54 protein-coding genes and 1 tRNA gene (2 of these 55 only partly in view) are annotated in these 55,829 nt (G+C 72.0%); 16 read left to right on the top strand and 39 right to left on the bottom strand.

Features of this window, described 5'->3' with window-relative positions:
* The 4 genes in view from ACIRYZ_RS06170 to ACIRYZ_RS06155 are tightly spaced (at most 8 nt apart) and all read left to right on the top strand, a layout consistent with a single transcriptional unit that may run on beyond the window.
* Positions 1-411, top strand: partial view of a branched-chain amino acid ABC transporter permease gene (locus ACIRYZ_RS06170; RefSeq protein ID WP_380609390.1) — the end only. Its footprint begins 519 nt before the window's first position; 411 of the gene's 930 nt are visible here — the last part of the coding sequence; its start codon lies beyond the left edge, outside the window; its stop codon occupies positions 409-411.
* Between the two features lie 5 nt (positions 412-416).
* Complete coding sequence (locus tag ACIRYZ_RS06165; protein WP_402940184.1) at positions 417-2,348, top strand: branched-chain amino acid ABC transporter permease; 1,932 nt, start codon at positions 417-419, stop codon at positions 2,346-2,348.
* A gap of 8 nt (positions 2,349-2,356) precedes the next feature.
* Positions 2,357-3,196, top strand: a complete 840-nt coding sequence (locus ACIRYZ_RS06160; protein WP_402940548.1) for an ABC transporter ATP-binding protein — start codon at positions 2,357-2,359, stop codon at positions 3,194-3,196.
* Positions 3,193-3,909 (top strand): ABC transporter ATP-binding protein, encoded by a 717-nt coding sequence (locus tag ACIRYZ_RS06155; protein WP_402940181.1) that lies wholly within the window; start codon positions 3,193-3,195, stop codon positions 3,907-3,909. Before ACIRYZ_RS06160 ends, ACIRYZ_RS06155 begins: the two co-directional genes overlap by 4 nt.
* A gap of 58 nt (positions 3,910-3,967) precedes the next feature.
* Here ACIRYZ_RS06155 and ACIRYZ_RS06150 read toward each other — a convergent pair whose 3' ends face one another.
* On the bottom strand, positions 3,968-4,624 hold the full coding sequence (locus tag ACIRYZ_RS06150) for an ANTAR domain-containing response regulator (RefSeq protein ID WP_396499731.1): 657 nt from the start codon (positions 4,622-4,624) through the stop codon (positions 3,968-3,970).
* Between the two features lie 94 nt (positions 4,625-4,718).
* Here ACIRYZ_RS06150 and ACIRYZ_RS06145 point away from each other — a divergent pair.
* Positions 4,719-4,801, top strand: a tRNA-Leu gene (locus ACIRYZ_RS06145).
* 87 nt (positions 4,802-4,888) lie between these two features.
* On the opposite strand, the gene ACIRYZ_RS06140 is transcribed toward ACIRYZ_RS06145, so the two are convergent.
* The 3 genes from ACIRYZ_RS06140 to pyk all read right to left on the bottom strand — a co-directional run bounded on the left by ACIRYZ_RS06140 (position 4,889) and on the right by pyk (position 7,085).
* A complete protein-coding gene (locus ACIRYZ_RS06140; protein ID WP_402940178.1) occupies positions 4,889-5,188 on the bottom strand; it encodes a helix-turn-helix domain-containing protein in 300 nt (99 codons plus the stop codon).
* Positions 5,185-5,544: a type II toxin-antitoxin system RelE/ParE family toxin gene (locus ACIRYZ_RS06135; protein ID WP_402940175.1), complete on the bottom strand. Its 360-nt coding sequence runs from the start codon at positions 5,542-5,544 to the stop codon at positions 5,185-5,187. Before ACIRYZ_RS06135 ends, ACIRYZ_RS06140 begins: the two co-directional genes overlap by 4 nt.
* A 110-nt stretch (positions 5,545-5,654) precedes the next feature.
* Positions 5,655-7,085 carry a pyruvate kinase gene (gene pyk, locus ACIRYZ_RS06130; protein ID WP_402940172.1) on the bottom strand — a complete coding sequence of 477 codons (1,431 nt, stop codon included), beginning with the start codon at positions 7,083-7,085 and terminating at the stop codon, positions 5,655-5,657.
* Positions 7,086-7,377: 292 nt separating this feature from the next.
* Here pyk and ACIRYZ_RS06125 point away from each other — a divergent pair, with 292 nt between their 5' ends.
* The 4 genes from ACIRYZ_RS06125 (at position 7,378) to ACIRYZ_RS06110 (ending at position 12,828) form a co-directional block, all read left to right on the top strand.
* Entirely contained in the window at positions 7,378-8,472 is a 1,095-nt protein-coding gene (locus ACIRYZ_RS06125; protein ID WP_402940170.1) for a substrate-binding domain-containing protein, read from the top strand.
* A complete protein-coding gene (locus ACIRYZ_RS06120) occupies positions 8,469-10,115 on the top strand; it encodes an extracellular solute-binding protein (protein ID WP_402940167.1) in 1,647 nt (548 codons plus the stop codon). Before ACIRYZ_RS06125 ends, ACIRYZ_RS06120 begins: the two co-directional genes overlap by 4 nt.
* Positions 10,102-10,707 carry a hypothetical protein gene (locus tag ACIRYZ_RS06115; protein WP_402940165.1) on the top strand — a complete coding sequence of 202 codons (606 nt, stop codon included), beginning with the start codon at positions 10,102-10,104 and terminating at the stop codon, positions 10,705-10,707. The genes ACIRYZ_RS06120 and ACIRYZ_RS06115 overlap by 14 nt, the downstream gene beginning before the upstream one ends.
* Before the next feature lie 285 nt (positions 10,708-10,992).
* The gene (locus tag ACIRYZ_RS06110) at positions 10,993-12,828 is read left to right on the top strand and encodes a bifunctional metallophosphatase/5'-nucleotidase (RefSeq protein ID WP_402940163.1); all 1,836 of its coding nucleotides are present in this window, start codon (positions 10,993-10,995) and stop codon (positions 12,826-12,828) included.
* Positions 12,829-12,898: 70 nt separating this feature from the next.
* Here ACIRYZ_RS06110 and ACIRYZ_RS06105 read toward each other — a convergent pair whose 3' ends face one another.
* The 20 genes from ACIRYZ_RS06105 to hisI form a co-directional block, all read right to left on the bottom strand.
* Complete coding sequence (locus ACIRYZ_RS06105) at positions 12,899-13,546, bottom strand: RNA-guided endonuclease InsQ/TnpB family protein (RefSeq protein WP_402940160.1); 648 nt, start codon at positions 13,544-13,546, stop codon at positions 12,899-12,901.
* 345 nt (positions 13,547-13,891) lie between these two features.
* On the bottom strand, positions 13,892-15,349 hold the full coding sequence (locus tag ACIRYZ_RS06100; protein ID WP_402940157.1) for an aldehyde dehydrogenase family protein: 1,458 nt from the start codon (positions 15,347-15,349) through the stop codon (positions 13,892-13,894).
* Between the two features lie 48 nt (positions 15,350-15,397).
* Entirely contained in the window at positions 15,398-16,270 is an 873-nt protein-coding gene (locus tag ACIRYZ_RS06095; protein ID WP_402940155.1) for a helix-turn-helix domain-containing protein, read from the bottom strand.
* Positions 16,271-16,629: 359 nt separating this feature from the next.
* Entirely contained in the window at positions 16,630-18,090 is a 1,461-nt protein-coding gene (locus tag ACIRYZ_RS06090; protein WP_402940152.1) for a glutamate synthase subunit beta, read from the bottom strand.
* Positions 18,083-22,699, bottom strand: a complete 4,617-nt coding sequence (gene gltB / locus ACIRYZ_RS06085; protein WP_402940545.1) for a glutamate synthase large subunit — start codon at positions 22,697-22,699, stop codon at positions 18,083-18,085. The genes ACIRYZ_RS06090 and gltB overlap by 8 nt, the downstream gene beginning before the upstream one ends.
* A gap of 440 nt (positions 22,700-23,139) precedes the next feature.
* Positions 23,140-23,877 (bottom strand): VIT1/CCC1 transporter family protein, encoded by a 738-nt coding sequence (locus ACIRYZ_RS06080; RefSeq protein ID WP_402940150.1) that lies wholly within the window; start codon positions 23,875-23,877, stop codon positions 23,140-23,142.
* A gap of 146 nt (positions 23,878-24,023) precedes the next feature.
* On the bottom strand, positions 24,024-25,040 hold the full coding sequence (lgt, locus tag ACIRYZ_RS06075; protein WP_402940147.1) for a prolipoprotein diacylglyceryl transferase: 1,017 nt from the start codon (positions 25,038-25,040) through the stop codon (positions 24,024-24,026).
* A gap of 120 nt (positions 25,041-25,160) precedes the next feature.
* Positions 25,161-26,024: a DsbA family protein gene (locus ACIRYZ_RS06070; RefSeq protein ID WP_402940145.1), complete on the bottom strand. Its 864-nt coding sequence runs from the start codon at positions 26,022-26,024 to the stop codon at positions 25,161-25,163.
* A gap of 52 nt (positions 26,025-26,076) precedes the next feature.
* Positions 26,077-26,601, bottom strand: coding sequence for a MauE/DoxX family redox-associated membrane protein (locus ACIRYZ_RS06065; RefSeq protein WP_402940142.1), 525 nt, complete (start codon positions 26,599-26,601; stop codon positions 26,077-26,079).
* A 138-nt stretch (positions 26,602-26,739) separates the two neighbouring features.
* Complete coding sequence (locus ACIRYZ_RS06060; RefSeq protein ID WP_380609370.1) at positions 26,740-26,985, bottom strand: hypothetical protein; 246 nt, start codon at positions 26,983-26,985, stop codon at positions 26,740-26,742.
* Positions 26,986-27,237: 252 nt separating this feature from the next.
* A complete protein-coding gene (gene trpA, locus ACIRYZ_RS06055) occupies positions 27,238-28,050 on the bottom strand; it encodes a tryptophan synthase subunit alpha (protein WP_402940139.1) in 813 nt (270 codons plus the stop codon).
* A gap of 2 nt (positions 28,051-28,052) precedes the next feature.
* Positions 28,053-29,303, bottom strand: a complete 1,251-nt coding sequence (gene trpB / locus ACIRYZ_RS06050) for a tryptophan synthase subunit beta (protein WP_402940137.1) — start codon at positions 29,301-29,303, stop codon at positions 28,053-28,055.
* 52 nt (positions 29,304-29,355) lie between these two features.
* Positions 29,356-29,505, bottom strand: coding sequence for a tryptophan biosynthesis modulator TrpM (gene trpM, locus ACIRYZ_RS06045; protein ID WP_355673186.1), 150 nt, complete (start codon positions 29,503-29,505; stop codon positions 29,356-29,358).
* A gap of 9 nt (positions 29,506-29,514) precedes the next feature.
* Positions 29,515-30,321 (bottom strand): indole-3-glycerol phosphate synthase TrpC, encoded by an 807-nt coding sequence (gene trpC / locus ACIRYZ_RS06040; RefSeq protein ID WP_402940134.1) that lies wholly within the window; start codon positions 30,319-30,321, stop codon positions 29,515-29,517.
* A gap of 223 nt (positions 30,322-30,544) precedes the next feature.
* Positions 30,545-30,985, bottom strand: coding sequence for a DUF2752 domain-containing protein (locus ACIRYZ_RS06035; protein WP_402940131.1), 441 nt, complete (start codon positions 30,983-30,985; stop codon positions 30,545-30,547).
* A 90-nt stretch (positions 30,986-31,075) separates the two neighbouring features.
* Positions 31,076-31,348 carry an HGxxPAAW family protein gene (locus tag ACIRYZ_RS06030; RefSeq protein ID WP_393026713.1) on the bottom strand — a complete coding sequence of 91 codons (273 nt, stop codon included), beginning with the start codon at positions 31,346-31,348 and terminating at the stop codon, positions 31,076-31,078.
* Positions 31,349-31,486: 138 nt separating this feature from the next.
* Positions 31,487-32,092, bottom strand: a complete 606-nt coding sequence (locus ACIRYZ_RS06025) for a TIGR02234 family membrane protein (RefSeq protein ID WP_402940128.1) — start codon at positions 32,090-32,092, stop codon at positions 31,487-31,489.
* Complete coding sequence (locus ACIRYZ_RS06020; RefSeq protein WP_402940126.1) at positions 32,089-32,580, bottom strand: Uma2 family endonuclease; 492 nt, start codon at positions 32,578-32,580, stop codon at positions 32,089-32,091. The genes ACIRYZ_RS06025 and ACIRYZ_RS06020 overlap by 4 nt, the downstream gene beginning before the upstream one ends.
* A 20-nt stretch (positions 32,581-32,600) precedes the next feature.
* Positions 32,601-34,124, bottom strand: a complete 1,524-nt coding sequence (locus tag ACIRYZ_RS06015; RefSeq protein ID WP_393026706.1) for an anthranilate synthase component I — start codon at positions 34,122-34,124, stop codon at positions 32,601-32,603.
* A gap of 39 nt (positions 34,125-34,163) precedes the next feature.
* Complete coding sequence (hisI, locus tag ACIRYZ_RS06010) at positions 34,164-34,535, bottom strand: phosphoribosyl-AMP cyclohydrolase (protein WP_402940123.1); 372 nt, start codon at positions 34,533-34,535, stop codon at positions 34,164-34,166.
* 133 nt (positions 34,536-34,668) lie between these two features.
* Here hisI and ACIRYZ_RS06005 point away from each other — a divergent pair, with 133 nt between their 5' ends.
* The 3 genes from ACIRYZ_RS06005 (at position 34,669) to ACIRYZ_RS05995 (ending at position 36,901) form a co-directional block, all read left to right on the top strand.
* Positions 34,669-35,250, top strand: a complete 582-nt coding sequence (locus tag ACIRYZ_RS06005; RefSeq protein WP_402940120.1) for a hypothetical protein — start codon at positions 34,669-34,671, stop codon at positions 35,248-35,250.
* 10 nt (positions 35,251-35,260) lie between these two features.
* Positions 35,261-35,905 carry a TIGR03085 family metal-binding protein gene (locus ACIRYZ_RS06000; RefSeq protein WP_402940117.1) on the top strand — a complete coding sequence of 215 codons (645 nt, stop codon included), beginning with the start codon at positions 35,261-35,263 and terminating at the stop codon, positions 35,903-35,905.
* 216 nt (positions 35,906-36,121) lie between these two features.
* Complete coding sequence (locus ACIRYZ_RS05995; RefSeq protein ID WP_402940115.1) at positions 36,122-36,901, top strand: VOC family protein; 780 nt, start codon at positions 36,122-36,124, stop codon at positions 36,899-36,901.
* Between the two features lie 66 nt (positions 36,902-36,967).
* On the opposite strand, the gene hisF is transcribed toward ACIRYZ_RS05995, so the two are convergent.
* From hisF to hisD, 8 genes are read right to left on the bottom strand one after another with little or no spacing between them, the layout of a single operon-like run.
* Positions 36,968-37,738, bottom strand: coding sequence for an imidazole glycerol phosphate synthase subunit HisF (gene hisF / locus ACIRYZ_RS05990; RefSeq protein ID WP_393026692.1), 771 nt, complete (start codon positions 37,736-37,738; stop codon positions 36,968-36,970).
* Positions 37,735-38,181, bottom strand: a complete 447-nt coding sequence (locus ACIRYZ_RS05985) for a RidA family protein (RefSeq protein ID WP_402940112.1) — start codon at positions 38,179-38,181, stop codon at positions 37,735-37,737. The genes hisF and ACIRYZ_RS05985 overlap by 4 nt, the downstream gene beginning before the upstream one ends.
* A complete protein-coding gene (priA, locus tag ACIRYZ_RS05980; RefSeq protein WP_402940110.1) occupies positions 38,178-38,903 on the bottom strand; it encodes a bifunctional 1-(5-phosphoribosyl)-5-((5-phosphoribosylamino)methylideneamino)imidazole-4-carboxamide isomerase/phosphoribosylanthranilate isomerase PriA in 726 nt (241 codons plus the stop codon). Before priA ends, ACIRYZ_RS05985 begins: the two co-directional genes overlap by 4 nt.
* A 20-nt stretch (positions 38,904-38,923) precedes the next feature.
* Entirely contained in the window at positions 38,924-39,559 is a 636-nt protein-coding gene (gene hisH, locus ACIRYZ_RS05975; protein ID WP_402940107.1) for an imidazole glycerol phosphate synthase subunit HisH, read from the bottom strand.
* Positions 39,560-39,598: 39 nt separating this feature from the next.
* Positions 39,599-39,751 carry a hypothetical protein gene (locus tag ACIRYZ_RS05970; RefSeq protein ID WP_393026760.1) on the bottom strand — a complete coding sequence of 51 codons (153 nt, stop codon included), beginning with the start codon at positions 39,749-39,751 and terminating at the stop codon, positions 39,599-39,601.
* A complete protein-coding gene (gene hisB, locus ACIRYZ_RS05965) occupies positions 39,748-40,341 on the bottom strand; it encodes an imidazoleglycerol-phosphate dehydratase HisB (RefSeq protein ID WP_402940105.1) in 594 nt (197 codons plus the stop codon). The genes ACIRYZ_RS05970 and hisB overlap by 4 nt, the downstream gene beginning before the upstream one ends.
* 6 nt (positions 40,342-40,347) lie before the next feature.
* On the bottom strand, positions 40,348-41,448 hold the full coding sequence (locus ACIRYZ_RS05960) for a histidinol-phosphate transaminase (RefSeq protein ID WP_402940102.1): 1,101 nt from the start codon (positions 41,446-41,448) through the stop codon (positions 40,348-40,350).
* Positions 41,445-42,752 (bottom strand): histidinol dehydrogenase, encoded by a 1,308-nt coding sequence (gene hisD, locus ACIRYZ_RS05955; RefSeq protein WP_402940099.1) that lies wholly within the window; start codon positions 42,750-42,752, stop codon positions 41,445-41,447. Before hisD ends, ACIRYZ_RS05960 begins: the two co-directional genes overlap by 4 nt.
* 91 nt (positions 42,753-42,843) lie before the next feature.
* On the opposite strand from hisD, the gene ACIRYZ_RS05950 reads away from it, so the two are divergent.
* The 3 genes from ACIRYZ_RS05950 (at position 42,844) to ybaK (ending at position 45,746) form a co-directional block, all read left to right on the top strand.
* Positions 42,844-44,421 (top strand): oxidoreductase, encoded by a 1,578-nt coding sequence (locus ACIRYZ_RS05950; RefSeq protein ID WP_402940097.1) that lies wholly within the window; start codon positions 42,844-42,846, stop codon positions 44,419-44,421.
* A gap of 87 nt (positions 44,422-44,508) precedes the next feature.
* Entirely contained in the window at positions 44,509-45,237 is a 729-nt protein-coding gene (locus ACIRYZ_RS05945; protein WP_402940094.1) for an LON peptidase substrate-binding domain-containing protein, read from the top strand.
* 14 nt (positions 45,238-45,251) lie between these two features.
* Positions 45,252-45,746, top strand: a complete 495-nt coding sequence (ybaK, locus tag ACIRYZ_RS05940) for a Cys-tRNA(Pro) deacylase (protein ID WP_402940091.1) — start codon at positions 45,252-45,254, stop codon at positions 45,744-45,746.
* A gap of 93 nt (positions 45,747-45,839) precedes the next feature.
* Here ybaK and ACIRYZ_RS05935 read toward each other — a convergent pair whose 3' ends face one another.
* The 6 genes from ACIRYZ_RS05935 to ACIRYZ_RS05910 all read right to left on the bottom strand — a co-directional run bounded on the left by ACIRYZ_RS05935 (position 45,840) and on the right by ACIRYZ_RS05910 (position 52,202).
* Positions 45,840-46,640: a hypothetical protein gene (locus ACIRYZ_RS05935; RefSeq protein ID WP_402940089.1), complete on the bottom strand. Its 801-nt coding sequence runs from the start codon at positions 46,638-46,640 to the stop codon at positions 45,840-45,842.
* Between the two features lie 55 nt (positions 46,641-46,695).
* Positions 46,696-47,505: an ABC transporter permease gene (locus ACIRYZ_RS05930; protein WP_402940086.1), complete on the bottom strand. Its 810-nt coding sequence runs from the start codon at positions 47,503-47,505 to the stop codon at positions 46,696-46,698.
* Positions 47,502-48,500, bottom strand: a complete 999-nt coding sequence (locus ACIRYZ_RS05925; RefSeq protein ID WP_402940083.1) for an ABC transporter ATP-binding protein — start codon at positions 48,498-48,500, stop codon at positions 47,502-47,504. Before ACIRYZ_RS05925 ends, ACIRYZ_RS05930 begins: the two co-directional genes overlap by 4 nt.
* Positions 48,501-48,590: 90 nt before the next feature.
* A complete protein-coding gene (locus ACIRYZ_RS05920) occupies positions 48,591-49,877 on the bottom strand; it encodes an NYN domain-containing protein (RefSeq protein ID WP_402940080.1) in 1,287 nt (428 codons plus the stop codon).
* Positions 49,878-50,153: 276 nt separating this feature from the next.
* A complete protein-coding gene (locus ACIRYZ_RS05915; protein WP_402940078.1) occupies positions 50,154-51,200 on the bottom strand; it encodes an aspartate-semialdehyde dehydrogenase in 1,047 nt (348 codons plus the stop codon).
* A gap of 114 nt (positions 51,201-51,314) precedes the next feature.
* Positions 51,315-52,202 carry a dihydrodipicolinate synthase family protein gene (locus ACIRYZ_RS05910; protein ID WP_402940076.1) on the bottom strand — a complete coding sequence of 296 codons (888 nt, stop codon included), beginning with the start codon at positions 52,200-52,202 and terminating at the stop codon, positions 51,315-51,317.
* Positions 52,203-52,273: 71 nt separating this feature from the next.
* Here ACIRYZ_RS05910 and ACIRYZ_RS05905 point away from each other — a divergent pair, with 71 nt between their 5' ends.
* Positions 52,274-53,161, top strand: coding sequence for a LysR family transcriptional regulator (locus tag ACIRYZ_RS05905; RefSeq protein ID WP_387620463.1), 888 nt, complete (start codon positions 52,274-52,276; stop codon positions 53,159-53,161).
* 91 nt (positions 53,162-53,252) lie between these two features.
* On the opposite strand, the gene ACIRYZ_RS05900 is transcribed toward ACIRYZ_RS05905, so the two are convergent.
* Positions 53,253-55,829: the 3' portion of a ricin-type beta-trefoil lectin domain protein gene (locus ACIRYZ_RS05900; protein ID WP_402940073.1), read on the bottom strand. The gene runs 1,035 nt beyond the window's last position; only the last 2,577 of its 3,612 coding nucleotides appear in the window; its start codon lies off the right edge, out of view; its stop codon occupies positions 53,253-53,255.

Here is a 55,829-nt window from a genome sequence, read left to right as displayed (position 1 = left end):
GCCATGCAGGCCACCAGCCAGGACCCGGACACCGCCAAGCTGATGGGCATCGACACCGACCGCATCATCGTGCTGGCCTTCGCCATCGGCGCCGCCTTCGCCGCTGTGGCCGCCGTCGCCTACGGACTGCGCAGCGGCCAGGTCGACTTCCGGATGGGCTTCATCCTCGGCCTCAAAGCCTTCACCGCCGCCGTCCTCGGCGGCATCGGCAACATCTACGGCGCCATGCTCGGCGGCATCGCCCTCGGCCTCGCCGAAGCCCTCGCCACCGGCTACATCCAGCACCTTCCCGGCATGGACCTCTTCGGAGGCGGCGCCTGGAAGGACGTCTGGGCCTTCGTACTCCTCATCCTCGTGCTCCTCGTCCGGCCACAAGGCCTGCTCGGCGAGCGCGTCGCGGACAGGGCGTGACCACCATGACCACCACCAGCACCGAAACCACCCCGGTCATCCCCCTCCCGGCCCGCGCCGCCGCAGCCCTCACCGGCCTCGGCGCCCTCGCCGTCGCCGCCTCCGCCGCCATGTCCTGGACCTGGACCAGCGACTTCCCCGGCGACCTCACCTACTTCGGCTCCCCGGCCGGCCTCCAGTGGCTCGCCATCGTCGCCGGCGTCCTCACCCTGCTGCTGCTCCTCGCCGGCCAAGGCGTCCCCGGCCTGCGCTGGGCAGCCCCCGCCCGCAGCAGCAACGCCGTCCTGTACGCCGCCACCGGCGCCCTCGCCGTCGCCGCCTACTCCGTCGCCGCCATCTCCGTCGAACTCGGCGGCCTCGCCAACCTCGAACCCGGCGGCTGGGCCCTCGCCGCCGGCGGCCTGATCACCGTCCTCGGCGCCCTCGGGCTGCCGCTGGAGCGCCGCACCCACGTCCCGCTGCGAATCGTCGACAAGCGGCTCTTCCTGCTCGTCCCGGCCGCCCCCATCGGCTGGTTCGCCGCCCACGCCATCCCCGGCGACCAGCCCGTCGCCCCGGTGATGACCGCCCTGTCCGGCGCCCTCGCCATCGCCACCGGCGCCGTCCTGCTCCTCCAGCTCGGCCACCTCGCCAACAGCGGACTGCGCCTGGGCAAGATCGAGCGCCCGCTCGACGCCCCCCGCCAACTCCCCTCCTGGGTCGAGGTCCTGATCATCGTCCTGGCCTTCGGACTCGGCCTGTACGCGATCACCTTCGGCATCGACACCGAGTACGGCGAACTCTTCACCGGCTACCTGCTGCTGGCCGGCTTCGTGGCCGCCGCACTCGGCAGGTCCGGCCTGCTCGCCCGGCTGCGCGCCCTGACCGTCAAGCACCGCCCCGTCACCACCGGCGCCGCCTTCGCCGCCGCGGCCAGCTTCCCGTTCACCCAGAGCAGCGACCAGTACACCTCCGTCGCCACCAACATCCTGATCTTCGCCACCGTCGCCCTCGGCCTCAACATCGTCGTCGGCCTGGCCGGCCTGCTCGACCTCGGGTACGTCGCCTTCCTCGGCGTCGGCGCCTACGCCGCCGCCCTGGTCTCCGGCTCCCCCGCCTCACCCATCCACGTCCAGTTCCCGTTCTGGGCCGCGATGCTCACCGGCGCCGTCGTCTCCATGATCTTCGGCGTCCTGATCGGCGCCCCCACCCTGCGGCTGCGCGGCGACTACCTCGCCATCGTCACCCTCGGCTTCGGCGAGATCTTCCGCATCACCATGCTCAACCTCAACGGCACCACCGGCCCCAAGATCACCAACGGCTCCAACGGCATCCCCCGCATCCCCGACCTGGAGATCCTCGGCTTCGACCTCGGCAAGACCCACACCGTCGCCGGCATCGAACTCGGCCGCTTCTCCAACTACTACCTGCTGATGCTGCTCGTCACCGCCCTGGTCGTCCTGGTCTTCGCCCGGGTCGGCAACTCCCGCATCGGCCGCGCCTGGGTCGCCATCCGCGAGGACGAGACCGCCGCCGAAGCCATGGGCATCAACGGCTTCCGCCTCAAACTGCTCGCCTTCGCCATGGGCGCCTGCCTCGCCGGCCTCGCCGGCACCGTCCAGGCCCACGTCAGCTACACCGTCACCCCCGACCAGTACACCTTCGCCGAAGCCCTGCCGCCCAACTCCGCCTTCCTCCTCGCCGCCGTCATCCTCGGCGGCATGGGCACCATCAGCGGCCCCCTGGCCGGCGCCACCCTCCTCTTCCTCATCCCGAAGAAGCTCGAATTCCTCTCCGACTACCAGCTCCTCGCCTTCGGCGCCGCCCTCATCATCCTGATGCGCGTCCGCCCCGAAGGCCTCATCCCCAACCGGCGCCGGCAGCTGGAATTCCACGAGGCCGCCATCCCGGCCCAACCCACCGGCGAGCCGACCGCACTCACCAAGGCAGGGGCGTGACCCACCAGATGACCACCGCTGCTGCTCCCCTGGACACGGCGCCCCAAGGCGTCAAGCCCCTGCTCGAAGTCACCGGCGTCACCATGCGCTTCGGCGGCCTCACCGCCGTCAACGACGTCTCCCTCACCGTCGGCGAGGGCGAGATCATCGGCCTGATCGGCCCCAACGGCGCCGGCAAGACCACCTTCTTCAACTGCCTCACCGGCCTGTACGTCCCCACCGAAGGCACCGTCCGCTACCGCGACACCCTGCTGCCCCCCAAGCCCCACCTCGTCACCCAGGCCGGCATCGCCCGCACCTTCCAGAACATCCGGCTCTTCGCCAACATGACCGTCCTGGAGAACGTCCTCGTCGGCCGTCACACCCGCACCAAGGAAGGCATCCTCTCCGCCATCCTCCGCGGCCCCGGCTACCACCGCGCCGAAGCCGAGAGCCGCGCCAAGGCCATGGACCTGCTCGCCTTCACCGGCCTCGCCGACAAGGCCGACCACCTCGCCCGCAACCTGCCCTACGGCGAGCAGCGCAAGCTGGAGATCGCCCGCGCCCTCGCCTCCGACCCCGGGCTGCTCCTGCTCGACGAACCCACCGCGGGCATGAACCCCCAGGAAACCCGGGCCGCCGAGGAACTCGTCTTCGCCATCCGCGACAAGGGCATCTCGATCCTCGTCATCGAGCACGACATGCGCTTCATCTTCAACCTCTGCGACCGGACCGCCGTCCTGGTCCAGGGCCAGAAGATCGTCGAAGGCGACCGCGAGACCGTCCAGAACGACGAACGCGTCATCACCGCCTACCTCGGCGCCCCGCTCGAAGGCACCACCCCGGCCGTAACGGAGACCGACCAGTGACCGCACTCCTCGAGGTCGAGGACCTCCGCGTCGCCTACGGCAAGATCGAGGCCGTCAAGGGCATCAGCTTCACCGTCAACGAGGGCGAGGTCACCACCCTCATCGGCACCAACGGCGCCGGCAAGACCACCACCCTGCGCACCCTCTCCGGCCTGCTCAAGCCCACCGCCGGCCGGATCACCTTCGACGGCCAGGACCTCTCGACCGTCCCCGCCCACAAGATCGTCGCCCTCGGCCTGGCCCACTCCCCCGAGGGCCGGCACATCTTCCCCCGGATGACGATCGAGGAGAACCTCCTCCTCGGCGCCTTCCTGCGCTCCGACGCCCCCGGCATCGCCGCGGACGTCGAGCGGGCCTACGGCCTCTTCCCCATCCTCGGCGAACGCCGCAAGCAGGCCGCGGGCACCCTGTCGGGCGGCGAGCAGCAGATGCTCGCCATGGGGCGGGCGCTGATGTCCCAGCCCAAGCTGCTGATGCTGGACGAGCCCTCGATGGGGCTTTCGCCGCTGATGATGCAGAAGATCATGTCCACCATCGTCGAGCTCAAGGCGAGCGGCACGACCATCCTGCTCGTCGAGCAGAACGCCCAGGCGGCGCTGTCGCTGTCCGACCGCGGCTATGTCATGGAGACCGGCCGCATCGTCCTCTCCGGCACCGGTACGGACCTGCTGCACGACGAGTCCGTCCGCAAGGCCTACCTCGGCGAGGACTGACCCGCTGTACGCAAGAAGGGCCCGGCAGATCCCTGCCGGGCCCTTCCTCGTGTCCGTGCTACTCGGGCTTACCCTCTTCCGCCTTCTTGCGGTCCTGGGCCTCGCCCTCCTCGATGACCGCCTCGGCCACCGCCGCCATCGTCATCCGCCGGTCCATCGAGGTCTTCTGGATCCACCGGAACGCGGCCGGCTCGTTCAGCCCGAACTTCGTCTGCAGCACACCCTTCGCCCGGTCCACCAGCTTCCGGGTCTCCAGCCGCTGGGTGAGATCCCCGATCTCCTTCTCCAGCGCCCGCATCTCGGTGTACCGCGACACCGCCATCTCGATCGCCGGAACGAGGTCCGACTTCGAGAACGGCTTCACGATGTACGCCATCGCCCCGGCGTCGCGCGCCCGGTCCACCAGCTCCCGCTGCGAGAACGCGGTCAGCATCAGAACCGGCGCCAGGTGCTTCTCGTGGATCTGCTCGGCCGCGGAGAGCCCGTCCAGGACCGGCATCTTCACATCGAAGATCGCCAGATCCGGCTTCAGCTCCTCCACGAGCCGCACCGCCGTCTCCCCGTCCCCCGCTTCGCCGACGACGGTGTACCCCTCCTCCTCCAGCATCTCCTTCAGATCGAGGCGGATCAGCGCCTCGTCCTCGGCGATCACAATCCGAGTGATCTGGGGCGAATCGGTCTCAAGCGGCTGTGCCTGCTCGTCGGCGGTGCTCACGGGGCTCCTAGTTCCGGCGGGGTCCTGCAGTAATTGAGGGTACCTAGCAGCGGCCAACCGCACACAGCCGGTATGCTCTGTCGGGACTGACCCCGCCGGGTTGGTGGAACGGCATACACGGATGTCTCAAACACATCTGCCCGAAAGGGCTTGCGGGTTCGAATCCCGCACCCGGCACTTCTCTTGATATTCCGGCTGCCCCGCCACCGTTGCCGGGCCCCGTCCCGGAATCCCTCGCGCTCCCCCGCCCGGCGCCTACGTTCTTCAACTCGCCTTGTCCAGCGGTTCCAGCTCAACCGTGAGCCGCATGCCGAGCGCGTCGGCGAACCGCTCCAGCACCACGATCGTGGGCATCGTCCCGCCCGCTTCGAACCGGGCCACGGCGGGCTGCTGCATGCCGGTCGCCGCCGCCAGCTGCGCCTGGGTCATGCCCAGGGCCTCGCGACGCAGGCGGACCTTCTCTCCGAGTTCGAACCGGATCCGCGCGGCTTCGTAGGCCGCGCCGGCACCCGGGCGATTCAGGACCTCTTCGCGCATGGCACGCCAGGACGCACGCTCTCTCATCTCGCCCACTCCTCATCCTCGTCTGCAGTGTGCTGCTCGACCACGCATCGACGCAGCACCCGCCTCGCCCGATCCACCTCGGCGGTCTCCCGCATACGCGTCTTGCGGAACACGGTCAGCAGGATGATCCTCCTGCCGGATGCGATCCAGTAGGTGATGCGCATGTCCAACTCGTTCAGGTGGAAGCGCAATTCCCGAAGCTTGCCGTCCAGCTGTCTGCCGTGAGGCTCCCCCAGCAGTGGACCACGGACAGCGAGCAGGTCGACATAGAACGTGACCGTTTCCCTGTCGTCATAGCTCAGCCCGTAGAACCAGTCCTGGACCTCGGGCTCCAGTTCCACATCTCCCCAAGTCATAACACGGATGTTATGGAGTCGCCACTGCCACGCGCCGCGAATCGGACACCGAGCGGGCGGCATCCCCCCGGATGAGGGATGCCGCCCGCGAACGAACGGTCGAGGTCCGCTCAGGCGTCCAGCGTCCCCACGTGGTGGACGCGGACGAGGTTGGTGGAGCCGGCGAGGCCGGGCGGGGAGCCGGCCGTGATGACGACGATGTCGCCCTTCTGGCAGCGGCCGAGCGAGAGCAGCGCCGCGTCGACCTGTTCGACCATCTGGTCCGTCGTCGGGGCGAACGGGCCGAGGAAGGTCTCGACCCCCCAGGTGAGGGCGAGTTGGCTGCGCACAGCGGGCTCGTAGGTGAAGGCGAGTACCGGAATGGGTGACCGGTAGCGGGTCAGCCGGCGGGCGGTGTCGCCGGACTGGGTGAAGGCGATCAGGTACTTGGCGTGAAGGAAGTCGCCGATCTCGGCGGCCGCGCGGGCGACGGCGCCGCCCTGGGTCCGCGGCTTGCTGCCGGCGGTCAGCGGGGGCAGGCCGGCGGCGAGGATGTCGTTCTCGGCGGCCTCGATGATGCGGCCCATGGTCTTGACCGTCTCGACCGGGTACTTGCCCACCGAGGTCTCCCCGGAGAGCATCACCGCGTCCGTCCCGTCCAACACCGCGTTGGCGACGTCGGAGGCCTCCGCGCGCGTCGGCCGGGAGGCGTTGATCATCGAGTCGAGCATCTGGGTGGCCACGATGACGGGCTTGGCGTTGCGCCGGGCCAGTTTGATGGCGCGCTTCTGGACGAGCGGGACCTGTTCGAGGGGCATCTCCACGCCCAGGTCGCCGCGGGCCACCATGATGCCGTCGAAGGCGTCCACGATGGAGTCCAGGTTCTCGACCGCCTGGGGCTTCTCGATCTTGGCGACGACCGGGACGTACCGTCCTTCCTCGGCCATCACCCGGTGCACGTCCTCGATGTCGCGCCCGCTCCGTACGAAGGAGAGGGCGATCAGGTCGGCTCCGGCGCGCAGCCCCCACCGCAGGTCGGCGACGTCCTTGTCGCTGAGTGCGGGGACGGAGACGGCGACGCCGGGGAGGTTGAGGCCCTTGTGGTCGGAGACGAGTCCGCCTTCGATGACGAGGCATCGCACCCGCGGTCCGTCGACGGCGAGGACTTCGAGGGTGACGCGGCCGTCGTCGACGAGGATGCGTTCGCCGCGGCTGACGTCGCCGGCGAGTCCGGCGTAGGTGGTGCCGCAGATGTCCTTGTCCCCCACGACGCCCTTGTCGGTGGAGATGGTGAACTCGTCGCCGCGTTCGAGAAGTACCGGTCCGTGGGCGAAGGTGTCGAGCCGGATCTTCGGGCCCTGAAGGTCGACGAGGACGCCAACGCTCCGGCCGGTCTCGTCGGCGGCCTTGCGGACGCGGCGGTAGCGTTCCTCGTGTTCGGCGTGGGAGCCGTGGCTGAGGTTGAATCGGGCGATGTCCATCCCGGCGTCGACCAGGGACTTGATCTGGTCGTACGAGTCGGCGGCGGGCCCGAGGGTGCAGACGATTTTTGCTCGGCGCATACAGCTGAGGGTAGGCATTACCGGCGCGTAACCGCGACGCGGGTCCGGACTACGGGATGACCTTTGGCGTAAGGCGAGTTGAACACTCTGACACACCATCGGACCGGTGTGCGACGGCCGCACGGGCACCTCCCCCGGATGCCCCTCCGGATCCTCCGTCGATGCGATTCCGTGAAGCGGTGTTCACCCCCGGTTCACCGTCCCGTCCGTCCGCGCTCCCCGCCCGGCGGGACGCTCTTCACCCCCGGGTGACCACCCGGATGACGGAGCGGACGAGGGGGAGGCGCTCGGCATGAGACGCGCTCTGGGGGTGCTCGCGGCCTTAGTGCTGCTGGGCGGGGTGATCTACGCACTGGTCCCGGACGACGGGCCGAACCCGAAGAAACTGGTCGCGGTCACCGGGCTGATCGGTTCGGAGAAGCGGGCCTTCTTCGAAAGCCCTGAGGTGAAGGCCGAGTTGGCGAAGCAGGGCCTGGAGGTGCACGCCGACTCGACCGGCTCGTGGACGATGAGCGAGCAGGCGAAGAGCAGCTCGGGGCTGGACTTCGCGTTCCCGGCGAGCACCGCGCCGGCCCGCGAGATCCAGCGCAACTGGGGGCTGCAGGACTCCCCGCTGGTGCCGTTCTACTCGCCGCTGGTAGTGGTGGCGCACGCGCCGGTCGCGCAGATCCTGAAGGACAACAAGCTGGCCGCGCAGGACGATTCGGGCGTCTGGACGTTCAAGATGGACGAGTACGTCAACGGCCTCAAGGCGAACCTCAAGTGGCAGGACCTGGCGAACACCGGCGGCCACGGCGAGCTGTCCGGCCCGGTCTTCGTCACCACCACCGACCCGGAGAGCTCCTCCTCGGGTGCGCTGTACATCGCGCTGCTGTCGTACGTCCTGAACGGCAACCTGGTGGTCTCCGACGACGCGGGCGTCGACACCGCCCGGAAAGTCCTGCACCAGGCGACCGCGTTGCAGGGCGGTCAGAAGAGCAGCAGCGACGAGCCGTTCCGGGACTTCCTCGCGGGCGTCGGCAATCCGCTGATCTTCGGCTACGAGTCCCAGGTCGCCGCGATGGCGCTCCAGGGGCAGCCGACCGGGGACATGGTGGTGATGTACCCGGACACCACGGCGTACTCCGACCACACCATCATCGCCCGCACCGAGAGCGGGCGGAAGCTCGCGGACCTGCTCCAGAACGACGAGGCGCTGCGCGCCCTGGAGGTCAGGTTCGGGTTCCGCCCGCAGGCCAGTAGCGGCGCCTTCGCCGACCAGGTGAAGAACATCAAGCAGCCGGTCTTCGCCCAGGACCTGAACGTGGCGAAGGTGAAGCAGGCGACCGTGCCGTCGCTGGACAACCTGCTCAAGCTGACCAAGGCGGCGAAGGGGAGCCCGAAGTGAACGTCCGGTTGAAGCACCGTGGTTGGGCCGCCGCCGCGCTGGCGGCCGTGCTCGCGGCGGCCTCCGCCTGCACCTCCTCCAGCCCCCGGCCCGGCCCCGGCCCCACCCCCGACGTGACGGCCCGCCCCGGGGTGCTGCGCATCCTGGCGGGCAGTGAGCTGCAGGACCTGCAGCCGGTCCTGGACGAGGCCAGGAAGGCCACCGGGGTGACGGTGCAGTTCGCCTGGACCGGCACCCTGGACGGCGCGGACGCGGTCTCCTCGGGCCGGGCGGACGGCAAGTACGACGCGGTCTGGTTCCCGTCCAACCAGTACCTGCGCCTTGATCCGACCGGGAAGTCCAAGGTGCTGTCGGAGACCCCGGTGATGGTCTCCCCGGTGGCCGTCGGGGTGCGCTCCTCGGTGCTGGGCGACCTGGGCTGGGGTGACGGTTCGAAGGTCACCTGGGCGCAGATCGGCGACGCGGCCGCGGCCGGGAAGCTGTCGTACGGGATGTCCGACCCCTCGCGCTCCAACTCCGGCTTCTCCACCCTGGTCGCGGTGGCGGCGGCCTTCTCCGGCGCGGGCGCGGCGCTCACCGAGGCGGACGTGCAGAAGGCGACCCCGCAGCTGAAGCAGTTCTTCACCGGTCAGAAGCTGACCTCGGGCTCCTCCGGCTGGCTGGCGCAGGCGTACGCCAAGGCCGAGCCCGGCAAGGTCGGCGCCCTCGTGAACTACGAGTCGGTGCTGCTGTCGCTGAACAAGACGCTGCCGTCCGACCAGAGGCTCACCGTGGTGCGTCCGCAGGACGGCGTGGTGTCGGCGGACTACCCGCTGTCGCTGCTGTCGTCGAGCGCGCAGAGCGAGCGCGAGTCCTTCCAGAAGCTGACCTCCTACCTGTTGAAGCCGGAGGTGCAGCAGCGCATCTCGGAGCTGACGCTGCGCCGCCCGGTGACGGCGGGAACCTCCCCGGCCGCCGGGCTGCCCACCGACCGCCGCCGCGAGCTGCCGTTCCCGGGCACCCGGGCGGTGGCGGACGGCCTGCTGGCCTCGTACCAGAACGAGCTGCGCCGCCCGTCGCGGACGGTGTACGTGCTGGACACCTCGGGTTCGATGGACGGCTCGCGGCTGAACGCGCTGAAGGCGGCGCTGAGCCGGCTGACCGGGACGGACGACACCCGCGGGGTGCGCCGCTTCCGGGACCGCGAGGAGGTGACGCTGATCTCCTTCGCCTCCCAGGTGAAGTGGACGAAGACGCACGCCGTCCCGGCCTCCGGCGGCCAGCCGGGTCCGGAGACGGAACTGGCCTCGATCAACGCGGACGTGCAGTCGCTGTCGGCCTCGGGCGGGACCGCGCTGTACGACTCGCTGGAGCAGGCGTACCGGGTGATCGAGCGCCAGCAGCAGGCGGCGAACGACGACCGGTTCACCTCGATCGTGCTGATGACCGACGGGGAGAGCAACGAGGGCGCCACGGACGGCGACTTCAAGCGCTTCCACGACGGGCTGCCGGCCGCCGAGAAGTCGATCCCGGTGTTCCCGATCAAGTTCGGCGAGGCGGCGGTCAGTCAGCTGCAGGGGGTCGCGGACATCAGCGGCGGCAAGCTGTTCGACGGCGGCGGCTCGCTGGACGGGGTGTTCGAGGAGATCCGTGGCTACCAGTGACGGGTTCGGCCGGCAGGCCCTGCGGTACCTGGAGTCGGCCCGGAACCTGGTCGGCTGTGCGGGCGGCGCCGTCGGCCTGGGGCTGCACTTCGCCGGGCTGGGCGGGGCCTGGTGGCCCGGGGTGGTGGCCGGGCTGTACGGGGTCGGCGCGCTGCTGACCCCGGGCCCGCCCCCGCCCGAGCCTCCGGATCCGCCCGATCCGCCCGACCCGCTGAGCCCACCGGATCCGGCGGAGGCCTCCAGGGTGCCGCCGAAGCCCCGGGTGCCGCCGAAGCCCACGGGACAGCGGCGGGTGCCCGCGCCCGTACCGGACCCGGAGCCCCTGAAGCCGGAGCCGGAGCTGGAGGCGCTCGCCGCTTACCTGGACACCATCCCGCTGCCCACCTCCGCCGGGGTCGACGCCCTGCTGGCGGCGTTGCGCGAGGCGGGCCCCGGGCCGGTGGCGGACCGCATCGTCCGGCACCGGCTGCCGGTCGCGGTGGACGGGTACCTGCGGGCGCGGACCTGGCTGCCCTGGGCGGGCCCGGACGCGCCGGACCCGGCGGCGGAGCTCGGCCGCGAGGTGAAGCAGCTCTCCGCCGACCTCGGCTGACTCGGGGTCCGGTTGGCCGAAACCCGGCGAACCGGACCCCGAGTGGCCCGATTTCGGCCGTCCCGACCCCATACCGCCCCCTTCTCCGCCCATCGCGGTCACGAACGAGTCGCCAAGATCTCACCTGTTGGAAAGGTCGAGGGGCTACCCATCGGCCCGGCCGCACGGCACACTTCTACGCGCGTCCTTCTACGCGCGTCATCGCGTTCGCGCACGCGCCACGCACCTCGTACGTAAACAAGTTGACGGCCCATCCGCCGTCGTCCCCACTCGGGAGAGTCGTCCATGTCCCTGAACCGCCGTGACTTCGTCACCCGGTCCGCAGCCACCGCCGCCGGCGCCGCCCTGGCCGGCGGAGCCGTCGTCGCCGCCGCCCCCGCCGCCGCGGCCGCCGAGCCGGGCACGGCGGCCGCCAAGGGCGACAAGCGCCAGCCCCGCCGCCAGGCCTTCACCGTGATGGGCACCACCGACCTGCACGGCCGGGTGCTCAACTGGGACTACTTCACCGACGCGGAGTACGTCGACAAGGCCCACAACGCGGTCGGCCTCGCCAAGATCTCCACCCTGGCCAACCAGGTCCGCGAGGAGAAGGGCTGGGACCGCTGCCTGCTGATCGACTCGGGTGACATCATCCAGGGCACCCAGCTGACCTACTACTACGCCCGGATCGAGCCGATCGCCACCGACGGCAACAACGTGCCGGACCACCCGATGGCCGTCGCCATGAACCTCATGGGCTACGACGCCGCGGCGCTCGGCAACCACGAGTTCAACTACGGCATCCCGACCGTGAAGGCCTTCGAGGACCAGCTGGAGTTCCCGCTGCTGGGCGCCAACGCGCTGCACGCGAAGAACGAGAAGCCGGCCTTCAAGCCGTACGTGATCAAGGAGGTGTGGCTGGACGAGGACACCCCGCTGAAGGTCGGCATCCTCGGCCTGACCAACCCGGGCATCGCGATCTGGGACAAGGCCAACGTCAGCGGCAAGATGGTCTTCCCGGGCATCGTGGAGACCGCCGCCAAGTACGTGCCCCGGATGAAGGCGGCCGGCGCGGACGTCATCGTCGTCTCCGCCCACTCCGGCATCGACGAGCCGACCACCTACGGCGACCAGCTGCCCTGGCCCGAGGACGCCTCCGGCGAGATGGCCGAGACGGTCGCGGACATCGACGCGGTGCTGGTGGGCCACACCCACAAGGAGGTCGCGCAGCGCCTCATCGTCAACAAGAAGACCGGCAAGACGGTCGTGCTCTCCGAGCCGCTGTGCTGGGGCCAGCGCCTGAGCTGCTTCGACTTCGAGGTCGAGTTCGTCGACGGCCGCTGGAAGGTCGCCTCGGTCTCCTCCCGGGTGCTCAACTCCAACACCGTGCCGGAGAACCCGGAGATCTCGGACGCGATCCTCGGGCAGCACAAGAAGGTCGTGGAGTACGTCAACCAGAACATCGGCACCAGCAAGATCGAGCTGTCGATCGCCGAGGCCCGGTTCAAGGCCACCCCGATCATCGACCTGATCGGCAAGGTCCAGGCGGACGCCGTCAAGGCCGCGTTGGCGGGCGGGCAGTACGCCAACCTCCCGGTCCTGGCCCAGGCCGCCCCGTTCAACCGCACCGCACTGATCCCGTCCGGCCAGGTCAAGCTGCGCGACGCCGCGGGCCTGTACATCTACGAGAACACCCTGGAGGCCCGCATCCTGACGGGCGCCCAGCTCAAGGACTACCTGGAGTTCTCGGCGAAGTTCTACTACCAGCTCGCCCCGGGCGCCCCGGTCGACAAGGACGCCATGACCGGCGCCGAGACCACCCCGGACTACAACTACGACTCGATCTACGGCCTGAGCTACGACATCGACATCGCCCAGCCCAAGGGCCAGCGCATCGTCAACCTCAGCTACCAGGGCAAGCCGATCGACCCGGCCGCCCAGTTCGTGCTCGCCGTCAACAACTACCGCGCCAACGGCGGCGGCAACTTCCCGCACGTCGCCAACGCCAAGGCGGTCTGGGCGAACTCCGACGAGATCCGCAACACGATGATCGCCTGGGTCAAGGCCAAGGGCGTCATCGACCCCGCCGACTTCTTCACCAACTCCTGGCGCCTGGTCCGCGCCGGCCAGCCGGTGTTCTAGTCGCACCCCGTTGAGGCGCCGCCGGGTCACGTCGACCCGGCGGCGCCTCGCCGCATCCAGCGCGGTGAGATCATGGTCCGCATGGTCGAGTTGAACCACCGGCTCCTCTCGTGATCGCGAAGTGCGTCAGCCCGAGGTCGATGCCGCAGTCCGCACCGGTCTCCGGCAGCAGGTCCGCGGCCGGGTCGGTCTCGACCACGAACGACGCCCAGTACCTTCCCGCCGGGTCCTTGACCACCGTTACCGAAGACGGCTCGGACGGCAGCCGCCGCGACCACGTGACCTTCACATCACCGACCTTCGGCAGGCGCAGCCGGTCAGCGTCGGTGATCGACCAGCGGTCCGAACGCGTATACCGGGCGGCCTGCCGGTTATCCCGCTTCGACTTGAAGCGGGGTGGCTCGACCTTCGGACCTGGGCGCCTGCCCTTGATGCTGTCGAAGAAGTTCCGCCATGCCTGGTCCTGATCGCGCAGGGACTGTTGCAGCACACCGACCGGTGCACCGGACAGCCATTCCCTTTCGGGGGTCTTCTTCGCCTGTGTGATCAGGGACTTGGACAGGTCGGCGGACTTCGGGAACGGCAGCCCCACCGCGTGCGCGTCCTGCCGGATACGCAGAGCGTCGTTCCACACCACCCGCGCGCACCCGAACGCACGGGCCGGCGACCTGCGCTGACCCGCTGTCGGGTGGAGCCGAAAGGAGTACCGGAGCTGCACGCCGATCAACCTAACGGGTAGCGCCGACAACGGCCCCGCCCCGGGAACTCCAGCGGGCGGACGGCGACCCGCCTTGACGGCAAAACGCCTGTCACTGCCCTGCTCCGCAGGGCACGGCCCTCACCCACCGGGCCAAAGCCCGAGGCACTTGGCCGATTCCCGGTGGGGCCTGGTGGACGCGGCCAACGTCTCCGAGGGCCAGCGGGTACTGATCCACCGCGCGGCCAGCCACCTCGCCGTACATTGCGAAGGCCTTCAAGCGGGAGTTCGGCCAGGCTCCCGGCGGCTACCGCCGGGAGGCCCGCGCCGCGTAGCGTCGGCGCGCCGTGCGATTCCGGGGAAGGCCTAGAACGGGAACGGCGCCCGCCCGTGCTGCACCGAGATCCACTTCACCGTGGTGAAGGCGTCCACCGTGGACTCTCCGTTGAGCCGTCCGACGCCGGAGTTCTTCTCGCCGCCGAAGGGCACTCCCGGCTCGTCCGCGATGGTCCCGCCGTTGACGTGGATCATGCCGGTCTCGATCCGCTGGGCGACCCGCACACCGCGCTCGGGGTCCGCGGTGTGCACCGCGCCGCTGAGCCCGAAGGGCGTGTGGTTGGCCAGCCGGACGGCCTCGTCCTCGCCGTCGAAGGGCACCAGCAGCACGACCGGGCCGAAGAGTTCGCGCTGCAGGATGGGCGCGTCCTCGGCCAGGTCGGTGAGCACGGTCGGCTCCATCAGACTGCCGGTCGTGGTCCCGCGCAGCAGCGCGGTGGCGCCGCCGGCGATGGCCTGGTCGACCTGGCTGGTGATCGCGTCGGCCTGGACGGAGTTGATCAGCGGGCCGATGTGGGTGGCCGGGTCCCTGGGGTCGCCGACGGTCAGCGTGGCGATCTTGGCGACGAACTTCTCGGTGAACTCGGCCAGCACGGCGCGGTCGACGAGCACCCGGTTGGCGGCCATGCAGACCTGGCCCTGGTGGACGAAGCGGCTGAACACGGCCGCGTCCACGGCGTAGTCGAGGTCCGCGTCGTCCAGCACGATCAGCGCGCTGTTGCCGCCGAGTTCCAGCACCGACCGCTTGAAGTGGGCGGCGGCCACGGTGGCGACGTGCCGGCCGACCTGGTCGGAGCCGGTGAAGGAGATCACCTTGGGCACCGGGTGCTCGATGAAGCTGTCGCCGATCTCGGCGATGTCGGTGATCACCACGTTCAGCAGGCCGGGCGGCAGGCCCGCGTCCTCGAAGATCCTCGCGATCAGGGAGCCGCCGACCACCGGGGTCTCCTGGTGCGGCTTGAGCACCACGCCGTTGCCGAGTGCGAGCGCCGGGGCGACGGCCTTGAGGGCCAGGAACAGCGGGAAGTTGAACGGGCTGATCACGCCGACCACGCCGACCGGCAGCCGGTAGAGCCGATTCTCCTTGCCGGGGGCGGGCGAGGGCAGCAGCCGGCCCTCCGAGGCCACCGACAGGTGCAGGCACTCGCGCAGCATGTCCTTGACGAGGGACAGCTCGAAGCCCGCCTTCAGCGCGGTACCGCCGAGCTCGGCCATGATCGCCTGGACGATCTGCCCCTCGCGCTCCTCGAACAGCCGCAGCGCGCGCTCGAAGACCAGTCGGCGCTGGTACGGGTTGGTGGCGGCCCAGGCGCGCTGGGCGCGCTCGGCGGCGCGGTAGGCCCGGTCGACCTCGGCGACGGTGGCGACGGTGATGGTGGCCAGCTTGTCGCCGGTGTAGGGGTCGACGTCGACGATGTCCCAGGAGCCACTGCCGCTGCACCATTCGCCGTCGATGTACTGCAGCGCCAACTCGGAGAAGTACGACATCTGATCCCTCTCATGCCCGACCTGATGGGAGCTCATCGTACTGACGTGTCATAGCTCTTGGCGTACGGAGTGCAGAAGATCGCAGGTCTGTTCGGGGCTGAGGCTCTCGGCCTGGAGCCCCTCCATCGCCTGGCGGTACGAGGCGACCTCGGCGGGCTTGTCCACGTAGAGCGCGGTGGTGAACTGCTCCAGGTAGACCACGTCGGTGAGTTCGGCCTCGGCGAAGCCCAGCACGCTGAAGGCGCCGCTCTCGGCGGCCAGCCCGGCGGTGCCGAGCGCCAGCACCTGCAGGTGCACGTGGGGCAGTTCGGCGAGTTCGAGCAGCCGGTCGAGCTGGCCCCGCATCAGCCCGGGGCCGCCCCAGGGGCGGCGCAGCGCGGCCTCGTCCAGGACGGCGAGCATCCGGGGCGGGTGCTCGGCGGTGAGCAGGTCCTGGCGCTTGAGGCGGACCTCGACCCGGCGTTCGATGTCCTCGGCGGAGACGCCCTGGCCCTGGCAGCCGGCGGTGATCACGGCGCGGGCGTAGTCGGCGGTCTGGAGCAGCCCGTGGACGAACTGGACCTCGTAGCTGTGGATCTCGGTGGCGGCCTCCTCCAGTCCCAGGTAGTTCTGGAACCAGGCGGGCAGCACGTCGCCGTACTCGTGCCACCAGGAGCTGGCGTTGGCGTCCCGGACGAGTCCGAGGACGGTGGCGCGTTCCTGTTCGGCCTCGACGCCGTACAGGGTGAGCAGGTCGGCGACGTCGCGTTCCTTGAAGCCGACCCGGCCGAGTTCCATCCGGCTGATCTTCGACTCGGAGGCGCGGATCGAGTAGCCGGCCTCCTCGCGGCTGACGCCTCTGGACTCGCGGAGCTTGCGCAGCTGGGTGCCGAGCAGCATGCGCCGTACGGTGGCACCCCCGCCTGCCTGAGTCGTGCCCATCGAAGTCAACCTCCGCACTCGCGCAGCCCCCCGGCCGTCGGCGGCAGTCTGCCACCTGGCACCGACGAACAACAGCCCGTGCCGGGACGCATTCCGGCCGCTGGGCGAAGGCTGGGAGAAAGCTGTGAGCCGTCCCTCGGTGCGTGGAGGGAAGCGCAGGTGAGAGCCGGGTGAGAGCCGGGTGAGAGCCGGGTGAGAAGTCGCCCGGGGAGCCCGGGGAACGCGACGGCGCCCGCCCTCCAACTGGTCGGGGAAGAGGGCAGGCGCCAGGAGACCGCGTTGGCCCGGCGACGCTGGCGGGGGCAGCGGGTTGAGCTCCCGGCGATGCGGCGCCGGGGGTTCAGGGGCCGGTCGGACCGTCAGACCACCAGGGGGCGGTCCGTGGGTCGGATCGGGGCGGGAAGCGGGGTCTTGCCGCCCAGGTACCTGTCCACCGCGGCAGCGGCCGAGCGGCCCTCCGCGATGGCCCAGACGATCAGCGACTGGCCTCGGCCGGCGTCTCCGCAGACGTACACGCCATCGACATTGGTGGCGAACCGGCCGTCGCGGGCAATGTTACCGCGCGCGTCGAGGTCCACGCCGAGCTGCTCGACCAGGCCGTTCTTCACGTCCGTCCCGGTGAAGCCCATGGCCAGGGTGACCAGCTGGGCGGGGATGGCCCGCTCGCTGCCCGGGACGGGCTCGAACCGGCCGTCCTTGAACTCGACCTCGACCAGGTGCAGTTCCTGGACGTTGCCGTGCTCGTCGCCGGTGAGGTGGGTGGTGTTCACGGAGTAGATCCGCTCGCCGCCCTCCTCGTGCGCGGAGGTGACCTTGTAGGTCATCGGCATGGTGGGCCACGGCTGGTGCCCGGGGCGCTCGTCGCCGGGCCGCGGCATGATCTCCAGCTGGGTCACCGAGAGGGCGCCCTGCCGGTGGGCGGTGCCGACGCAGTCCGCGCCGGTGTCGCCGCCGCCGATCACGACCACGTGCTTGCCCTTGGCGCTGATCGGCGACTCGACGAGGTCGCCCTCCTGCACCTTGTTGGCCAGCGGCAGGTACTCCATGGCCTGGTGGACGCCCTTGAGTTCGCGTCCGGGCACCGGCAGGTCGCGCGCCGTGGTGGCACCGGCGGCGACCACGACGGCGTCGAAGCGCTCGCGCAGCTGCTGGCCGGTGATGTCGTCGCCGACGTGCACGCCGGTGCGGAAGCGGGTGCCCTCCGCCCGCATCTGCTCGATGCGGCGGTTGATGTGGCGCTTCTCCATCTTGAACTCGGGGATGCCGTAGCGCAGCAGCCCGCCGATGCGGTCGGCGCGCTCGTAGACCACCACGGTGTGGCCGGCCCGGGTGAGCTGCTGGGCGGCGGCCAGGCCGGCCGGGCCGGAGCCGATGACGGCGACGGTCTTGCCGGAGAGCCGCTCCGGGACCTGCGGGGTGACCCCGCCGCGGTCCCAGGCCTTGTCGATGATGGTGACCTCGACGTTCTTGATGGTCACCGCGTCCTGGTTGATGCCGAGCACGCAGGCCGACTCGCAGGGCGCCGGGCACAGCCGCCCGGTGAACTCCGGGAAGTTGTTGGTGGCGTGCAGGCGCTCGATGGCGCCGCTCCAGTCGTCCCGGTAGGCCAGGTCGTTCCACTCGGGGATGAGGTTCCCGAGCGGGCAGCCGTTGTGGCAGAACGGGATGCCGCAGTCCATGCAGCGGCCGGCCTGCTTGCCGATGATGGGAAGGAGGCTGCGTTCGACGTAGACCTCGTTCCAGTCCCGGATGCGAACGTCCACGGGCCGTCGCTCGGCCAGCTGCTTACCGGTGGTCAGGAAGCCCTTGGGGTCAGCCATGTGCCGCCTCCATCATCTTGCGAGTGGTCTCGGCCTCGGAGAGGCCATCGCGCTCAGCGGCGTCCTTGGCGGCGAGCACTGCCTTGTAGTCGGTCGGCATGATCTTGGAGAAGCGGGAGACCCCGCTGCCCCAGTCGGCCAGGAGTTCGGCGGCGACGGTGGAGCCGGTCTCCTCGTAGTGCTGCTGCACGGTCGCGCGCAGCCACTCGCGGTCGGCGGCGGTGGGGGCCTCGATGCCCACCATGCCGTCGTTGACGTTGGCGGGGCGCAGGTCGAGGACGTACGCGATGCCGCCGGACATGCCCGCCGCGAGGTTGCGTCCGGTCTCGCCGAGGATGACGACCCGGCCGCCGGTCATGTACTCCAGGCCGTGGTCGCCCACGCCCTCGACGACCAGTGTGGCACCGGAGTTGCGGACGGCGAAGCGCTCGCCGGCCTTGCCGCGCAGGTGGATCCGGCCCGAGGTGGCGCCGTAGCCGATGGTGTTGCCGGCGATCACGTGGTTCTGGGCGTCGTTGCCGATGGCGGCGGCCTCGCGCGCCGGGCGCACGACGACCACACCACCCGAGAGCCCCTTGCCGACGTAGTCGTTGGCGTCGCCCTCCAGTCGCAGGGTGATGCCGCGCGGCACGAAGGCGCCGAAGGACTGCCCGGCGGAGCCGGTGAAGGTGACGTCGATGGTCCCCTCCGGCAGGCCCTCGCCGCGGTACCGCTTGGTCACCTCGTGGCCGAGCATGGTGCCGACGGTGCGGTTGACGTTGCGGATCGGCAGCTGGATGCGGACGGTCTCGCCGCGCTCCAGGGCGTCCTCGGCGAGCTCGATCAGCTGGTTGTCCAGCGCCTTGTCGAGCGCGTGGTCCTGGGTGGTCGTGCGGTGCCGGGCGGCGCCTTCGGGCAGCGTCGGCACGTGGAACAGCGGGGCCAGGTCGAGCCCGGCGGCCTTCCAGTGGTCGATCGCGGCCTGGGCGTTGATGTGCTCGGCGTGGCCGACGGCCTCCTCGATCGAGCGGAAGCCCAGCGAGGCCAGGATCTCCCGGACCTCCTCGGCGATGAACTCGAAGAAGTTGACCACGAATTCGGGCTTGCCGGAGAAGCGCTCGCGCAGCACCGGGTTCTGGGTGGCGACGCCGACCGGGCAGGTGTCCAGGTGGCAGACGCGCATCATGATGCAGCCGGAGACCACCAGCGGGGCGGTCGCGAAGCCGAACTCCTCGGCGCCGAGCAGCGCGGCGATCACGACGTCGCGGCCGGTCTTCAGCTGGCCGTCGGTCTGGACGACGATGCGGTCGCGCAGCCCGTTCAGCAGCAGGGTCTGCTGGGTCTCGGCGAGGCCGAGCTCCCAGGGGCCGCCGGCGTGCTTCAGCGAGGTGAGCGGCGAAGCACCCGTGCCACCGTCGTGCCCCGACACCAGGACGACATCGGCGTGCGCCTTCGACACACCCGCCGCGACCGTCCCGACGCCGACCTCGGAGACCAGCTTCACGTGGATGCGGGCCGCCGGGTTGGCGTTCTTGAGGTCGTGGATCAGCTGCGCCAGGTCCTCGATCGAGTAGATGTCGTGGTGCGGCGGCGGCGAGATCAGGCCGACACCCGGGGTGGAGTGCCGGGTCTTGGCGACCCACGGGTAGACCTTGTGGCCGGGCAGCTGGCCGCCCTCGCCGGGCTTGGCGCCCTGGGCCATCTTGATCTGGATGTCGTCCGCGTTGACCAGGTACTCGGAGGTGACGCCGAACCGGCCGGAGGCGACCTGCTTGATCGCCGAGCGGCGCTCGGGGTCGTACAGGCGGTCCGGGTCCTCGCCGCCCTCACCGGTGTTGGACTTGCCGCCGAGGCGGTTCATCGCGATGGCGAGGGTCTCGTGCGCCTCGCGGGAGATCGAGCCGTACGACATGGCGCCGGTGGAGAAGCGCTTGACGATCTCGGTGACCGGCTCGACCTCCTCGACCGGGATCGGCTCCCGGCCGAGGCCGTCCAGCTGGAACAGGCCGCGCAGCGTCATCAGGCGGGCGGACTGCTCGTTCACCCGGTCCGTGTACTGCTTGAAGATGTCGTACCGGCGGTTGCGGGTGGCGTGCTGCAGCCGGAAGACGGTGTCCGGGTCGAACAGGTGCGGCTCGCCCTCGCGGCGCCACTGGTACTCGCCGCCGATCTCCAGCGCGCGGTGCGCGGCCGGGATGCCGGAGGCCGGGTACGCCTTGGCGTGCCGGGCGGCGGTCTCCTTGGCGATCTCGTCCAGGCCGATGCCGCCGAGCTTGGTGGTGGTGCCGGCGAAGTAGCCGTCGACCAGCTCCTGGGAGAGGCCGATGGCCTCGAAGACCTGGGCGCCGCGGTAGGAGGCGACGGTGGAGATGCCCATCTTGGACATCACCTTGAGCACGCCCTTGCCGAGCGCCTTGATCAGGTTCTTGATCGCCTTCTCGGCCTCGACGCCCTGGATGCTGTGAGGACCGTCGAGGGCGTTCCGGGCGACGAGGTCCTCGACCGACTCCATGGCCAGGTACGGGTTGACCGCGCCGGCGCCGTAGCCGATCAGCAGCGCGACGTGGTGCACCTCGCGGACGTCGCCGGCCTCGACCAGCAGCGACACCTGGGTGCGCTGCTTGGTGCGGATCAGGTGGTGGTGGATGGCCGAGGTGAGCAGCAGCGAGGGGATCGGGGCGTGCTCGGCGTCGGAGTGCCGGTCGGAGAGCACGATGATCCGGGCGCCGTCGGCGATCGCGGCGTCGGCCTCGGCGGCGATCTCGGCCAGGCGCGCGGCCAGGCCCGCGCCGCCGGTGGCGACCTTGTAGAGGCCGGACAGCGTGACGGCCTTGAGGCCGGGCTGGTCGCCGTCGGCGTTGATGTGGACCAGCTTGGCCAGCTCGTCGTTGTCGATCACCGGGAAGGTGATGCCGACCGAGCGGCAGGAGGCGGCCTCGGCGGTCAGCAGGTTGCCCTCGGGGCCGAGGTTGGACAGCAGCGAGGTGACGAGCTCCTCGCGGATGGCGTCCAGCGGCGGGTTGGTGACCTGCGCGAAGAGCTGCACGAAGTAGTCGAACAGCAGGCGCGGCTTCTCGCTGAGCGCGGCGATCGGCGAGTCGGTGCCCATCGAGCCGAGCGCCTCGGCGCCGGTCCTGGCCATCGGGGCGAGGATGACGCGCAGCTCCTCCTCGGTGTAGCCGAAGGTCTGCTGGCGGCGGGTGACGGAGGCGTGGGTGTGGGCGATGTGCTCGCGCTCGGGGAGCTTGGCGAGCTGGATCTGCCCGCCGGTGACCCACTCCTCGTAGGGGTGCTCGGCGGCCAGGCCGGCCTTGATCTCCTCGTCCGGGACGATCCGGTTCTCGTTGAGGCAGACCAGGAACATCTTGCCGGGCTGCAGGCGGCCCTTCTGGACCACCTTGTGCTGGTCGATGTCGAGGACGCCGACCTCGGAGGAGAGCACGACCAGGCCGTCCTCGGTGACCCAGTAGCGGGCCGGGCGCAGGCCGTTGCGGTCGAGCACGGCGCCGATCCGGGTGCCGTCGGTGAAGGTGACGCAGGCCGGGCCGTCCCAGGGCTCCATCAGGTTGGAGTGGTACTGGTAGAAGGCGCGGCGGGCCGGGTCCATGGTGGCGTGGTTCTCCCACGCCTCCGGGATCATCATCAGCACCGAGTGCGGCAGCGAGCGGCCGCCGAGGTGGAGCAGCTCCAGGACCTCGTCGAAGGAGGCCGAGTCGGAGTGGTCCGGGGTGCAGATCGGGAAGATCCGCTCCAGACCCTGCCCGCTCCTGTTGGCTGGGATGAGGTCGGTCGAGAGCTGGGACTCGCGGGCGCGCATCCAGTTGCGGTTGCCCTTGACCGTGTTGATCTCGCCGTTGTGCGCGACGAAGCGGTACGGGTGGGCGAGCGGCCAGCTCGGGAAGGTGTTGGTGGAGAACCGCGAGTGCACCAGGCCGATGGCGGACGCGTAGGTGCGGTCCGACAGGTCGGGGAAGAAGGGCTCCAGCTGGCCGGTGGTCAGCATGCCCTTGTAGACGATGGTGCGGGCGGACAGCGACGGGAAGTAGACCCCGGCCTCGCGCTCGGCGCGCTTGCGGACCACGAAGGCGATCCGGTCCAGCTCGACGCCGGCCAGGCCGTCCTCGGCCAGGAAGAGCTGCCGGAAGCGCGGCATCACGCTGCGCGCGGTGGCGCCGAGCAGGTCCGGGGTGACCGGCACGTCGCGCCAGCCCAGGACCGTCAGGCCTTCCTCGGCCGCGATCGCCTCGATCTGTCCGACGGCGGCGGCGTCAGCGGCATCCTCGTCCGGCAGGAAGGCGATGCCGACGGCGTAGGAGCCGGCCGCCGGGAGCTCGAAGGAGACCTTGCCGCGCAGGAAGGCGTCCGGGATCTGGGTCAGGATGCCCGCGCCGTCACCGGAGTCCGGCTCGGCGCCGGTGGCGCCGCGGTGCTCCAGGTTGCGCAGGACGTTCAGCGCCTGCTCGACGATGGTGTGGTCGGCGATGCCGGTCAGCGTGGCGACGAAACCGACGCCGCAGGCGTCGTGCTCGTTTCGCGGGTCGTACAGGCCCTGAGCAGCAGGTCGCGCATCCGGCACGAGCGCGTAGGGCTGGCGGGCGGCGCCGGCCTGAGGCTCGTTGGCGGAGTGCATGGATGCAGACAGCATCGGCTCTCCCGTCGTCGTCTTTCGGCAAGTTGGTGCAAGTAGGGACGACGTTGGCCCTGATGCGGTGGTGCGGTCGTGCAAGTTACATGATGCCCAGAATCCCGAGAAGCGGAATATCCCGTCCACATCGCGGACGGATGCGCAGGTCAAGGGGGGCGAAGGGGAGGACGTGCCACAGTGCACGTCCCGACGATTGTGCCCAACCACCCCCGGCCTGAAACAGGGGCGAAATCCGATCGCCACACAAGCCGATCATGAGCGCCTGGGAATCCATCCCGAGAGCCCCGCCGACGGATGCGAATCCGCGGCTGCGAGACCCGGATGATGAGACGATGCCGGGCACTGCGAGACGTCCGTGTGTGAAACGTCACGCAGTGCCCGGCATAGTCATGCACTGCTCCCCGCCGCCGGGCCGGGGGCGGGGATCACCCCACGTGCCCGCCGATCAGCCACCCCAGCAGATACGTCACCCCGGCCGCGGCCCCGCCCAGCACCAGCTGCCGCAGTCCGCTGAACCACCAGCTGCGCGCCGTCACCCGGGCCACCACCGCACCGCAGGCGAACAGGCCGAGCGCGGCGAGCAGCAGCGCGGGCAGCAGCGACGTCGCCCCGAGCAGGTACGGCAGCAGCGGCAGCAGCGCGCCGAGCGCGAAGCACAGGAACGACGAGCCCGCCGCGACCAGCGGCGAGGGCAGGTCGTTGGGGTCGATGCCCAGCTCCTCGCGGGCGTGGATCTCCAGCGTCAGCTCCGGGTCGCGGGACAGCTGCCGGGCCACCTCGTGGGCGAGCTCCGGGTCCACCCCGCGCGAGACGTACAGCTGCGCCAGCTCGGCCAGCTCGCCCTGCGGGTTGCGGCTCAGCTCCAGCCGCTCGGCCTCGATCTCGGACTGCACCAGCTCCCGCTGGGAGGCCACCGAGGTGTACTCCCCCGCCGCCATCGAGCAGGCGCCGGCCGCCAGGCCGGCCAGCCCGGTCAGGATCACCGTGCCGTTGGACGCCGCCCCGCCGACCACACCGGTCATCAGCGCGAAGTTGGACACCAGGCCGTCCACGGCCCCGAACACCGCGGGCCGCAGCCAGCCGCCGTTGACGTCGCGATGGTGGTCCGCGGCGGGTATCCGCGGGTGCTGGGCGGCTTCGGCTTCCAGGGTGGTCGTGCTCACGGTTCTTCCCCTCCGTCTGTGTTCGTCGCCCCGACCGTAGCCCGCGTGACCTGGGCATTTCCAGCAAGATAAGGCTGCCCGAACAATGCTGAGGCTGCCCTTCGCAAGCCTCGCGAAGGGCAGCCTCAGTCAGGGGAAGTGCCTGTTCAGATCGGGTTCTTGGCGTCCTTGCCGGGCTTCTCTGCAACCTTCGCAGCCGGCTGCGCGTCCGCCTCCCCGTCCACCAACCGGGACGGCTTCTCCCCGTCCACCATCTCGCTCGGCTTCTCGCTCTCCGCCTTCTCGTTCGGCTTCCCGCTCTCCGCCTTCTCCTCGGCGCCGTCCGCCGGCTCGTGCGCCGCCGGGTCGATGCTCGCCGGGTCCTCGCGGCCGGGCCGCAGCTTGCCGACGATCACGAAGTACGCCACCGCGCCGACGAACACCACGATCGACGTCCAGTCGTTCAGCCGCAGGCCCAGGTAGTGGTGCGCCTCGTCGATCCGCAGGTACTCGATCCAGAACCGGCCCACCGTGTACGCGGCCACGTACACCGCGAAGGCCCGGCCGTGCCCCAGCTTCCAGCGCCGGTCGACCCAGAGCACCAGCAGCGCCACACCCACGCACCAGAGCGACTCGTACAGGAAGGTCGGGTGGTAGACCCCGCTCACGACCTCACCGTTGGGCAGCGTCTTGTGGATCTCCAGGCCCCACGGCAGCGTGGTCGCCCGGCCGTACAGCTCCTGGTTGAAGTAGTTGCCCCAGCGGCCCAGCGCCTGCGCGAGCGCGATGCCCGGCGCGATGGCGTCGGCGTACGCGGGCAGCGGCACGCCCCGGCGGCGGCAGCCGATCCAGGCGCCGACCGCGCCCAGCGCGACCGCACCCCAGATCCCGAGGCCGCCCTCCCAGATCTTGAGGGCGTTCCAGGGGTTCTTCCCCTCGCCGAAGTACAGCTGGTGGTCGGTGATCACGTGGTACAGCCGACCGCCGACCAGGCCGAACGGCACGGCCCAGACGGCGATGTCACCGACGGTGTGCTTGGCACCGCCCCGGGCGACCCAGCGCTTGCTGCCGAGCCAGACGGCGGCGACGACACCGAGGATGATGCAGAAGGCATAGGCGCGCAGCGGGATCGGTCCGAGATAGAGGACGCCCCGCGACGGGCTGGGAATGTAGGCGATATCCATGGCAGTTCCGACGCTACAGGGTCCGGCGCCCCGGTCGGACACCCCCGGGGTCACAGAAACCGAACAACGCGCCGCCGCCCCCTCCGGACGGGGAACGGGCGGCGGCGCGGCTGGGGCGGCTCAGCCGGCCGTGGGCGACGGGTTGTTGGCCTCCGAGGCGGTGCCGGTCGGCGCCGGGGTCTGCCCGTGCGAGCCCGCCGTGCCGAGCTGCTTGCCCTGGTTCGCGGCGTCCACCCATTTCGTCAGGTTGGCCGGGGTGATCTCCTCGTTGCCGTTCTTCGGGTAGATCGGCTGGCCGTTGAGCAGCACGGTCGGCGTCGACTTGTAGCTGGACTTGTCGAAGTCCTGCTGCACCGCGGACACCCAGCCGCCGAACTTGTTGTCGTTGACGCAGGCCCGGAACCCGGGCGTGTCCAGGCCGTCGACCTGCTTGGCCAGGTTCAGCAGGACGGCCTTGTTGCCGAAGGCGTCGTTGGTCTCGTCCGGCTGGTTGCGGTACATCACGTCGTGGAGGTCCCGGAAGTGCCCGGCGTCCTGGGCGCAGGCGAGCGCGTTGGCGCCGTTCTTGGAGCCCTTGCCCGGAATGGCCCGGTCGATGAACGACACGACGTGGACGTTGGTGTAGATCTTCCCGGCGTCCTCCAGCTGGTCGATGGTCGAGGAGAACTCGCGCTCGAAGAGGCCGCACGCGGGGCAACGCGGGTCCTCGTACACCGTGAGGACCGACGGGGCGTTGCTCGCACCGACCGGGACGACCAGGTTCTTGTCCCCGATGGTGCCGGCCGGGGCGGCGGTCGGGGTCTCGGGCTTGGAGCGCTCGTTCTGCACCACGACGCCGGTGATCACGGCGGCGGCGATCACCACCAGCGCGGCCCCGCCCACCATCAGCTTCTTCCTGCGCTTGGAGGTGGCCCGATCGGCCACCCGCTGCTCCAGCATCCGCTCGCGGGCGGTGCGCTTGCCTTCTCGGTTCTTCTCGCTCATTGCCTTGACATCCACGGTCTGGGGGCCTTCGTCGGGTGCGGGGGACGGGGGGTCAGCTGGCCAGCCAGCCGTCGGCCGAGAGCCGGGTACGGGGCCGCGACAACAGCCACCCGGCCAGCAGCAGGAAGCCGGTGTCGCGCAGGATCTCCTGCAGGTACTCGGTCTGCGAGGCGTCGACGTGCCCGCCGCCGCCGAAGCAGCCGCAGTCGATCGAGATGCCGCGCGCCCAGGCCGAGGCGATCCCGGCGATGAAGGTGAGCAGCAGCAGCGCGGAGACCCCGGCGACCAGCCGGACGCCGAGGCCGATCAGCAGCAGCAGCGCGAGCGCCAGCTCCAGGAAGGGCAGCCCGTAGCCGATCGGCTTGACCAGGCTCTCGGGCAGGATCTCGTACGCGCGGACGGCCTGGGCCGCCTCCGCCGGATCGGCGATCTTCGCCAGCCCGGCCCACCCCCACACCACCGCCAGGCCGAGCCGCACGGCGGTGCCCAGCCACTCGCTCCAGGCCGGTACCGCCCGCCACGCCGCCGACGCGGGCGCCGGCGCCGAGTCACCGGGCTGCGCTGCCGGGCCGGCCATCAGGGAACCCCTCTCGGGAAACTCGTTCACTTTCTGATGAACCGTAAGGGCTGAAGGGCGGTTCCTCCTTTTTCACGAATTACGCCGTATGAGTGACGCAACATGGTGTTCTGTCCGAATCCGGCGAACGCCCGTACGTCAGCGGCAGCCCGGCATCCGCCCCGGGTCGAACAGCTCCAGCCGCCCCTCGCGCGGCACCCGGGCCGCCCGCTCGGCCGCGTCCCACCGCGCCGCCTCCGCACAGGCGACCGCCTCCCGCTCCGCCCGCTCGGCCCCCCGCTTGGCCAGCGCGTGCCCCACCGCGGTGTGTGCCCCGACGGCCGCACCCAGAGCCAGCGCGGCGGCCGCCGCCCGCAGCAGCACGGCCCGATGAAGACCAGCCACCGACTCACCCCTTCGCTCGCCCGGCAACCCCCGCGCACCTCGTTCGTGCACTCGTCCCTCCACTCAACGCCGGTCAACCCCCACTGGTGCGTGTCGCCCCCGCTCTTCACCCGTTCGGGGCCACCCCCACGCTGACGCCTCCCCCGAACCGCCTACGCCCCGCCCCCACCCACCCACTCACCCCCACGAACACCGACGGCCTGCCACCCCCGAAGGGGTGGCAGGCCGTCAGCCAACCGTTCCTACCGCGCGTCAGCGCCCCCGCCGAACCCCCGCCGCCAGCTCGCCCGCGAGCCCCCGCACCGCGTCCAGCGCCGCCGCCTCGTCCTCCCCCGCCTCCAGGATCCGCTTGACGAAGGCCGACCCGACGATCACCCCGTCCGCGAACCGGGCGACCTCGGCCGCCTGCTCGGCGTTGGAGACCCCGAGCCCGACGCAGACCGGCAGGTCCGTCGTGGCCCGGGTGCGGGCGACCAGGTCCTCGGCCAGGGAACCGACCGCCGACCGGGTCCCGGTCACCCCCATCACGGCGGCCGCGTACACGAAGCCGCTGCCCGCCGCGGTGACCTCGGCCAGCCGGGCGTCCTTGCTGCTGGGGGCGACCACGAACACGGTGTCCAGCCCGTGCGCGTCCGCCGCCTTGCGCCACTCCTCGGACTCCTCCACCGGCAGGTCCGGCAGGATGCAGCCCGCCCCGCCCGCCGCGGCCAGGTCGGCGGCGAAGCGCGCCACGCCGTAGCGGTCGACCGGGTTCCAGTACGTCATCACCAGCACCGCCGCCTCGGGGTGCGTGGTGGCGACCTCCTGGACGGTGCGCAGCACGTCCTTGATCCGCACACCGCCCCGCAGCGCGATGTCGTCCGCGGTCTGGATCACGGCGCCGTCCAGGACCGGGTCCGAGTGCGGCAGGCCGACCTCGACCACGTCGCAGCCGCCCTCGATCAGCGCGTTGACCGCCCGGATGCCGCCGTCGACGGTCGGAAAGCCGGCCGGCAGGTAGCCGATCAGCGCGGCGCGGTCCTCGGCCCTGGCGGCCGCCAGGATGGCACTGAGCTTGCTCGCCATGGTCACTTACCCCCATCGGCCGCGTCGCCGGCCGCCTCGTCGTACAGCCCGAAGTACTGGGCCGCGGTGTGCATGTCCTTGTCGCCGCGCCCGGAGAGCGAGACCAGGATGGTGGCCTCCGGTCCGAGCTCGCGGCCCAGCTCCAGGGCCCCGGCGAGCGCGTGGGCGCTCTCGATGGCCGGGATGATGCCCTCGGTGCGGGACAGCAGCCGCAGCGCCTGCATCGCGGCGTCATCCGTCACCGGCCGGTACTCGGCCCGCCCGGTGTCCTTCAGCCACGCGTGCTCCGGCCCGACGCCCGGGTAGTCCAGGCCCGCCGAGATGGAGTGCGACTCGATGGTCTGCCCGTCCTCGTCCTGCAGGACGTACGTACGGGAGCCGTGCAGCACACCCGGGTCACCCTTGGTGAGGGTGGCCGCGTGCCTGGGGGTGTCGGCACCCTCGCCGGCCGCCTCGCAGCCGATCAGCCGCACGCCGGCGTCCGGGATGAACTCGTGGAAGATCCCCATCGCGTTGGAGCCGCCCCCGACGCAGGCGACCACCGCGTCGGGCAGCCGCCCGGTGCGGTCGAGGACCTGCTGCCGCGCCTCCACGCCGATGACCCGGTGGAAGTCGCGGACCATCATCGGGAAGGGGTGCGGCCCGGCGACGGTCCCGAACAGGTAGTGGGTGGAATCGACGTTCGCGACCCAGTCCCGGAAGGCCTCGTTGATGGCGTCCTTCAGCGTCCGGCTGCCGGACTTGACGGCCACCACCTCGGCGCCGAGCATCCGCATCCGGGCGACGTTGAGCGCCTGGCGCTGGGTGTCGACCTCGCCCATGTAGATGGTGCAGTCGAAGCCGAACAGCGCGCAGGCGGTGGCGGTGGCCACCCCGTGCTGGCCGGCGCCGGTCTCGGCGATGATCCGGGTCTTGCCCATCCGCCGGGTGAGCAGCGCCTGGCCCAGCACGTTGTTGATCTTGTGCGAGCCGGTGTGGTTGAGGTCCTCGCGCTTGAGCAGGATGCGCGCGCCGCCCGCCTCGGCGGAGAAGCGGTGCACGTCGGTCAGCGGGCTCGGGCGGCCGGTGTAGTCCTTGAGCAGCGCGTCGAGTTCGGCGGCGAAGGCCGGGTCGGCCTTGGCCTTCTCGTACTCCTCAGCGACCTGCTCGACCGCGGCGACCAGCGCCTCGGGGATGAAGCGGCCGCCGTACGCGCCGAAGTAGCCGCGGGCGTCCGGCACCTGGGCACCGGGCAGGTAGTCCTTCTCGGACATGGTGGATTCCCTCGGGGAGATATGGATGACTGTGACGTCCGATCGGCTGACTTCAGCCGAGCGTCACGCGCCATCGCCGCCCCGGCACCTGCCCCGGCTCGCAACCGATCACGTACCGCACCCGGCGCCCCAGCACCCGGCGTGCGGGCGCGCGGCAGCCGCGCGGGCGGCAACCTGGGGCGAGTCGGGTGGCGATCTTCATCGGGCTGTGTCAGTCCTTGTGCCGGACGGCGGGGTGGGTCCCGGCCGCGACCAGGTCGGCCACCGCGGCACGCGGGTCCTTGCCGGTCACCAGGGACTCGCCGACCAGCACGGCGTCGGCGCCCAGGTTGGCGTAGTTGATCACGTCGAGCGGGCCGCGCACACCGGACTCGGCGACCCGGACGATGCCGGCCGGGATGGCGTGCGAGACGTTCTCGAAGGTGTTGCGGTCCACCTCAAGGGTCTTGAGGTTGCGGGCGTTGACGCCGATGATCCGCGCCCCGGCGTCCGCCGCGCGCTTGATCTCCTCCTCGTCGTGCACCTCTACCAGCGGCGTGAGGCCGATCGACTCGGCGCGCTCGATCAGCGACACCAGGGCCGGCTGGTCGAGGGCGGCGACGATCAGCAGCGCGAGGTCGGCGCCGTGCGCGCGGGCCTCCCACAGCTGGTAGGCGGTGACGATGAAGTCCTTGCGCAGCACCGGGGTGTCCACCGCGGCGCGGACGGCGTCCAGGTCGGCCAGCGACCCGCCGAACCGGCGCTGCTCGGTCAGCACGCTGATCGCGGCGGCACCGCCGGCCGCGTAGTCGCGCGCCAGGGCGGCCGGATCGGCGATGGCCGCCAGCGCGCCCTTGGACGGGCTGGAGCGCTTCACCTCGCAGATCACCCGCACCCCGTCGCCCTTCAGGGCGGCGACGCCGTCCTTGGCCTCCGGGGCCTTGGCCGCCAGGGCCTTCAGCTCGTCCAGGGAGACCTGGGCCTGCCGCTCGGCGAGGTCCTCACGGACCCCTTCGATGATCGAGTCGAGCACACTCACTCAGGAGCCCCCATCGTTTCTGCAGTTCGCTCATCCGAGCCGGACGGGCTGCGGCCCGTCCGCTCTTCGATGGTATCGGCACCCACTCGTCCGCCGCGCATCCGCCCGAACCGCGTCTCGCGGAACGGGACGCTCCCTCCGGCGGCCGTCGGCCTCCTCCCCCACCGGCTCTCCGTCCCAGCTCAGACCGGCTGCGGCGGCGGACGTCCCCGCGCGGACCGGCTCAGACCAGCTGCGGTGCCAGCCCCGCCCCGACCGGGAGGTTGCGCACCACCGTGAACACCAGCACCAGCAGGAGGATCAGCGCCCAGCGCCGGGCCCCGACCGAGACCCTCGGCGACGGCCCGCCGGTCAGCGCGGCCCAGCCCCAGCGCAGCCAGAGCACCGCCAGGACGCCGAACAGCAGCACGGCCACGGCGTTGTCGTGCAGGGCGCCGGTGAGGTCCCCGTGGGCCAGCGCGTGGACACAGCGCAGGCCCCCGCAGCCGGGGCACCACCAGCCGGTGGCGGTCAGGAAGGGGCAGTCGGGGTAGTGCCCGCGGGTGTTCGGGTCCACCACGGCGACGTACCCGGCGGGAATGGCCACCGCCGCCAACGCGGCCAGCGGCGGGCCCAGCCGGCGCAGTACGGGCGGCGGGGCGGAGGCGGTGGGGGCGGCGTTCACGCCCCGATTGTGCCCGCGCCGGGCCCGGACAGAACGAAACGGCGGGCGTGGCGCGCCCGCCGTTCGGTTGTGCGAAAGGAGTACCTGTCGTCAGGCGGCGACGGCGCGGGCCTCAAGGGCCGCCTTGCGGGCCGCGGTCTGCTCCTCGACCGACTTGTACACGTTGGTGCTCGGCTGCTTGCCCATGCCGGCCATCGACATGGCCTTGCCGATGATGCCGCCGACCAGGACGACCGCCAGACCGGCCACGACCAGCAGCGGCGACGGCAGGATCATCGCGACACCCGCGATGCCGAAGCCGACGAAGGAGATGACGACGCCGGTCCAGGCGGCGGGGTTGTGGCCGTGTGCTGCTGCTGCCATCGATGGTGCTCCTAGGCTCTCGGGGCCCAGCCGGGCCTGCGGGGCCGCCGGCGGGTTGACGGGTTCCATTGTGCCGGGCCACACACGGGCGGCCCAAAGCGGGTGGCGGGTCTATCGCGTCACATGTGCCGCTCGGGCTCAGACGGCGGTGGGGTCCTCGCCGCGGTCCAGGGCCTTCCACAGGTCGCCCGGCGTATCGGCCTTCACCGGGGCCTTGCGGGTGGGCGCCTCGTAGCGGCTGCCCATGGTCGGCCAGCCGCGGCCGTAGCGCAGGGTGACCAGCCCGGCCAGGGCCAGCAGCAGCCCGCCGGCCAGGGCGACCCAGGGCCAGGCGCTGTGCGAGACCTCGGTGGCCGTCGAGCCGGCCAGCGCCAGCTTGCCGGAGGCGGCGGAGTCCAGCGCGGCGGTGTCCGAGGCCCCGGCCACCGAGGCGGCGGCCGCGCCGAGCCCGGCCAGCAGGGTCAGCGCGCCGACCGCGAGCCGGCCGGCGCCGCGCACCGCGAACACCGCGACGGCCGCGGCCAGGCCCACCAGGGCCAGCCCGCCGGGCAGTTCGGAGATCTTGCCGCCGGTGACGGACACGTCCAGGGTGCCGGCCCGGCCCTCGGCCCAGTCCCGCCCGGCCGCGGTCAGCACCAGCACGGCGCCCAGCACGGTCAGCAGCAGCATCACGCCGAGGGTGCGGCGGCCGGCCGTGGACGTGGCGGGAGCGGCGGGGGCGGGGGTGTGGTCTGCAGCGGTCACCCGTCCACTATCCCCCGGCCGACGCCCGGGTCCGTACCCGGGGTCGGGAACTCGTCCGTCCGCAGCACCACCGTCCGGCCACCGAGCGGCAGGAACAGGTCGTTGCCGAACGGCACCCGTTCGGCCTCCCGGTACACCCCGCCCGGATCCGGCGCGGTGTGCACGGTGCAGTCGGCGGCGGCCGGGTCGACCACCACGTACAGCGGCACACCGCTCTGCGCGCAGGCCCGCGCCCAGGCGTGGTCCCGGCCGGGGTGCGCGACCTCCAGCACCGCCGCCACGCCGGCGGCGCCGTACCGGCCCCGGGCACCGCGGCCGGCCCCCGGGTCGAGCACCACGAGGTCCGGGGCGATCGGGCCGGACGCGGCCGGGAAGTCGACCACCACGCCGGAGAGCACCCGGCCGGGGCCGACCTGCTGCTCCTCGAACTGCACGGCAGCCCCGAACACGACCCCCCAGCGCAACTCGTCGTACGGCACCTCGGGCATCCCGGCCGCCTCCTCACGCCTCAGGACAGTTCCGGCCTCCGCAGCGTATTGGCGGTGGCGACGGCCCGCAGCACGGCGGCCGCCTTGTTGCGGCACTCGGTGTCCTCGCCGTGCGGGTCGGAGTCGGCCACCACGCCCGCGCCCGCCTGCACGTACGCGGTGCCGTCGCGCAGCACCGCGGTGCGGATCGCGATCGCGGTGTCCGAGTCCCCGGCGAAGTCCAGGTAGCCGACGCAGCCGCCGTACAGGCCACGCCGGGTGGGCTCCAGCTCCTCGATGATCCGCATCGCCCGGGGCTTGGGCGCGCCGGAGAGGGTGCCGGCCGGGAAGCAGGCGGTCAGCACGTCGAAGGCGGTCCGCCCGGGGGCGACCTTGCCGGTGACGGTGGAGACGATGTGCATCACGTGGCTGTAGCGCTCGATCTGCATGAAGTCGACCACCTCGACGCTGCCCGGCTCGCAGACCCGCCCGAGGTCGTTGCGGCCGAGGTCGACCAGCATCAGGTGCTCGGCCCGCTCCTTGGGGTCGGCGAGCAGCTCGGCGGCCAGCGCCGCGTCCTCGTGCGGGGTGGCGCCGCGGTGCCGGGTGCCGGCGATCGGGTGCACCATCGCCTCGCCGTCGGTGACCTTGACCAGCGCCTCCGGGCTGGAGCCGACCACGTCGAAGCCGCCCTCGGCGCCGCCGTCCGGCCCGGGGAAGCGGAACAGGTACATGTACGGGCTGGGGTTGGTGGTGCGCAGGACGCGGTAGACGTCCAGCGCGGAGGCCGGGCAGGGCGCCTCGAAGCGCTGCGAGGGCACGACCTGGAAGGCCTCGCCGGCCCGGATCCGCTCCTTGACCTCCTCCACCGCGGCCCGGTACGGCGCCCCGCCGAACGGCGAGTGCACCTCGCCGGGGCCGGCCGGGGTGAAGGTGGCCAGGCCCGGGTCGACCGGCTTGAGCAGGTCGGCCTCCATCGCGTCCAGCCGGGCCACCGCGTCCGCGTAGGCCTCGTCCACGCCGCTGGCCAGGTCGTTGTGGTTGACGGCGTTGGCGATCAGCAGCACCGTGCCGTCGGCGTGGTCGAGCACCGCCAGGTCGGTGGCCAGCAGCATGGTCAGCTCGGGCAGCTTGAGGTCGTCCGGGTTGAGGTCGGGGAGCTTCTCCAGCCGGCGGACGACGTCGTAGCCCAGGTAGCCGACCAGGCCGCCGGTCAGCGGCGGCAGGCCGTCGTCGGCGTGCCGCGGGGTGTGCAGCGTCTCCAGGGCGGCGCGCAGCACCTGCAGCGGGTCGCCGGTGGTCGGGATGCCGACCGGCGGGGTGCCGAGCCAGCGGGCGTCGCCGTCCTCGCCGACGGTCAGCGCGGCGGCGCTGCGCACGCCGACGAAGGAGTAGCGCGACCAGCTGCGGCCCTGCTCGGCGGACTCCAGCAGGAAGGTGCCGGGCCGCTCCTCGGCGAGGCTGCGGTAGAGGCCGATCGGGGTGAGGCCGTCCGCGAGGAGCCTGCGGGTGACCGGGATCACCCGGGTGTCGACGGCGAGCTTGCGGAAGGCTTCGAGGTCCATGCGGGGCGGCACCTTCTGGAGTTGTGGACGGGGGCGGGGTCAGGCGAGCGGGAGCACGTCGGCGTCGAAGCAGGTGCGGTCGCCGGTGTGGCAGGCCGCGCCGGTCTGGTCGACCCTCACCAGCAGGGTGTCGCCGTCGCAGTCGAGCGCCACCGACTTGACCGCCTGCACGTGGCCGGAGGTGTCGCCCTTGACCCAGTACTCGCGGCGGCTGCGGCTCCAGTAGGTGCAGCGGCCGGTGGTGAGGGTGCGGTGCAGCGCCTCGTCGTCCATCCAGCCGAGCATCAGCACCTCGCCGGTGTCGTACTGCTGCGCGATGGCCGGGAGCAGGCCGTCCTCGGTGCGCTTGAGGCGGGCGGCGATCGCGGGGTCGAGGGCGGTGGTGCCGGGGGCGGCAGGTGTGGTGGACATGGGGCCATTGTGTCAGTCCGTCCGGTGCCCCCGGCGTCCCGTCCGGGGGGCGGACGGTTCGGGGGCGGCCCGTTCGGGGTCAGTTCCGCCAACCGCCTGCCGGGCGTGGCCCCGGTGGGCCATCCTCGTGGCCATGACCTCCGAGCAGCAGCCGCCCGAAGCCGCCGCCTCCCGTCCGTCCCGGGGCCTGGTGATCGCCGTCGCCGCCGTCCTGGCCGTGCTGCTCGCGGTGGTGGCCACCGTGCTGCTCTGGCCGGAGGACAAGAAGCCGGCCGCCGCGCCGCCCCTGCCCTCGGCGACCCCGACGCCGACTCCGACACCGACCCCCACCCCGACGCCCACCCCCACCAGGCCGCAACCGCCGTACGCCTTCTTCCCGGTGGGCACCTGCTTCGACCACCCCCAGCTGAGCCCGGTGATCACCAAGGCCGAGGAACGGCCCTGCGCCGGCGAGCACGACGGCGAGGTCATCGCCGACCTCAAACTCGCCGACGGACTGAGCGGCGAGATCCCGATCGCCCTCGCCATGCGGGACGGCTGCAAGGAGGCCGAGACCGCCGCCAAGGCCTGGCAGGCCGACGGAAAGACCTACTACCCGCGGCAGTTCGGCCCGGCCATGGTCAACTACCAGCAGGGCTGGCGGGACTACACCTGCACCCTGACCGCGAGCAACAAGCAGGGCGGCCCCAAGCTGACCGGCCGGCTCCACCAATAGGCTTGGGTCCATGTCGAACCACGCCCTCGCCGAGCGCCACCGTCTCGCCCAACTGCTCACCACCGCCGGGCCCGACGCCCCCACCCTGTGCGCCGGGTGGACGACCCGGGACCTCGCCGCCCACCTGGTGATCCGCGAGCGCCGCGCCGACGCGGCGGCCGGCATCCGGGTCGGCGCCCTGGCCGGCTGGACCCAACGGGTGCAGGACAGCTACGCCGAGCGCCCCTACGAGGAACTGGTCCGACTCTTCCGCGCCGGGCCGCCGATGTACTCCCTCTTCGCCCTGCCCGGCGCCGACGAGGCGGCCAACACCATCGAGTACTTCGTGCACGCCGAGGACGTCCTGCGGGCCGGCGACGACTGGACCGCACAGCCCGTCCCGCCCGGCCGCGCCGAGGCCCTGTGGCGACGCCTCCCCATGATCGCCCGCCTCGAAGCGGGCCGCCGCTCCCCCGTCCGCCTCACCCTCAGCCGCCCCGACGGCCAGTCCCTCACCGTCGGCCCCGCCGGCGCCCCCACCGTCCACCTCACCGGCGACCCCGGCGAACTGGTCCTCTTCACCTACGGCCGCGGCGCCCGCACCACCCTGGACGTGGACGGCGCCCCGGACGCCATCGAGGCCCTGCGGCACGCCCTGCCGCTGCCGCCGAAGTAGCTCCGAAGAGGGCGTCCCACGACACGAGGTTGCGGCCCGTGCCGTGGGACGCGGCCCCAACCGGATTACGGAGCGAGCCGGTTCGGTCCACGGGCCACCGCGCGCCCGCGCTGCGGATGTCGGTCCCCGGGTGCAGACTCGCAGGTGGCCGGGGAGGGGCGTGTGCGCGCCCGACGGAACCGCCTCGGTCACTCTCCGTCGAAGGGGCACCACGACATGCTCACCACCGACTTCCCCACCGGCTCGCCCTGTTGGATCGACCTGGGCTGCCCGGACATCCCGGCCACCGCCGAGTTCTACCGCAAGGTCTTCGGCTGGACCTTCCAGGAGGTCCCCGAGGCCGGCGGCTACGGATTCCTGCAGCTGGACGGTAGGACGGTCGGTGCTCTCGGCAAGCTGGACCAGGGCGCGCGGTCCGCCTGGACCACGTACTTCCTCTCCCCCGACCTGGACGCGACCGTCAAGGCCGCCGAGCAGGCCGGCGCCACGGTCCGGGTCCCGCCGATGGACGTCATGCAGGAGGGCCGGTTCGCCGCCCTCACCGACCCGCAGGGCGCCGAGTTCGCCGTCTGGCAGGCCGGCGACACCCGGGGCCTGGACGCCGTCTCCGAGGACAACACGCTGTGCTGGTCCGAGCTGCACACCAAGGACCAGGACGGCAGCTACGACTTCTACAAGTCCCTGTTCGGCTGGCGGGTCGAGAACTTCGAGCCGTCCCCGGGCATGAGCTACCGGGTGATCTCCACCGCCGAGGGCGACCAGCGGCAGACCGGCTTCGGCGGCATCGCCCCGACGATGGACGCCGCCCAGCCCTCCGCCTGGACGCCGTACTTCGCCGCCAACGACGTGGACGCGCTGATCGCCAAGGCGACGGCGGCCGGCGGCTCGGTGCTGATGCCGGCCGCGGACGTGGACAACGTCGGCCGGATCGCCTGGCTGGCGGACCTGAACGGCGCCCCGTTCGCTCTGATCAAGGGCGAGCCGCGCGAGTCCTGAGAAGAGGAAGAAGAGGAAACGGTGCTTGTTCGTGTTCGCGAACACGAACAAGCACCGTTCGAGGAATCACCGGACCGGGTGCCCGGCCTCCCGCAGCGCGTTCTTGACCTCGCCGATCCGCAGGTCCCCGAAGTGGAACACGCTGGCCGCCAGCACCGCGTCCGCGCCCGCCTCCACGGCCGGCGCGAAGTCGGCGAGCTTGCCGGCCCCGCCGGAGGCGATGACCGGCACCGAGACGGCCTTGCGCACCGCCCGGATCATCTCCAGGTCGTAGCCGTCCTTGGTGCCGTCCGCGTCCATGGAGTTGAGCAGGATCTCGCCCGCCCCCAACTCGGCGGCGCGGCCCGCCCATTCGACGGCGTCCAGGCCGGTGCCCTGGCGTCCGCCGTGGGTGGTGACCTCGTAACCCGAAGCGGTCTCCGTCCCCTCGGGGCAGCGCCGGGCGTCCACCGAGAGCACCAGCACCTGCCGCCCGAACCGCTGGGCGATCTCGCGGACGAGCTCCGGCCGGGCGATGGCCGCGGTGTTGACGCCGACCTTGTCGGCGCCGGCCCGCAGCAGCTTGTCGACGTCCTCGACGGCGCGGATGCCGCCGCCGACGGTGAGCGGGATGAACACCTGCTCGGCGGTGCGGCGGACCACGTCGTAGGTGGTCTCCCGGTCGCCGGAGGAGGCGGTGATGTCGAGGAAGGTCAGCTCGTCGGCGCCTTCGGCGTCGTAGAGCTTGGCCATCTCGACCGGGTCGCCGGCGTCGCGCAGGTTCTGGAAGTTGACGCCCTTGACCACCCGCCCGGCGTCCACGTCCAGGCAGGGGATGACTCGTACTGCGAGGGTCACGGCTGTTTGCCTTCCAGGGTCTTTGCCAGCCCGGCACGGTACGCGTCGATCTCGACCTCGACCAGCATCCGGGAGTCGATCAGCCCCTCGACCACCACCATGGTGGCCACCGGGCGTGCGGCGTCGAAGAGTTCGCGGTGGGCGCGGCCCACTTCCTCGGCGTCGCGGGCGTGGGTGATGTACATCCGGGTGCGGACCACGTCGTCCGCGGTCAGACCGTACGCGGCCAGGGCCGAGAGCCCGACGCCGAACGCGGCGAGGGTCTGCCGGTACGGGTCGCCCTCGTGCTCGATCCGGCCGTCCACCCAGGCGGTGGAGCCGGCCACGTGCACATGGTCACCCGCGGCGATCGCCCGGCAGTAGCCGAACTCCTCCTCCCAGGGGGAGAAGCCACCGACCCGGCCGCGCACGACCTGACCGCGTACGATCCGACCATCCGTCATCCTGAAACCGCCTCCAGGGCCTCTTCGAGGGTGAACTTCTGCTCGTAGAGTGCCTTGCCCACGATGGCGCCCTCGACACCCTCGCCGACGAGCGTGGCGATGGCGCGCAGGTCGTCCAGCGAGGAGACGCCGCCGGAGGCGACCACCGGGCGGTCGGTGGCGGCGCAGACGTCGCGCAGCAGCTGCAGGTTGGGGCCGGTCAGGGTGCCGTCGCGGTTGACGTCGGTGACGACGTAGCGGGCGCAGCCCTCCTGGTTGAGCCGCTCCAGCACGTCGAAGAGCTGGCCGCCGTCGCGGGTCCAGCCACGGCCGCGCAGGGTGGTGCCGACCACGTCGAGGCCGACGGCGATCTTGTCACCGTGCTCGGCGATGGCCTTGGCGACCCACTCGGGGGCCTCCAGGGCGGCGGTGCCGAGGTTGACCCGGGTGCAGCCGGTGGCGAGGGCGCGGGCGAGCGACTCGTCGTCGCGGATGCCGCCGGACAGCTCGACCTTGATGTCCAGCCGGCCGGTGACCTCGCGCAGCAGCTCGTAGTTGGAGCCGGTGCCGAAGGCGGCATCCAGGTCGACCAGGTGGAGCCACTCGGCGCCGGCGTTCTGCCAGGCGAGCGCGGCGGCCAGCGGCTCGCCGAAGGAGGTCTCGGTGCCGGAGGCGCCCTTGACCAGGCGGACGGCCTGGCCGTCCCGGACATCGACGGCGGGAAGCAGTTCGAGGCGGCTCATCAGTGACAACTTTCAGCTCGTCAGAGGGTGTTGACCCAGTTGGTCAGCAGGGCGGCGCCGGCGTCGCCGGACTTCTCGGGGTGGAACTGGGTGGCCCACAGCGGGCTGTTCTCGACCGCGGCGACGAAGGGCCGGCCGTGCGTGGCCCAGGTGACCAGCGGCGGGTTGATCCGCGCGCTGTGGGTCTCCAGCTCCCAGTGCCGCACCCCGTAGGAGTGCACGAAGTAGAAGCGGGTCTCCGGGTCCAGGCCGGCGAACATCCGGCTGCCCTCGGGCACGTCCACGGTGTTCCAGCCCATGTGCGGGACGACCGGGGCGTCCAGTGGCTCGACGGTGCCCGGCCACTCGTCGCAGCCGGCCGTCTCCACGCCGTGCTCGACCCCCTTCTCGAAGAGGATCTGCATGCCGACGCAGATGCCCATGACCGGGCGGCCCCCGGCGAGCCGGCGGCCGATGATCCAGTCCCCGCGGACCGACTTCAGCCCGCGCATGCAGGCCTCGAAGGCGCCGACGCCGGGGACGAGCAGGCCGTCCGCGGCCATCGCGGTGTCGTAGTCGGAGCTGACCGTGACGTTCGCCCCGGTCCGCTCCAGGGCGCGCTGCGCGGAGCGCAGGTTGCCGGAGCCGTAGTCGAGGACGACGACGTTCTTGCCCATGTGTTCAGGTGTCCAGTCTCTCAGCGGCGGGCGGCGGGTCTACAGGCGCATGAGGCCGGAGGCCAGGCACATCACGGAGCCGAAGGCCAGCACCAGGATGACGCCCTTCGGCAGCTTCTGCTTCCAGAAGGAGATCACTCCGCCGGCCAGGAAGAGGCCGACGAAGAGGAGGATCATCGTGGACTTGCTCACAGCGCACCCTTGGTCGACGGGAGGATTCCGGCCGCGCGCGAGTCACGCTCGGCGGCGTAGCGCAGCGCCCGGGCCAGCGCCTTGAACTGGCACTCCACGATGTGGTGCGCGTTGCGCCCGTACGGGACGTGCACGTGCAGCGCGATCTGGGCCTGGGCGACGAAGGACTCCAGGATGTGCCGGGTCATCGTGGTGTCGTAGCTGCCGATCATCGGCGCCATGCCCTCGGGCTCGGTGTGCACCAGGTAGGGCCGGCCGGAGAGGTCCACGGTGACCTGGGCGAGGGACTCGTCCAGCGGCACCGTGCAGTTGCCGAAGCGGTAGATGCCGACCTTGTCGCCGAGCGCCTGCTTGAAGGCGGCACCGAGCGCGAGGGCGGTGTCCTCGATGGTGTGGTGGGTGTCGATGTACAGGTCGCCGTCGGTCTTGACGGTGAGATCGAACAGACCGTGCCGGCCGAGCTGGTCGAGCATGTGGTCGTAGAACCCGACGCCCGTCGAGATGTCGGTCTTGCCGGTGCCGTCGAGGTCTATCTCGACCAGGACGGAGGTCTCCTTGGTGGTGCGCTCGACGCGTCCGATGCGGGACATACGGGGTTACAGCTCCTTGATCACAGTGCGGACGGCGTCCAGGAAGGCGTCGTTCTCGGCGGGCGTGCCGGCGGTGACGCGCAGCCACCCGGGGACGCCGTTGTCACGGACCAGGACACCCTGGTCGAGGATGGCCTGCCAGACGGCGTGGGTGTCGGCGAAGCGGCCGAACTGGACGAAGTTGGCGTCCGAGTCGGTCACCTCCAGGCCCATCGCCCGCAGCGCGTCGACCAGCCGGTCGCGCTCCTCCTTGAGTCGTCCGACGTACCCGAGCAGGGTGTCGGTGTGCTCCAGGCAGGCCAGCGCGGTGGCCTGGGTGACGGCCGACAGGTGGTACGGCAGGCGCACCAGCTGGACGGCGTCGACCACCGCCCGGTCGGCGGCCAGGTAGCCCAGTCGCAGGCCGGCGGCGCCGAAGGCCTTGGACATGGTGCGGCTGACCACCAGGTTGGGGCGGCCCTCGATCAGCGGCAGCAGCGAGGCGCGGTGCGAGAACTCGACGTACGCCTCGTCCACCACGACCAGGCTGGACCGGGCGGCCTGCGCGGCCTCGTAGAGCCGCAGCACGGTGTCGGCCGACACCGCCGTCCCGGTCGGGTTGTTCGGCGAGCAGATGAACACCACGTTCGGCCGGTGCTCGGCGATGGCGGCGAGCGCGGCGTCCACGTCGATGGTGAAGTCGTCACCCCGCGGGCCGGAGATCCAGGCGGTGCCGGTGCCCCGGGAGATCAGCGCGTGCATCGAGTACGAGGGCTCGAAGCCCAGCGCGTTGCGGCCGGGGCCGCCGAAGGTCTGCAGCAGCTGCTGGAGCACCTCGTTGGAGCCGTTTGCGGCCCAGACCTGCTCGCGCGCGACCGGGTGGCCGGTGGTGCGGGTCAGGTACGCGGCCAGACCCTCGCGCAGCTCGACCGCGTCCCGGTCGGGGTAGCGGTTGAGGTTGCGGGCGGCCTCGGCGACCCGCTCGGCGATCCGGGCCACCAGCTCCTCGGGGAGCGGGTACGGGTTCTCGTTGGTGTTCAGCTGGACGGGCACGTCCAACTGCGGTGCGCCGTACGGGGACTGGCCGCGCAGCTCGTCCCGGATCGGGAGGTCGTCAATAGCGGTCACGAGCCGGGAACCGTCCAATCGAACCGAGCCTTGATGGCGTCACCGTGACCGGGCAGGTCCTCGGCGTTGGCCAGGTTGACCACGTGCGCGGCGACGTCCGCCAGCGCGTCCCGGTCGTACTCGACGACCTGGACGCCGCGCAGGAAGGTCTGCACCGACAGCCCGGAGGAGTGGCAGGCGCAGCCGCCGGTCGGCAGCACGTGGTTGGAGCCGGCCGCGTAGTCGCCCAGCGAGACCGGGGTCCAGCGGCCGATGAAGATCGCGCCGGCGTTGACCACCTTGGCCGCGACCGCGTGCGGGTCGCGGGTCTGGATCTCCAGGTGCTCGGCCGCGTAGGCGTTGACCACGGCGAGGCCCTGGGTCAGGTCGTCGACCAGGATGATGCCGGACTGCCGGCCGCCGAGCGCCTCGGCGACCCGCTCGCTGTGCTTGGTCTTCGCGACCTGCACGGCGAGCTCGGCCTCGACCGCGTCGGCCAGCGCCGGGGAGTCGGTGACCAGCACCGAGCCGGAGGTCGGGCCGTGCTCGGCCTGGCTGATCAGGTCGGCGGCCACGTCGCTGGGCAGCGCGCTGTCGTCGGCGAGGACGGCGATCTCGGTCGGGCCGGCCTCGGAGTCGATGCCGATCCGGCCGGCGAACAGCCGCTTGGCGGCGGCCACGTAGATGTTGCCGGGGCCGGTGACCATGGTGACCGGGGCGCACTCCTCGGTGCCCAGGGCGAACATCGCCACCGCCTGGGCGCCGCCGACCGAGTAGACCTCGTCGACGCCGAGCAGCGCGCAGGCCGCCAGGATGGTCGGGTGGACCCGGCCGTCGAACTCTTTCTGCGGCGGGGAGGTGACCGCGATGCCCCGGACGCCTGCCTCCTGGGCCGGCACCACGTTCATCACCACGGAGGACGGGTAGACCGCCAGCCCGCCCGGCACGTACAGGCCGACCCGCTCGACCGGCACCCAGCGCTGGGTGACCGTGCCGCCCGGCACCACCTGGGTGGTGTGCCCGGTGCGGCGCTGGTCCGCGTGCACGGCCCGGGCCCGGCGGATGGATTCCTCCAGCGCGGCCCGCACCTTCGGGTCCAGCGTCTCCAGGGCCTCGGTGAGCTGCTCGGCCGGGACACGGGTCGATTCCAGCCGGACGCCGTCGAAGCGCTCGGTGATCTCGATCAGCGCCGCGACCCCGCGATGGCGTACGTCCTCGGCGATCGGCCGTACCTTCTCCAGCGCGGCCGCCACGTCGAACTCGGCACGGGGCAGCAGGTCACGCGGGTCGTCGAGCGAGCCGCGGAGGTCGATTCGAGAGATCACGCCACCCAGTGTAAGGAGTGGCCGGAACCGCTGGTCCCGCATTTCAGTCCGTGATACGAAGGGCGAGACGACCGGGGGGACGGGGAAAAGCATGGCGGAAAGCGCTCCAGAAGGCTGGACCGACACGGAACGGGCGCTCTGGGAGGCCTTCCGCGAGGGCGAGGTCTTCGACCTCCGGTGTGGCCGGAACGACATCGACGACCCCTTCGGGGACGCCGTCTGGGGCCCCGAGCGGACGGTGAGCGCCGAAGTGCTCGCCCACCTGCTGCTGGTCGGCCCGCGGCCCACCCCCGGGCGTGTCGCCTCACTGCGGATGAGCGGCGTGTACGTCACCGGTGCGCTCAACCTGGCCGGCGGCCACATCGACCGGTACGTCGAACTGCGCGGCTGCCGCTTCGAGCACAAGATCCTCATCTCGGAGGCCTCGGCGACCACCCTGCGCATGGTCGACTGCCTGGTCCCCCGGATCGAGGCCTCCCGGCTCTCCACCACCGGCGACCTCCACCTGGCCCGCTGCCGGATCCCCGACGGCATCCGGCTCACCGACGCCAAGATCGGCACCGACCTGCTGCTCAACATGGCGGTGATCGGCTGCGACCGCTTCGGCCGGGCGCTGTCCGCCGACGGGATGACCGTCCACCAGGACTTCGAGGCCGAACGCCTGGAGACCCGGGGCGAGTTGAGCGTCCGCACGGCCCGGATAGGCGGCCGGTTCTCGCTCCGTGGCGCCCAGCTGCACGCCGACCCGCAGAACCGGGTCTGCCTGAACGCCGTCCGGCTCAACGTCGGCCACACCCTCTACCTGACCAGCTCCGCCGACGGCGGCTGGTTCGGCTCCCGCAGCTACTACGGCTCCGGCTACGGCCAGAGCCCCCCACCCGACGCCCCCAGCACCCCCTTCCGCGCCTACGGCCAGGTACGGCTCTCGGACGCCCGCTTCGAGGCCGCCTGCCTGATCTCGGGCGAATTCCACCTGGAGGGTGACGACGAGCTCTCGCTGCGCCGCATCCACACCCCCGAACTCCGCTTCACCTGCAAGATCCGGCCGACCGGAACCGTCTCGCTGTCCCGCGCCCGGGTCGGCAACCTGGTCGACACCCCGGACGCCTGGCCGCTCGGCAAGCACCTGCGGCTGACCGGCTTCGTGTACGAGAACCTCCGCCCGGTCGGCCCGTTCACCATCCGGCAGCGGATCGCCTGGCTGGAGGGCTCCGCGGTGGACTTCCAGCCGGAGTCCTACGAGCAGCTCGCCGCCGCCCTGCGCCGCGACGGCGCCGACGACGACGCCCGCGAGGTGCTGTACGCCAAGCAGCGCCGCCGCCGCCAGACCCTGCCGCTGCCCGCCCGGATCTGGGGCCGGGTGCAGGACGTCACCGTCGGTTACGGCTACCGCCCCGGCCGGGCGGGCCTGTGGCTGCTGCTCGCCTGGGCGCTCGGCAGCGTGTGGTTCGCCACCCACCCGCTGGATCCGCTCAAGCCCGACGAGCGCCCGCACTGGAGCCCGGTGCTGTACACCCTCAACCAGCTGCTGCCGATCGTCGACCTCAACCAGGGCGCCTGGAACCCCGGCGGGATCAGCCAGTGGATCTCCGCCGGACTGGTCGTGGTCGGCTGGCTGCTCGCCTCCACCGTGGTGGCGGGCGCCACCCGGCTGCTCCAGCGGGGCTGACACCGTGGACGGCTTCGGACGGCCCGACACCGTGGACGGCGTTAACCGGGCGACAAGGCCGGGCCCCGGGGAACTACGCTGTCCGCCGTGACAGAACGGCTGCCGCTCTTCCCGCTGAACATCGTGCTCTACCCGGGCCTCGTGCTGCCCCTGAACGTCTTCGAGGAGCGCTACCGCCGTCTCGTCGCCGACCTGCTCGAACAGCCCGAGGACGCGCCGCGCCGCTTCGGCGTGCTCGCCATCAAGGATGGCCGCGAGGTCGCCCCGGTCCGGCCCGAGGAGGGCCCGGCCGGCCCGCTCGACGGTCTGGGCACCGTCACCGGCGACCCGCTGGAGGCGCTGTTCCACGTCGGCTGCGTCGCCGACGTCTCCTCCGCCCAGAAGCAGTCCGACGGCCGCTACGAGCTGCTGGTCACCGGCACCACCCGGTTCTGGCTGCGCTCGGTGGACGTCGCCGGTCCGTACCTGACCGGCGAGATCGAGCCGATCGAGGAGCAGTCCGGCGAGGGCTCCGGCGCCCTGGCCTCCGAGGTCGAGCGGGCGTTCCGGGTGTACCAGAAACGCCTGGCCGGGGCGAAGGAGGCCACCACCATGGGCCGCCCGCAGCTGCCCGACGACCCGCAGGTGCTCTCCTACCTGGTGGCCGCCGCCTCGGTGTTCGAGACCCCGGTCAAGCAGCGGCTGCTCGCCTGCCCCGACACCGCCCAGCGGCTGCGCACCGAACTCGAACTGCTGCGCCGCGAGAGCGCCGTCCTCAGCTGGCTGCCCTCGCTCCCCGCGGTCGAGCTCACCCGCCAGTCCTTCAGCCCCAACTGACCCAGGACCCCCGCATGGCCAAGAAGCCCAAGAAGGGCGGCCAGGGCACCCCGGCCACCGTCGCCCTGGAGAGTGCCGCCGTCGCCTTCACCGTCCACGCCTACGAGCACGACCCGGCCGCCGCCTCCTACGGCGGCGAGGCCGCCGAGGCCCTGGGCGTCGCCCCCGAGCGGGTCTACAAGACCCTGGTCGCCGACGTGGACGGCACCCTCACCGTCGGCGTGGTCCCGGTCGCCGGCCAGCTCGACCTCAAGGCCCTTGCCGCCGCCGTCGGCGGCAAGCGCGCCGCCATGGCCGACCCGGCCGCCGCCGAGCGCAGCAGCGGCTACGTCCTCGGCGGCATCTCCCCGCTCGGCCAGCGCCGCCCGCTGCGCACGGTGATCGACGCCAGCGCCCTCGGCCACCCCACCGTCTACGTCTCGGCGGGCAGGCGGGGCCTGGAGGTCGAGCTGGCCCCCGCCGACCTGATCGCCCTCACCCGGGCCCGCACGGCCGCCATCGCCCGCTGAGGGCCCGGGAAACGGCACGAGGCGGAAGGCCCGGCCCGTACCGGACCGCCGACCTTCCGCCTCGCCGGGGAACCCGGCCCGGCCGGGAGAGCCTCAGCCCTTCCCGCGCTCCCGCGCGGCCGCGTCCACCGGGGGAACCGCGTCCACCGGGGGAACCGCGTCCACCGGGGGAACCGCGTCCGCCGGGGGAGCCGCGGGGGGAGCCTCAGGGGCCCCGTACGTCCCAGCCGGAGCCCCCCAGTACGGCGGCGGGTCCTCCTCCCGCTTGCCGAACGCCGCGGACAGCGCCAGCAGCACCACCATCGCCACCATCGGCCACACCAGCAGCGCCCCCAGCGCCCCCAGGTCGATGCTCGCGTCGAAGTGCCCGCCGTTGCCGACCCGCCGGGCCTCCGCGATCAGGTTGTTGCTGGGCCCGAGCCAGCGTCCGATCCGCCAGGCGCCGATCGACCCGAGCAGTCCGCCGACGGCGAGCCCCAGTGCGACCGAGATGCCGCCGCCGCGCTTGCGGGTCACCAGGAAGGCCCCGAGCGCCGTCACGATCCCGGCGCCCAGCGCGATCAGCACGAACACCGCGTCGGCGCCCGCCCGCTGCTCACCCTCGGGGTCCGCGTAGAGGATCCGGTCGCCGTCCACCAGCAGCGGGACCTTCGGCGCCAGCCAGGCCCACAGCCCGGCCATCACCACTCCGACCAGCAGGCAGGCGACCACGACGCCCGCCCCGATCCGCAGCTCCGCCAGCAGCGGGTGCTCCACCACGGGCGGGGCCTCCGGCATACCCGGGGGCGGCTCCTCGTCCGAGACCGGCGGCGGCGCGAACGGGTCGGGCACGGCGCCCTGCTCCGCCTCCACGTCGGCGTGGGCGGGATCCGGAGGTGTGTTCGGTACGGTCACAGGCCCCATCGTTTCACGACGGCCGCCCGAACGGCCCCACCGGCCGGGCACCGGCCTACCGCGCGACCGCCCGCCGGTACGCCCAGGTGGCCAGCGCCAGGGACACCACGCCGACCGCCGCGCAGACCCCCAGGTCCGCCGCGACCGCCGCCCAGTCCGGGTCCGGCGCGAAGGTCCGGGCGAAGGCCTCCACCCCGTACGTCGAGGGCAGCAGGTCCCGCAGCCACAGCACCGGCTGCGGCAGGTGGTCCACCGGCAGCACGCCCAGCAGCAGGGCCGCCGACATGCCGAGCTGCCCCAGCATCGTCGCGATCTCCTGGCGCGGCGCCAGCAGCCCGCAGGCCGCGCCCAGGCCGGACAGCGCGGCCCCGGCCAGCGGCACGACCGCCAGCAGCACCCACAGCTGCCCGAGCGGCAGCCCGAACATCACCGCGCCGATGCCCGCGGTGACCAGCGTCCCCGGCAGGGTGAACGAGGCGTACGCGCCGGCCGTGCCGAGCACCACCGAGGCGGCCGGCACCGGCAGCGTCCCGTAGTGGTCCAGGCCCCCGTTGGCCCGCAGCTTCCCGAAGTACTGGGCGAGCAGGTTGAGCGCGACGAACGCCACCACCAGCACGCTCGACCCGGCGACCACCGACCGCGCCGCCGAGGTCTGCCCGGCCTCCACGACGCCCCGCATCATCACCAGGATGCCGACGGACTGGAAGGTCGCCACGAACAGCAACGGGATCCGCGCCACCTTGGCCCGGGCGAGCTGCGCCCGGTACACCGCGGCGAGCGAGGGCAGCAGCCGGGCGGCGGGGGCGAGCGGGGCGGGCCCGGCCGTCGACCGGTCGGTCCGCGGGGGCACCGAGAGCAGCGTCACCGAAGTCCTCCGTGATGGCGGCCGCCCAGCTTGAGGTAGGCGTCCTCAAGGCTCGGGGTGGCGAGGGTGAAGTCGTCGAGCGCCGCGAAGGCCGGGCCGGTGGTGACGGCGGCGACCAGCTCGCGGGCCTGCTCGGGGGTGGTGCGGACGGTCCAGCGGCGCCCGGTGCGCTCGGCCCGTTCGGCCAGCGCGGCGACGGCGGGGACACCGAGCGGCGCCTCGTCCCGCCAGACCAGGTCGAGCCGGACGTCGCCGTCCACCAGCGCCTTGAGCCCGCCGGGCGTGTCGCAGGCGATCACCCGGCCCTCGTCGACCACGGCGACCCGGTCGAGCACGGTCTCCGCCTCGATCACGTTGTGGGTGACCAGCAGCACCGTCGTCCCGCGCTCGGCGCGGCGCCGGTCCACGGCCGACCACACGGCCCGCCGGGCGACCGGGTCCATGCCCGTGGTCGGCTCGTCCAGCACGAGCAGCGGCCGCTCCCCCACCAGGGTGGCCGCGAAGCAGGCGAGCCTGCGCTGCCCGCCGGAGAGCTTGGCCAGCGGCCGCGAGGCGATCGGCTCCAGCCCGAGTTCGGTGAGCACCTCCGCCGTCTCGGCGCGGGCCTGCGCCCGGCCGAGCCCGCGCAGCCGCCCGGTGGTCTCGGCGGCCAGCACCACGGTCAGCTCGTCCAGCGCGGTGGACTCCTGCCCGAGGTAGCCGAGCAGCCGCGCCGCCCGCTCGGGGTGCCGCACGATGTCGTGGCCGAGCAGTTCGACCGAGCCGGAGTCCGGGCGCAGCAGCCCGGTGAGCTGGCGCACCAGCGTGGACTTCCCGGCCCCGTTCGGTCCGAGCAGCCCGAAGACCTCGCCCTGCCGGACGGTCAGGCTGATCCCGTCGTTGGCCCGGACCTCGGTGGCGGCGGCGCCGCGCCCGGTGCGGTAGGTGCGGACCAGGTCGCGTACGGCGACGCACGGCGAGGTGTCCTGGGGTGCTCGCCCGGCCGTCTCTTTCACGACCGGAGACTCTACGCGCTCACACGGGCGAACCGGACAAGGGGGCCTGATCGCCGGAAACCACCGGCTCGGCCCGGTCGTGCACCGGCCTCAGTCGTCCACGACCATGGAGCCGCCGGGCACCCGGGCCGCGAGTTCCTTCCAGAAGCCCGCCCTGATGGCGTAGCGGTCGTGCTCGTCGATCTGGTCGTCCTTGTGCGCGAGCAGCCCGAAGCGGGCCGCGTAGCGCAGCAGCTCGCCGTCGACCCGGTGCGGGATGCGCGGGTAGTCGGGCCAGAGCAGGGTGAGCCGTTCGAGGTCGCCGAGCCGGTCGCTCCAGCGCCGGGCGAAGACCTGCCCGACTTCGTGGGCGTCGCCGCCGATCGAGGTGATGTCCTCCTCCCGGTCGGCCCAGCGCTGCTCGGCGGTGGTCAGCTGGGCCAGGGTCGGCAGGCCGTCCCCGGCGGTGACGGACGGCTCCGGTGCGGGCCGGTCCACCCAGCCCCGGTCGGAGGACCACCGCAGCACCGGCCCGCCCGCCGCGTGTCCGGCGACGGTGCCGTTGGCGTGCCCGTTGGCGGTGCCGTTGGCGTGCCCGTTGGCCGCCGGGGTGGTCGGCGTGACGGCGGAGACCCGTCCGGCGAGGTCCTTGGGGGTGGGCACCACCCGCAGTGCCGCGGCGGGCTGCGACCCCCCGTTCGCGGCGGGCGCCTCGGGCTCCGGGGCTCCGGCGGCGGGCCGGGCGCCCGGCGGCACCACGGTCGGCAGCGAGGCGGGCGGGGCGGCCAGGATCTTGGCGATCTCCTGCCGGGCGCCGCCGGCCCCGGGCTCGGGGAACACGCTGGAGCTGTCCCGCAGCGAGAAGGACCCCTCGATCCACTCGCGGTCCAGCACCCGCCGCTCGTCGGCCTCGCCGACCAGGTCCTCGGACTGGTTGAAGTCCCCGTCGGCGGCCTGCAGCGCCCACAGGTGCACGGCCACCCCGTGCTCCTTGGCGGTCATCATCCCGGGCAGCAGGTCCCCGTCGCCGGTGATCAGTACGACGTCCGCGCAGGCCCGGTTGCGGGCGAGTTCGGAGAGTTCGGCGTGCATCGCGGCGTCGACGCCCTTCTGCACCCAGCGCCCCTCGGCCCGGGTGAGGGCGCCCAGCCGTACGGTGACCCGGGGCAGGACGCGCAGCCGCCGGTGCTCGGGCATCGGGCGGCGGTCGGGGGCCGCGTCGAACCAGTAGATCCGCAGCAGGGGCAGCCCAGTCTCGTCCTCGGCGCGCTCGCGCAGGGCACTGATCAGCGCGGTGTGGTTCACGGTGACCTTCGAGCGGGACGGGTCACCGGCGAGCAGGCTGGCGGCGGCGCCCAGCAGGTATCCGGCGTCCACCAGGACGACACAGCGGTCCATCTGCGCACCTCTTTCCGCTCGCCCTCGAAGGTCAGTCAGGGTGGGCGGTCCGCCCGTCGTCCGCGCGTGGTGGGGTGAGGGGCCCCCGTGACCGCCCGATCGTTGGGTCACCTTTTCCCCTAGGTTCGCGCCCCGAACCTCGGCAGATGTCCCGGTCCCGCAACAGCCGCCCCAATGAGTCGCAAAGAAACACGAAGGCGGGCCCCGTTCAACGACGGGGCCCGCCAAACGTCACGGACGGTTGGTCCCGGTCGAGCCCTCGGGCTCGGCCGGGCGTCAGCCCTTGAGCTCCGCGGCGACCAGCTCGGCCAGCTGGACGGCGTTGAGCGCGGCGCCCTTGCGCAGGTTGTCGTTGGAGACGAACAGCGACAGGCCGTTCTCCACGGTCTCGTCCACCCGGATGCGGCCGACGTAGCTCGGGTCCTGGCCGGCCGCCTGCAGCGGGGTCGGGATCTCGGACAGCTCGACACCGGGGGCGGCGGTGAGCAGCTCGACGGCGCGCTCGGTGCTGATCGGGCGCTCGAAGCGGGCGTTGATCTGCAGCGAGTGGCCGGAGAAGACCGGGACGCGCACGCAGGTGCCGGAGACCTTCAGGGCGGGAATGCCGAGGATCTTGCGGCTCTCGTGGCGGAGCTTCTGCTCCTCGTCGGTCTCGTTGGAGCCGTCCTCCACGATGGAGCCGGCCAGCGGCACCACGTTGAAGGCGATCGGCCGCCGGTAGACCTTGGGCTCGGGGAACTCGACGGCGCCGCCGTCGTGGGCGAGCGCGGCGGCGCCGTCCACGACCTTGGCGGCCTGGTCCTGCAGCTCGGCGACGCCGGCCACGCCGCTGCCGGAGACGGCCTGGTAGGTGGAGACGACGAGGGCGGCGAGCCCGGCCTCCTCGTGCAGCGGGCGCAGCACGGGCATGGCGGCCATGGTGGTGCAGTTCGGGTTGGCGATGATGCCCTTGGGGCGGTCGGCGATGGCCTCGGGGTTGACCTCGGAGACGACCAGCGGGACCTCGGGGTCGCGGCGCCAGGCGGAGGAGTTGTCGATGACGACGGCACCGGCCGCGGCCACCTTGGGGGCCAGGGCCTTGGAGGTGGAGCCGCCGGCCGAGAAGATCACGATGTCCAGGCCGGTGTAGTCGGCCGTGGCCGCGTCCTCGACCGTGACCTCGGTGCCCTGCCAGGGCAGCGTGCGCCCGGCCGAGCGCGCCGAGGCGAACAGCCGCAGCTGCTCCACCGGGCCGATTCCACCGGGAAGTCCCGCGCGCTCCGCCAGGATCTCGCGGACCACGCCGCCGACCTGGCCGGTGGCCCCGACAATGCCGATCTTCATTCCGACTACTCCTCTGAATGGTGCTGTCTGCAGCCGCACTCTGCCCATCATGCCTTGTCACGCGGGTGGGGCGACCTGCTGTTCCACGGTGTGAGAGGGGGCCCGGACGGGCCCCTACTGGTCCAGACCACTCGCCAGCTCAAGCGCGGCCGCGACCTCCGCCCCGCCCGCCGGCAGCAGCGGCAGCCGGACGTCCGGGGTCGGGATCCGGCCCTGGGCGTGCAGCACACCCTTGGTCACCGTCGGGTTGGGCGCGGTGAACGCGGACAGCGCCAGAGCGGTCAGCCGGTGCCCGAGCGCCCGGGCCCGCTCCACGTCCCCGGCCCGCCAGGCCTCGTACAGCTCGACGAAGCGGGCGGTCGCCAGGTGCGCGGAGGCGAGGATGCCGCCGGCCGCGCCGATCGCCAGCATCGGCGCCAGGAAGGCGTCCTCCCCGGTGAGGAACGCGAAGCTCTCGGGGGTGTCGGCGAGCAGTTCGGCGGCCGCCTGGTCCAGCCCGCCGGTCGCGTACTTGACGCCCACCACGCCCTCGATCCCGGCCAGTTCGCGCAGCGCGGCGGTGGAGAGCTGCTGCCCGGTGCGGTACGGGATGTGGTAGACGACGAGCGGCAGCGGGCTGCTCGCGGCCAGCGCCCGGAAGTGCGCGACCGTCCCGGCCTCGCCCGCCCGGACGAAGGACGGCGTGGTCACCAGCGCCGCCGCCCGCGGCACCCGCGCGGCGAGCGCGGCCAGCGCCTCGCCGACGGCCCGGGTGTCGCCGCCGGAGGCGCCGACGATCAGCTGCGCCCCGCGCGCCGCGCAGGCGGCCGCGGCGACGTCCACCACCGCGTCCCGCTCCTCGGCGGTCAGCGCGGCGGGCTCGCCGGTGGTGCCGAGCGCGACCAGCCCGGCCGCCCCGGCGTCCAGGACCTCGTACGCGAGCTTCTCCAGCGCGTCGACGGCGACCGAACCGTCGGCGGCGAAGGGGGTGATCAGGGGGACGTAGATGCCCTTGAGTTCCATACCGACGATCCTGCGGCCGCGGATAGCGCAGGTCCAGTTCACATTTCTGACGCTTCTCGTAAGCTGAGCCGATGCTCGATGTCCGACGCCTGCGCCTGCTGCGCGAACTGGCCCACCTCGGCACCATCGCCGCCGTCGCCGAGGCGCTGTCCTTCAGCCCTTCGGCGGTGTCCCAGCAGCTGTCCGTCCTGGAGAAGGAGGCGGGCGTCCCGCTGCTGGAGCGCACCGGGCGGCGGGTCACCCTCACCCCGGCCGGCCGCAACCTGGTCCGCCACGCCGAGTCCGTCCTCGCCCTGCTGGAGCAGGCGGGCGCCGAACTCGCCCACGCCAAGCGGGGACTGGCCGGCCCGCTGCGGATCGGCACCTACCCCTCCGCGGCCCGCGCGATCATCCCTGCGGTGCTCGCCGAGCTGGCCTCCTGGCACCCGGGGCTGGAGCCGATGGTCACCGAGGTCGACCCGGCGGCCGTCGGCGCGGCCCTGCGCGCGGGCGAGCTGGACGTCGCGCTGGTCCACGAGTACGACCTCGTCCCGACCGACCCGGAGCCGGGCCTCGCGGTCACCCGTCCGGTCTTCACCGAGCCGATGTACCTGGCCGCCCGCACCCCGGCCACGGTCGCCGAGCAGCGCGGCGCGCCCTGGATCATGTCCCCGCCCGGCACGCTGTGCCACACCATGGCCGTCCGCGCCTGCGAGGCGGCGGGCTTCGCGCCCCGGATCCGGCACCAGATCGACGACTTCACCACGGTGCTGGCACTCGTGGCCGCCGGCCAGGGCGTCGCCCTGGTCCCCCACCTGGGCACGGCCCAGCAGCCACCGGGGGTCGTGCTCACCCGCTTGCCGATGTACCGCCGCACCCGGGCCGCGTTCCGCGCGGGCGCGGGCTCCCACCCGGCCATCTCGGCCTTCGTCTCGGCGCTGCACACGGCGGTGCCACCGGGGCTGGGCAGCGGGTCCTGAACACGTCGGGGCCCGGGGTGCCGCGCGGCGCCCCGGGCCCCGACCCCTTCTCACGGGGTCCGCGACTCAACTGCCGGTCAGGCCGCCGGAGTCACGGCGTGCGTTCGGGCTGGAGGGTCCAGCGGACGTTGTCCTGGAGGTTCGGGCAGTCCCAGATGTCGAGCCAGGTGCCCTGAGCGGTTGCCCAGCCGTTCAGTTCGATGCAGCGGCCGGTGTTGGGGTCGCCCCCGGTGATGGTGGCCTGGTTGACGATGCGGCCGTCCGGGCGGGTGGTCCACTTCTGGGTGGGCTTGCCCTCGCAGCGGGCGAGCCGGACGAGGCTGCCGTTGGCGGTGGCGCCGTCCGCGGTGGAGACGCAGAAGGAGCCGGCCCGGACGGTGCCGTCGGCGCCGAGGTTGAAGCGCTGACTGGGCGTGTTCCAGCAGCTGCCGAGGGCCAGCTGGGCGCCGTCGCGGGGGCCGCCCCAGGCGTCCATGCACATCGCGGGGGCCAGGCTGGAGTGGACCGAGGTGCTGGCATCGGCGTAACCGATCATGCTGGCGGCGCCGAAGCCGTCGACCTTGCCCTGGGTGGCGGTGCTGCTCTGGCCGGGGTAGACGGTCATGGCGTTGTTGTTGTCGACCGTCCAGAGGTCGGGGTAGCCGTCCGCGTTGATGTCCCCTGCGCCGATGCGCGGGTAGTTGGCGGCGTTGACGCCGTAGCCGATCTTGATGCCGGCGTCAGGCTTGGTGAGCGCGGTGTAGTCGACGGTGCCGTCCGCCTTCCAGCCGAGCGGGTAGGCGAAGACGTCACCGGTGGTGCGGTTGCGGGCCCACAGGGTGGCCTGGTTGACCTGGCCCGGGTTGGTCTTGTCGGTGCTGGCGGTGGCGCCGTTGGCGGCACCGGGGTTGAGCAGTTCCAGGTCGGTCCAGCTGCCGGAGGCGGTGGGGATCAGCGTCGCGCTGTTGACGTTGTCCGCCAAGCCGTCCGGCGTGTAGAGGTAGAGGTTGTTGTTCTCCAGGGTCAGCAGGGTGGTCTGGGTGGAGATGATCTGCTGGCCCGCGGTGCCGCCGGGCTTGGCCGCGGTGGCCTCGCCCTCGGGGGTGCCGAAGGCGATCACCTGGGAGACGCCGCTCCAGTCGGTCGTGTTGTAGCCGGCACAGGCCGCGCCGGTGCCGTACGTCTTGCAGGAGGACGGCCGGGTGAGCGCGATCGGCGTGAGGGTGTCCAGACGGCCGGTCCCGTCGTTCGGGATCAGGTACATCGAGTTCTTCAGGATCGCGGACTTGTCGGCGGCCTTGGCCGGGTTGTTGAAGTGCGCGACGATCTCGTCCACGGCCTGGCCGACGGCGAAGGTGCCGTGGTGGCTGATCTGGAAGTCGGCCCAGGTGGTGCCGTAGTCACGGGCGCCGGGCGCGGCCGCGGCCGGGGCGGCCAGCGAGGTCGACGGGTCGGCGTCGCCGATGACCCGCAGGTCACCGGTCTTGTCGGTGACGACGATGTCGGGCTTCTGATCGTTGTTCACGTCGCCGAACACCGGCTGGGTGCCGGGCTTCCAGGGCGCGTAGAAGTTGTAGACCGCGGCCTGACTGTAGTTGCCCGCGACGTCCATCGCCCACGCGTACAGGGTGTTGGTGCCCCACTGGCGCGGCGTATAGGTGTACGGCTGGCCGGGCTTGACGGTGTCGGAGCGGTTGCAGCCCCAGCCGACGACCGGCGTCGGGTCGGCGGTGACGCGGATGCAGGCGACGCCGGAGGCGTACAGGTTCGGGCCGGGGGCCGGGTCGTCGGCGTTGATGGTGAACGTCGCCGAGTCGCCGGCGTACTTGGCCGGGGTCGGGTTCGGGGTGCCGGACGGCGGGAAGTCGGTGGAGCTGATGCTGACGCGCGGCGGGGTCTTGTCGACCCGGAAGTAGCACCAGGCGCTGTTGGGCGAGGTGAGCAGGTTGTCGGTCGAGCGGGCCAGCCAGCCGTACTGGTGGCCGTCGGTCAGTGAGCCGACCGAGGTCGACGGAGCGGGGTTGTTGTACGAGCCGCCCCACCCACCCTGTTCGAGGTGGAAGTTGGGGTCCTGGTCGTCCCACATGATGTAGCCGGTGTAGAGCGGCTGGCCTGCCGGGGAGTAGCTGTTGGCGGTCAGGTAGATGTTCTGGTTGCTGCCGACCCAGCCCGGGTTGTCCCAGGGGTGGGTGCCGCCGCTGTTGCACTCGGCCGTGGCCCCGGTGTCGGCCCAGCCGGGGGCGGGGCTGGTGCGTGGGTACCAGATCGTGGGCGTGATGTCGTAGTTGGTGGTGATGCTCGGGTTGCTGCCGATGTAGTGGCGGAAGAACTTGTTCCACTCGGAGTCGCTGGGCGCGATGCCGACGGTCCACCAGGGCCAGTGGCCGGCGGCCGCCTGGTTGATCATGCCGGTGACGTCGACGGACATCGGCCCGGTGCCGGTGATCGGCTGCCCGCCGACGTAGCCGCACCCGTTCATGACCTGGGTGCCGTCGAGGCCGCACGGCTGCGCGTTCCAGTTGGTGTCGCCGCCGATCGGGCTCGGGGCCGAGTAGACGCCGAGGTTGGTCGCGGTGCCCGGGCTGGAGGCGCCGGTGACCTGGGCGTTGAGGGTGGAGGTGTAGAGCGTCGGCGGGACCTCGGCGCCGCCCGGGACGGTGTAGATCGCCGGGTTGATGGTGAACTGGAA

Source organism: Kitasatospora sp. NPDC101155 (assembly GCF_044768305.1).
Classification (GTDB): Bacteria; Actinomycetota; Actinomycetes; order Streptomycetales; family Streptomycetaceae; genus Kitasatospora.
This window is presented reverse-complemented; position numbering and strand designations above follow the sequence as displayed.

Excerpts from the sequence above, each read along its gene's own strand:
- ACIRYZ_RS06125 (WP_402940170.1), top strand. The coding sequence starts at position 7,378 with ATGAGACGCGCTCTGGGGGTGCTCGCGGCCTTAGTGCTGCTGGGCGGG.
- ACIRYZ_RS06160 (WP_402940548.1), top strand. The coding sequence starts at position 2,357 with ATGACCACCGCTGCTGCTCCCCTGGACACGGCGCCCCAAGGCGTCAAG.
- ACIRYZ_RS06070 (WP_402940145.1), bottom strand. The coding sequence starts at position 26,024 with ATGAGCGAGAAGAACCGAGAAGGCAAGCGCACCGCCCGCGAGCGGATG.
- ACIRYZ_RS06065 (WP_402940142.1), bottom strand. The coding sequence starts at position 26,601 with ATGGCCGGCCCGGCAGCGCAGCCCGGTGACTCGGCGCCGGCGCCCGCG.
- ACIRYZ_RS06005 (WP_402940120.1), top strand. The coding sequence starts at position 34,669 with ATGACCTCCGAGCAGCAGCCGCCCGAAGCCGCCGCCTCCCGTCCGTCC.
- ACIRYZ_RS05905 (WP_387620463.1), top strand. The coding sequence starts at position 52,274 with ATGCTCGATGTCCGACGCCTGCGCCTGCTGCGCGAACTGGCCCACCTC.
- ACIRYZ_RS06140 (WP_402940178.1), bottom strand. The coding sequence starts at position 5,188 with ATGAGAGAGCGTGCGTCCTGGCGTGCCATGCGCGAAGAGGTCCTGAAT.
- trpA (WP_402940139.1), bottom strand. The coding sequence starts at position 28,050 with ATGGCGAGCAAGCTCAGTGCCATCCTGGCGGCCGCCAGGGCCGAGGAC.
- ACIRYZ_RS06165 (WP_402940184.1), top strand. The coding sequence starts at position 417 with ATGACCACCACCAGCACCGAAACCACCCCGGTCATCCCCCTCCCGGCC.
- ACIRYZ_RS05950 (WP_402940097.1), top strand. The coding sequence starts at position 42,844 with ATGGCGGAAAGCGCTCCAGAAGGCTGGACCGACACGGAACGGGCGCTC.
- trpB (WP_402940137.1), bottom strand. The coding sequence starts at position 29,303 with ATGTCCGAGAAGGACTACCTGCCCGGTGCCCAGGTGCCGGACGCCCGC.
- ACIRYZ_RS05920 (WP_402940080.1), bottom strand. The coding sequence starts at position 49,877 with ATGGACCGCTGTGTCGTCCTGGTGGACGCCGGATACCTGCTGGGCGCC.
- ACIRYZ_RS06090 (WP_402940152.1), bottom strand. The coding sequence starts at position 18,090 with ATGGCTGACCCCAAGGGCTTCCTGACCACCGGTAAGCAGCTGGCCGAG.
- trpM (WP_355673186.1), bottom strand. The coding sequence starts at position 29,505 with ATGAAGATCGCCACCCGACTCGCCCCAGGTTGCCGCCCGCGCGGCTGC.
- ACIRYZ_RS06030 (WP_393026713.1), bottom strand. The coding sequence starts at position 31,348 with ATGGCAGCAGCAGCACACGGCCACAACCCCGCCGCCTGGACCGGCGTC.
- ACIRYZ_RS06095 (WP_402940155.1), bottom strand. The coding sequence starts at position 16,270 with ATGGGCACGACTCAGGCAGGCGGGGGTGCCACCGTACGGCGCATGCTG.
- ACIRYZ_RS06100 (WP_402940157.1), bottom strand. The coding sequence starts at position 15,349 with ATGTCGTACTTCTCCGAGTTGGCGCTGCAGTACATCGACGGCGAATGG.
- ACIRYZ_RS05985 (WP_402940112.1), bottom strand. The coding sequence starts at position 38,181 with ATGACGGATGGTCGGATCGTACGCGGTCAGGTCGTGCGCGGCCGGGTC.
- hisB (WP_402940105.1), bottom strand. The coding sequence starts at position 40,341 with ATGTCCCGCATCGGACGCGTCGAGCGCACCACCAAGGAGACCTCCGTC.
- ACIRYZ_RS05995 (WP_402940115.1), top strand. The coding sequence starts at position 36,122 with ATGCTCACCACCGACTTCCCCACCGGCTCGCCCTGTTGGATCGACCTG.
- hisH (WP_402940107.1), bottom strand. The coding sequence starts at position 39,559 with ATGGGCAAGAACGTCGTCGTCCTCGACTACGGCTCCGGCAACCTGCGC.
- ACIRYZ_RS06110 (WP_402940163.1), top strand. The coding sequence starts at position 10,993 with ATGTCCCTGAACCGCCGTGACTTCGTCACCCGGTCCGCAGCCACCGCC.
- priA (WP_402940110.1), bottom strand. The coding sequence starts at position 38,903 with ATGAGCCGCCTCGAACTGCTTCCCGCCGTCGATGTCCGGGACGGCCAG.
- ACIRYZ_RS05915 (WP_402940078.1), bottom strand. The coding sequence starts at position 51,200 with ATGAAGATCGGCATTGTCGGGGCCACCGGCCAGGTCGGCGGCGTGGTC.
- ACIRYZ_RS06020 (WP_402940126.1), bottom strand. The coding sequence starts at position 32,580 with ATGCCCGAGGTGCCGTACGACGAGTTGCGCTGGGGGGTCGTGTTCGGG.
- ACIRYZ_RS06000 (WP_402940117.1), top strand. The coding sequence starts at position 35,261 with ATGTCGAACCACGCCCTCGCCGAGCGCCACCGTCTCGCCCAACTGCTC.
- lgt (WP_402940147.1), bottom strand. The coding sequence starts at position 25,040 with ATGGATATCGCCTACATTCCCAGCCCGTCGCGGGGCGTCCTCTATCTC.
- ACIRYZ_RS05910 (WP_402940076.1), bottom strand. The coding sequence starts at position 52,202 with ATGGAACTCAAGGGCATCTACGTCCCCCTGATCACCCCCTTCGCCGCC.
- hisI (WP_402940123.1), bottom strand. The coding sequence starts at position 34,535 with ATGTCCACCACACCTGCCGCCCCCGGCACCACCGCCCTCGACCCCGCG.
- gltB (WP_402940545.1), bottom strand. The coding sequence starts at position 22,699 with ATGCACTCCGCCAACGAGCCTCAGGCCGGCGCCGCCCGCCAGCCCTAC.
- pyk (WP_402940172.1), bottom strand. The coding sequence starts at position 7,085 with ATGCGCCGAGCAAAAATCGTCTGCACCCTCGGGCCCGCCGCCGACTCG.
- ACIRYZ_RS06135 (WP_402940175.1), bottom strand. The coding sequence starts at position 5,544 with ATGACTTGGGGAGATGTGGAACTGGAGCCCGAGGTCCAGGACTGGTTC.
- ACIRYZ_RS06015 (WP_393026706.1), bottom strand. The coding sequence starts at position 34,124 with ATGGACCTCGAAGCCTTCCGCAAGCTCGCCGTCGACACCCGGGTGATC.
- ybaK (WP_402940091.1), top strand. The coding sequence starts at position 45,252 with ATGGCCAAGAAGCCCAAGAAGGGCGGCCAGGGCACCCCGGCCACCGTC.